Annotated in this window: 48 protein-coding genes (1 of these 48 running past the window's edge); 29 read left to right on the forward strand and 19 right to left on the reverse strand. The window is 38.9% G+C overall.

The features are described 5' to 3' along the window. Positions 1-138: 138 nt before the first annotated feature. Positions 139-489: a 4Fe-4S dicluster domain-containing protein gene (locus tag UXI14_RS05490; RefSeq protein ID WP_277899316.1), complete on the reverse strand. Its 351-nt coding sequence runs from the start codon at positions 487-489 to the stop codon at positions 139-141. 175 nt (positions 490-664) lie between these two features. On the opposite strand from UXI14_RS05490, the gene UXI14_RS05495 reads away from it, so the two are divergent. The 7 genes from UXI14_RS05495 (at position 665) to UXI14_RS05525 (ending at position 6,275) form a co-directional block, all read left to right on the forward strand. Beyond that, complete coding sequence (locus UXI14_RS05495) at positions 665-1,726, forward strand: acyl-CoA reductase (protein ID WP_335965246.1); 1,062 nt, start codon at positions 665-667, stop codon at positions 1,724-1,726. Between the two features lie 131 nt (positions 1,727-1,857). Beyond that, positions 1,858-2,160 (forward strand): nucleotidyltransferase domain-containing protein, encoded by a 303-nt coding sequence (locus tag UXI14_RS05500; RefSeq protein WP_335965247.1) that lies wholly within the window; start codon positions 1,858-1,860, stop codon positions 2,158-2,160. A gap of 320 nt (positions 2,161-2,480) precedes the next feature. Beyond that, positions 2,481-3,545, forward strand: coding sequence for a 3-phosphoserine/phosphohydroxythreonine transaminase (serC, locus tag UXI14_RS05505; RefSeq protein ID WP_335965249.1), 1,065 nt, complete (start codon positions 2,481-2,483; stop codon positions 3,543-3,545). A gap of 38 nt (positions 3,546-3,583) precedes the next feature. After that, the gene (locus UXI14_RS05510; RefSeq protein ID WP_335965250.1) at positions 3,584-4,534 is read left to right on the forward strand and encodes a D-2-hydroxyacid dehydrogenase; all 951 of its coding nucleotides are present in this window, start codon (positions 3,584-3,586) and stop codon (positions 4,532-4,534) included. Between the two features lie 98 nt (positions 4,535-4,632). Further along, entirely contained in the window at positions 4,633-5,265 is a 633-nt protein-coding gene (locus tag UXI14_RS05515) for a DUF937 domain-containing protein (protein WP_335965251.1), read from the forward strand. 99 nt (positions 5,266-5,364) lie between these two features. Further along, the gene (locus UXI14_RS05520; protein WP_277899323.1) at positions 5,365-5,850 is read left to right on the forward strand and encodes a DUF6146 family protein; all 486 of its coding nucleotides are present in this window, start codon (positions 5,365-5,367) and stop codon (positions 5,848-5,850) included. A gap of 23 nt (positions 5,851-5,873) precedes the next feature. Continuing rightward, positions 5,874-6,275, forward strand: a complete 402-nt coding sequence (locus tag UXI14_RS05525) for an antibiotic biosynthesis monooxygenase family protein (RefSeq protein ID WP_335965252.1) — start codon at positions 5,874-5,876, stop codon at positions 6,273-6,275. A 7-nt stretch (positions 6,276-6,282) separates the two neighbouring features. Here UXI14_RS05525 and UXI14_RS05530 read toward each other — a convergent pair whose 3' ends face one another. Next, the gene (locus UXI14_RS05530) at positions 6,283-6,768 is read right to left on the reverse strand and encodes a monoheme cytochrome C (protein ID WP_335965253.1); all 486 of its coding nucleotides are present in this window, start codon (positions 6,766-6,768) and stop codon (positions 6,283-6,285) included. 1 nt (position 6,769) lies between these two features. Then, positions 6,770-7,990, reverse strand: coding sequence for a sulfite oxidase (locus tag UXI14_RS05535; RefSeq protein ID WP_335965255.1), 1,221 nt, complete (start codon positions 7,988-7,990; stop codon positions 6,770-6,772). A 121-nt stretch (positions 7,991-8,111) separates the two neighbouring features. On the opposite strand from UXI14_RS05535, the gene UXI14_RS05540 reads away from it, so the two are divergent. Both UXI14_RS05540 and UXI14_RS05545 read left to right on the forward strand, forming a co-directional pair. Further along, positions 8,112-8,408, forward strand: a complete 297-nt coding sequence (locus UXI14_RS05540) for a DUF6787 family protein (protein ID WP_277899327.1) — start codon at positions 8,112-8,114, stop codon at positions 8,406-8,408. A gap of 449 nt (positions 8,409-8,857) precedes the next feature. Further along, positions 8,858-11,155, forward strand: coding sequence for a TonB-dependent receptor (locus UXI14_RS05545; RefSeq protein ID WP_335965256.1), 2,298 nt, complete (start codon positions 8,858-8,860; stop codon positions 11,153-11,155). Positions 11,156-11,245: 90 nt separating this feature from the next. Here UXI14_RS05545 and UXI14_RS05550 read toward each other — a convergent pair whose 3' ends face one another. Both UXI14_RS05550 and folE read right to left on the reverse strand, forming a co-directional pair. Continuing rightward, the gene (locus UXI14_RS05550; protein WP_335965402.1) at positions 11,246-11,542 is read right to left on the reverse strand and encodes a hypothetical protein; all 297 of its coding nucleotides are present in this window, start codon (positions 11,540-11,542) and stop codon (positions 11,246-11,248) included. Positions 11,543-11,590: 48 nt separating this feature from the next. Then, positions 11,591-12,187, reverse strand: a complete 597-nt coding sequence (gene folE, locus UXI14_RS05555) for a GTP cyclohydrolase I FolE (protein WP_277899329.1) — start codon at positions 12,185-12,187, stop codon at positions 11,591-11,593. 313 nt (positions 12,188-12,500) lie between these two features. Between folE and UXI14_RS05560 the strand changes: the two genes are divergently transcribed. After that, on the forward strand, positions 12,501-13,160 hold the full coding sequence (locus UXI14_RS05560; protein WP_335965258.1) for an ABC transporter ATP-binding protein: 660 nt from the start codon (positions 12,501-12,503) through the stop codon (positions 13,158-13,160). 95 nt (positions 13,161-13,255) lie between these two features. Here UXI14_RS05560 and pheT read toward each other — a convergent pair whose 3' ends face one another. Continuing rightward, positions 13,256-15,682, reverse strand: coding sequence for a phenylalanine--tRNA ligase subunit beta (pheT, locus tag UXI14_RS05565; protein ID WP_335965259.1), 2,427 nt, complete (start codon positions 15,680-15,682; stop codon positions 13,256-13,258). 189 nt (positions 15,683-15,871) lie between these two features. Further along, complete coding sequence (recG, locus tag UXI14_RS05570; RefSeq protein ID WP_335965260.1) at positions 15,872-17,974, reverse strand: ATP-dependent DNA helicase RecG; 2,103 nt, start codon at positions 17,972-17,974, stop codon at positions 15,872-15,874. A gap of 173 nt (positions 17,975-18,147) precedes the next feature. Here recG and UXI14_RS05575 point away from each other — a divergent pair, with 173 nt between their 5' ends. The 7 genes from UXI14_RS05575 to UXI14_RS05605 all read left to right on the forward strand — a co-directional run bounded on the left by UXI14_RS05575 (position 18,148) and on the right by UXI14_RS05605 (position 25,273). Then, entirely contained in the window at positions 18,148-18,912 is a 765-nt protein-coding gene (locus UXI14_RS05575; protein ID WP_335965261.1) for a TIGR02757 family protein, read from the forward strand. Between the two features lie 114 nt (positions 18,913-19,026). Beyond that, positions 19,027-20,517, forward strand: coding sequence for a carboxypeptidase (locus tag UXI14_RS05580; protein WP_335965262.1), 1,491 nt, complete (start codon positions 19,027-19,029; stop codon positions 20,515-20,517). A gap of 95 nt (positions 20,518-20,612) precedes the next feature. Continuing rightward, entirely contained in the window at positions 20,613-22,523 is a 1,911-nt protein-coding gene (locus UXI14_RS05585) for a BatA domain-containing protein (RefSeq protein ID WP_335965263.1), read from the forward strand. After that, positions 22,520-23,782, forward strand: coding sequence for a dihydroorotase (locus tag UXI14_RS05590; RefSeq protein WP_335965265.1), 1,263 nt, complete (start codon positions 22,520-22,522; stop codon positions 23,780-23,782). Before UXI14_RS05585 ends, UXI14_RS05590 begins: the two co-directional genes overlap by 4 nt. A 68-nt stretch (positions 23,783-23,850) precedes the next feature. After that, positions 23,851-24,174: a hypothetical protein gene (locus UXI14_RS05595; RefSeq protein WP_277899339.1), complete on the forward strand. Its 324-nt coding sequence runs from the start codon at positions 23,851-23,853 to the stop codon at positions 24,172-24,174. 19 nt (positions 24,175-24,193) lie between these two features. Beyond that, on the forward strand, positions 24,194-24,856 hold the full coding sequence (locus UXI14_RS05600) for an alpha/beta fold hydrolase (protein ID WP_335965266.1): 663 nt from the start codon (positions 24,194-24,196) through the stop codon (positions 24,854-24,856). 21 nt (positions 24,857-24,877) lie between these two features. Next, positions 24,878-25,273: a VOC family protein gene (locus UXI14_RS05605; protein WP_335965403.1), complete on the forward strand. Its 396-nt coding sequence runs from the start codon at positions 24,878-24,880 to the stop codon at positions 25,271-25,273. On the opposite strand, the gene UXI14_RS05610 is transcribed toward UXI14_RS05605, so the two are convergent. Next, positions 25,270-25,698: an SRPBCC domain-containing protein gene (locus UXI14_RS05610; RefSeq protein ID WP_277899341.1), complete on the reverse strand. Its 429-nt coding sequence runs from the start codon at positions 25,696-25,698 to the stop codon at positions 25,270-25,272. The two genes, UXI14_RS05605 and UXI14_RS05610, sit on opposite strands and share 4 nt — an antisense overlap. Positions 25,699-26,170: 472 nt before the next feature. Here UXI14_RS05610 and UXI14_RS05615 point away from each other — a divergent pair, with 472 nt between their 5' ends. Then, positions 26,171-26,887 (forward strand): hypothetical protein, encoded by a 717-nt coding sequence (locus UXI14_RS05615; RefSeq protein ID WP_277899342.1) that lies wholly within the window; start codon positions 26,171-26,173, stop codon positions 26,885-26,887. A gap of 9 nt (positions 26,888-26,896) precedes the next feature. Continuing rightward, on the forward strand, positions 26,897-27,136 hold the full coding sequence (locus UXI14_RS05620) for a DUF2007 domain-containing protein (protein ID WP_277899343.1): 240 nt from the start codon (positions 26,897-26,899) through the stop codon (positions 27,134-27,136). Positions 27,137-27,227: 91 nt separating this feature from the next. Here the strand turns inward: UXI14_RS05620 and UXI14_RS05625 are convergent, their stop codons facing one another. From UXI14_RS05625 to ilvD, 6 genes are all read right to left on the reverse strand, one after another. Continuing rightward, complete coding sequence (locus UXI14_RS05625; protein WP_335965268.1) at positions 27,228-28,829, reverse strand: NADP-dependent glyceraldehyde-3-phosphate dehydrogenase; 1,602 nt, start codon at positions 28,827-28,829, stop codon at positions 27,228-27,230. 116 nt (positions 28,830-28,945) lie between these two features. Next, positions 28,946-30,208 carry a threonine ammonia-lyase IlvA gene (gene ilvA, locus UXI14_RS05630; RefSeq protein ID WP_277899345.1) on the reverse strand — a complete coding sequence of 421 codons (1,263 nt, stop codon included), beginning with the start codon at positions 30,206-30,208 and terminating at the stop codon, positions 28,946-28,948. Positions 30,209-30,316: 108 nt separating this feature from the next. Then, on the reverse strand, positions 30,317-31,786 hold the full coding sequence (gene ilvC / locus UXI14_RS05635; protein WP_335965269.1) for a ketol-acid reductoisomerase: 1,470 nt from the start codon (positions 31,784-31,786) through the stop codon (positions 30,317-30,319). Positions 31,787-31,825: 39 nt separating this feature from the next. Beyond that, the gene (ilvN, locus tag UXI14_RS05640; RefSeq protein WP_335965271.1) at positions 31,826-32,353 is read right to left on the reverse strand and encodes an acetolactate synthase small subunit; all 528 of its coding nucleotides are present in this window, start codon (positions 32,351-32,353) and stop codon (positions 31,826-31,828) included. A gap of 130 nt (positions 32,354-32,483) precedes the next feature. Further along, positions 32,484-34,217 (reverse strand): biosynthetic-type acetolactate synthase large subunit, encoded by a 1,734-nt coding sequence (ilvB, locus tag UXI14_RS05645; protein ID WP_335965272.1) that lies wholly within the window; start codon positions 34,215-34,217, stop codon positions 32,484-32,486. Positions 34,218-34,283: 66 nt separating this feature from the next. Further along, the gene (gene ilvD, locus UXI14_RS05650) at positions 34,284-35,966 is read right to left on the reverse strand and encodes a dihydroxy-acid dehydratase (protein ID WP_335965274.1); all 1,683 of its coding nucleotides are present in this window, start codon (positions 35,964-35,966) and stop codon (positions 34,284-34,286) included. A gap of 587 nt (positions 35,967-36,553) precedes the next feature. Here ilvD and UXI14_RS05655 point away from each other — a divergent pair. From UXI14_RS05655 to UXI14_RS05670, 4 genes are all read left to right on the forward strand, one after another. Beyond that, positions 36,554-37,930, forward strand: coding sequence for an aldehyde dehydrogenase (locus tag UXI14_RS05655; protein ID WP_335965276.1), 1,377 nt, complete (start codon positions 36,554-36,556; stop codon positions 37,928-37,930). Positions 37,931-38,039: 109 nt separating this feature from the next. Continuing rightward, positions 38,040-39,461 (forward strand): efflux transporter outer membrane subunit, encoded by a 1,422-nt coding sequence (locus UXI14_RS05660; protein ID WP_335965277.1) that lies wholly within the window; start codon positions 38,040-38,042, stop codon positions 39,459-39,461. A 9-nt stretch (positions 39,462-39,470) separates the two neighbouring features. Further along, positions 39,471-40,676 carry an efflux RND transporter periplasmic adaptor subunit gene (locus UXI14_RS05665; protein WP_335965278.1) on the forward strand — a complete coding sequence of 402 codons (1,206 nt, stop codon included), beginning with the start codon at positions 39,471-39,473 and terminating at the stop codon, positions 40,674-40,676. Then, positions 40,676-43,807: an efflux RND transporter permease subunit gene (locus tag UXI14_RS05670; protein ID WP_335965279.1), complete on the forward strand. Its 3,132-nt coding sequence runs from the start codon at positions 40,676-40,678 to the stop codon at positions 43,805-43,807. Before UXI14_RS05665 ends, UXI14_RS05670 begins: the two co-directional genes overlap by 1 nt. Before the next feature lie 235 nt (positions 43,808-44,042). On the opposite strand, the gene UXI14_RS05675 is transcribed toward UXI14_RS05670, so the two are convergent. Then, the gene (locus tag UXI14_RS05675; RefSeq protein ID WP_335965281.1) at positions 44,043-44,888 is read right to left on the reverse strand and encodes a DUF2911 domain-containing protein; all 846 of its coding nucleotides are present in this window, start codon (positions 44,886-44,888) and stop codon (positions 44,043-44,045) included. A 161-nt stretch (positions 44,889-45,049) separates the two neighbouring features. On the opposite strand from UXI14_RS05675, the gene UXI14_RS05680 reads away from it, so the two are divergent. Continuing rightward, the gene (locus UXI14_RS05680; protein ID WP_335965283.1) at positions 45,050-46,357 is read left to right on the forward strand and encodes a deoxyribodipyrimidine photo-lyase; all 1,308 of its coding nucleotides are present in this window, start codon (positions 45,050-45,052) and stop codon (positions 46,355-46,357) included. Between the two features lie 95 nt (positions 46,358-46,452). Here the strand turns inward: UXI14_RS05680 and rpsA are convergent, their stop codons facing one another. Next, positions 46,453-48,276, reverse strand: coding sequence for a 30S ribosomal protein S1 (gene rpsA, locus UXI14_RS05685; RefSeq protein WP_277899356.1), 1,824 nt, complete (start codon positions 48,274-48,276; stop codon positions 46,453-46,455). Between the two features lie 803 nt (positions 48,277-49,079). Here rpsA and UXI14_RS05690 point away from each other — a divergent pair. The 5 genes from UXI14_RS05690 to UXI14_RS05710 all read left to right on the forward strand — a co-directional run bounded on the left by UXI14_RS05690 (position 49,080) and on the right by UXI14_RS05710 (position 53,900). Next, a complete protein-coding gene (locus UXI14_RS05690; RefSeq protein WP_335965285.1) occupies positions 49,080-50,978 on the forward strand; it encodes a family 20 glycosylhydrolase in 1,899 nt (632 codons plus the stop codon). A 216-nt stretch (positions 50,979-51,194) separates the two neighbouring features. Next, positions 51,195-51,584, forward strand: a complete 390-nt coding sequence (locus tag UXI14_RS05695; RefSeq protein ID WP_277899358.1) for a hypothetical protein — start codon at positions 51,195-51,197, stop codon at positions 51,582-51,584. Positions 51,585-51,593: 9 nt separating this feature from the next. Further along, the gene (locus UXI14_RS05700; protein ID WP_277899359.1) at positions 51,594-52,295 is read left to right on the forward strand and encodes a hypothetical protein; all 702 of its coding nucleotides are present in this window, start codon (positions 51,594-51,596) and stop codon (positions 52,293-52,295) included. Positions 52,296-52,471: 176 nt separating this feature from the next. Continuing rightward, positions 52,472-53,269 carry a histidine kinase gene (locus UXI14_RS05705; protein WP_277899360.1) on the forward strand — a complete coding sequence of 266 codons (798 nt, stop codon included), beginning with the start codon at positions 52,472-52,474 and terminating at the stop codon, positions 53,267-53,269. Beyond that, positions 53,256-53,900 (forward strand): response regulator transcription factor, encoded by a 645-nt coding sequence (locus tag UXI14_RS05710; protein ID WP_335965286.1) that lies wholly within the window; start codon positions 53,256-53,258, stop codon positions 53,898-53,900. The genes UXI14_RS05705 and UXI14_RS05710 overlap by 14 nt, the downstream gene beginning before the upstream one ends. Before the next feature lie 41 nt (positions 53,901-53,941). Here UXI14_RS05710 and UXI14_RS05715 read toward each other — a convergent pair whose 3' ends face one another. The 3 genes in view from UXI14_RS05715 to tilS are tightly spaced (at most 48 nt apart) and all read right to left on the reverse strand, a layout consistent with a single transcriptional unit that may run on beyond the window. Beyond that, a complete protein-coding gene (locus UXI14_RS05715) occupies positions 53,942-54,481 on the reverse strand; it encodes a GNAT family N-acetyltransferase (protein ID WP_335965287.1) in 540 nt (179 codons plus the stop codon). 48 nt (positions 54,482-54,529) lie between these two features. Beyond that, the gene (locus tag UXI14_RS05720; protein WP_335965288.1) at positions 54,530-56,500 is read right to left on the reverse strand and encodes a cytochrome c biogenesis protein CcdA; all 1,971 of its coding nucleotides are present in this window, start codon (positions 56,498-56,500) and stop codon (positions 54,530-54,532) included. After that, on the reverse strand, positions 56,493-57,671 hold the 3' portion of the coding sequence (gene tilS, locus UXI14_RS05725; protein ID WP_335965289.1) for a tRNA lysidine(34) synthetase TilS. Its footprint extends 138 nt past the window's final position; 1,179 of the gene's 1,317 nt are visible here — the last part of the coding sequence; its start codon lies off the right edge, out of view; the stop codon is at positions 56,493-56,495. Before tilS ends, UXI14_RS05720 begins: the two co-directional genes overlap by 8 nt.

Raw genomic sequence — 57,671 nt, forward strand, 5'->3', positions numbered from 1 at the left:
ATTCTAATTCTAAAGAAAAGAAAAAAGGAGCAGAAAATTAATTCTAACTCCTTTTATTTTCATAAGGGACTTTTTCAGTGCCCTCCTACAATGGACCGCCTTTTTTATATCAATTCATTTTAAAACGTACGCGTTTATTTATTCTGGATGCATAAATTGTTGCTTCCCGAGCAATTCTTCTTCGGTTTCTACATGGTCCTCATCGGGCACACAGCAGTCAACCGGGCAAACGGCAGCACATTGTGGTTCTTCGTGAAAGCCTTTGCACTCGGTACATTTATCGGGAACAATATAATAAATTTCGTCGCTTACCGGTTCTTGTGCGTCATCCGCATTTACCGATTTCCCTCCGGGAAGCACAACATCCCCGTTCAACGATGTTCCATCGCTATATCTCCAATCGTCTGCGCCTTCATAAATTGCGGTATTTGGGCATTCTGGTTCACAAGCCCCGCAATTTATACATTCATCTGTTATAATAATAGCCATACTTTTTCTTTTTCAATTTATGTTAGCCTTAACTAACGCTTTATTATACGAGTCGTATTTTACGGCCTTACCTTTCATTTTATTAAAATTTAAGGAGAAAAAAATACCGCCTCGTTTCAATTCTGTAAATTTGCAGTGTCAAAAATAAAGACAAACAAAATTTTTACCAAATATAATGAGTGACATTCACAACAGAATTAACGCTTTTGTTAAACTTGGGGCTTTTTTAAATCAATTTTCCAGTCAATCGCCAACAGTTGATGCAACAATAGCGGGCAACGAAATTTTCTTTGATGGGTTTAAGCATCAATTAAAACTGGCAGAAGAAAACAACGCCTGGTTTACTAAAAACAATTTGCAATTTGCGTTAAGCACTTGGGGAGAAGCCTTATCTTCTTCAAATTTAAAAAAATGGCTTTCCAATTATTTAATCGAAGATGTACGCCCCAAAAAAGTTGCTGTTATTATGGCCGGGAACATTCCGTTGGTTGGGTTTCACGATCTTTTATCAGTTTTAATTTCGGGGCACGAAGTTGTTGTAAAGCAATCGTCCAACGACAAGCACCTGCTCCCCTATCTTTCTAAATATTTAGAATATATAGCACCTTTTTTTAAAGGGAAAATAACTTTTACCGATGATAAAATACAAAATTTTGATGCCGTAATCGCTACCGGAAGCGATAATACCGCCCGCTATTTTGAATATTACTTTGGTGCCAAGCCCAACATTATCCGCAAAAACCGTAACTCGGTTGCCGTTCTAACCGGAAAAGAGTCCGTAACAGACCTTGAAGCCTTGGGCGAAGACATTTTTAGGTATTACGGCCTAGGCTGTAGAAGCGTTTCCAAGCTGTTTGTACCAAAAGATTATAATTTTGATGCATTTTTTAAGGCTGTTTATAAATATGGCGATATTATCCACGAAAATAAATATGCAAACAATTACGATTACAACAAGGCCGTGTATTTAATGAGCCTTTTTAATATTTTGGAAAACGGTTTTTTAATGCTGAAGGAAGACGAAGGCTATGCATCGCCCATTGCAACGGTTTTCTATGAAGAATACACTACTGTTGAAGCCATAAAGGAAAAACTTACAAACGACGCCGATAAAATACAGTGTACCGTGGCAAACGGTATTGTGGATGGCGAAGTTGCATTTGGCAAAACACAGCAGCCAAAACTTTGGGATTATGCCGATGGCATAGATACGCTGGATTTCCTCCTGAAATTATAAACCTGTACATTCCATTAATATTAGTTTCCATGGCATATCATGGTTAAGGCATGATATTGTGAAAAATGGAGTTATTATTGTGACTTTCATTTTGCTTTTTTTATTAATTTTGAGAATTAAAGGCATTTAATATGAACCCGATAATAGAAAACAACATCGATAAACTTAAAGCGTTGTGCATAAAGTACAAAGTAGATAAAATGTATGTTTTTGGATCGGTTTTAACGCCCGACTTTAATCAGGAAAGCGATATTGATTTTTTGGTGAGATTTAAACCTTTTGGTCATAAAGGAGCTTTTTTAAATTATTTTGATTTTAAAGATAGTCTAAAAGAGTTGTTTAAAAGAGAGGTAGATTTGGTTAGCGAAGAAGGCCTTGAAAACCCATACATAATTAAAAGTATCAATAAAACCAAGCAATTAATCTATGGATGATAGAATAAACGCATATTTATATGATATTTTAAAATCAATTAACCATACATAAAAACCATTTGGAGGCGGGTAAATTTAAACCCGCTTTTTAATGTTTTAAAACAAAAACCAATAAACAAAACCGGTTCCAACTTGAAACAGAAAACAGGTTTAAAAGTAAGTTTGGTTTTAAATTTTTATAAAATTGGCAATTCAAGCCTGCACAATGTAACAACTCTGTTTGTTCTGTTATCAATCTAACAAAATAATTGTACTTTTGATAACAGTTTTTCTACGAGAAATTAGCAACTTTGTAAACATAAAAAACACAACTGACATTTATGAAAAAACATAATTTTAGTGCAGGACCCTGCATTCTACCCCAAGAGGTATTAAAGAAAGCTTCAGACGCCATTTTAAACTTTAACGGTATCGATCTTTCGCTTATTGAAATATCCCACCGCAGCAAAGACTTTATAGCTGTAATGGACAAAGCGCAGGAGCTTGCTTTAGAACACTTAGGGTTACAAAACAAGGGATATAAGGCCTTGTTTCTTCAAGGGGGCGCCAGCACTCAATTTTTAAATGTAGCCTATAATTTGCTAAACAAAAAAGCCGCCTATTTAAATACGGGTACTTGGTCTACAAAAGCCATTAAAGAGGCAAAATTGTTCGGAGAAATCGTAGAAGTGGCCTCTTCAAAAGACGCCAATTTTAATTATATCCCAAAAGGCTACGCAATCCCTTCAGATATAGATTACTTCCATTGCACATCCAACAATACCATTTTTGGAACGCAAATAAAAGATTTTCCAAAAGTATCGGCTCCTTTGGTTTGCGATATGAGCTCTGATATTTTCTCAAGACAATTGGATTTCTCCAAGTTTGATATTATCTATGCCGGGGCACAAAAAAATATGGGACCCGCCGGTACTACGCTTGTGGTGGTAAAAGAAGATGTTCTTGGCAAAGTAGACAGAGCTATTCCTTCTATGCTCGATTACCGCGTGCATGCCGAAAAGGATAGTATGTTTAATACTCCGCCCGTTTTTGCGGTGTATGTGTCCATGTTGACATTGCAATGGCTTAAAGACCTTGGCGGAGTTGCAGAAATTGAAAAAAGAAACAATGCAAAAGCCGAACTAATTTACAGTGAAATCGACAGAAACCCACTATTTAAAGGCTTTGCGGCAAAAGAAGACCGTTCCCCAATGAACGCCACATTTAATTTGGTAGACGAAGCGCACAAAGACACCTTTGATGCCCTGGCTAAAGAAGCTGGGCTAAACGGAATTAATGGTCACCGTAGCGTTGGCGGATACCGTGCTTCCATGTACAATGCATTGCCTATAGAAAGTGTGCAGGTGCTGGTCGATGCTATGCAGGAACTGGAAAGAAAGGCCTAAAAAATTAAAAGTTTTATACAGAATAAATTAACAGATAAATGAAAGTATTAGCAAACGATGGTATTTCCCAAAGCGGAGTCGATGCCCTAAAAAGCAAAGGTTTTGAGGTTATTACCACAAAAGTAGCGCAAGAACAACTTGAAAACTACATAAACGAAAACAAAATAGATGCACTTTTGGTGCGTAGCGCAACCAAAGTGCGCAAAGATTTAATAGACGCCTGCCCGTCGCTTAAATTAATTGGGCGTGGCGGTGTTGGCATGGACAATATAGATGTTGCCTATGCAAAAGAAAAAGGACTTCATGTAATAAATACCCCTGCGGCTTCTTCTGCTTCGGTAGCCGAACTTGTTTTTGCTCATTTATATGGTGGTGTGCGCTATTTATACGATGCCAACAGAAATATGCCCTTGGAAGGAGAATCTAAATTTGGGCAACTTAAAAAAGCATATGCGGCCGGTATCGAATTAAGGGGGAAAACCCTTGGCATCATCGGTATTGGTAGAATTGGGCAGGAAACTGCTAAAATTGCCCTTGGCGTTGGAATGAAAGTGGTTGCTTTTGATCCTTTTATTGAAAACGTGAACATCGAACTAAATTTCTTCGATGGCCAAAAACTAAACTTCAACATAGAAACCGTTTCTAAAGAAGAAGTGTTGAAGCAAGCAGACTTCTTAACCCTGCACGTACCCGCCCAAAAAGAATATGTTCTTGGCAAAAAAGAATTTGGGTTGATGAAAGACGGCATCGGTATTGTAAACGCTGCCCGTGGTGGTGTTATAGATGAAGTTGCCCTTGTTGATGCCCTAGACAGCAACAAAGTGGCCTTTGCAGGAATTGATGTGTTTGAAAACGAACCCACGCCTGCCATTAAAGTATTGATGCACCCTAAAATCTCCCTTACTCCGCATATTGGTGCCGCAACCGGAGAAGCACAAGACAGGATTGGTGTAGAACTGGCAGACCAAATTGCATCATTGTTGAAATAAGGATGCAATACTTGATAATTTTTAAAAGTCTTTCAGAAATGAGAGGCTTTTTTTTGTATCTTGATGAAAATATTTATCAATTTAAAAAATAAAAAGTCATGTCAGGATTAGCATCTTTATTAGACAGCAGTATTGGCCGCCAGATAATTGGCGGCATCAGTAATGAAACGGGAACTTCCGAAGGGAAAACTTCAGATTTATTAAGTATGGCTTTACCTTTACTAACTGGAGCGATGAAAAAGAATGCCTCAACACCAGAAGGTGCACAAGGGCTTATGGGAGCTATTAACAGCAAGCACGACGGAAGTATTCTGGATAATTTAGGTGGTTTTTTTGGCGGTGGCGTAGACCAGTCGGCCTTAAACGATGGCGCCGGCATCTTGGGCCATGTTCTTGGCAGAAAGCAATCTTCCGTAGAAAATGCATTGAGCAGTAAAACGGGAATAGATGCCGGAACGGTAGGCAACATACTTAAAATGGCCGCTCCACTTATTTTAGGCTATCTGGGCAGGCAAACAAAACAAAACAATATAAGTGGCTCCAACGATATGTCTAGTTTATTGGGAAGTATGCTTGGTGGCCAATCTCAAGAAAATCAAAGCCTTATCACTTCTTTGATCGATACCGATGGCGATGGAAGCGTTTTGGACGACGTTGCCGATATGGTTATTGGCTCCAATAAGAAAAAAGGTGGTTTCGGAGGCCTTCTCGGGAATTTTTTAAATAGTTAAGAAAAAGGGTTCCATCAATACCGCTTTTACAAACATTAAACATTAAGGGTGGGATGCCTGCATCCGACTTTTTTGTATCTTTATGTAAAAGAGTTTTATATGAAGTATGTATTTGCAATTGTTGTTTTATCATTTTTGGCAGGGTCGTGCTCGGGAACGAAAAGCGCTTCAACTTCAACAAATACTGAAGATGAAATGGAGTTGGATATTTCTGAAGCCGAAAAAGAAGCTTTTAATGCCACAAATGCCGAACAGGACACCGTTAGAATAGCAAATGACAGTACAGAATATGAAATTATAGTTATCGACCCGGGTTATTATACCTGGCTCAATAGCATAGCCATGCCCGAAGGTTACTATTCGCAAGAATATATGGAGACCCGAAACAATATTTATGTTATTAATTGGAACCAAAGAGTGCTAAACCCGCAGCGGTACAATCCCAATCTATACGAAATGCAAATAAATTACAGTCCCAACATTGATTACGGTTACGAAGTAAACTACAAACTCTACAACTATTTTTTATATTTCCAAAGAAAATACAATCAGCGGCTGGGGCCTTTTTTCCCGAGGATCCGGTAACTTAACAACCAAAAAATGCCTGCATGATTAAACAGCTACTTATTTTATCAGGGTTTTTAATTAGCTTCCCCCTTTTTTCCCAAGAAAGCGAACCAATGATCCGTATCGCAGAAATAGAAATCAACCCTGCATATATTCAATCGTATCATAAAATCTTAATGGAAGAAGCAAACGCATCTTTAAAGCTGGAGTCCGGTGTTTTATCCATATTCCCGATGTATTATGCAAGCGATTCGACTAAAATTAGGATTTTGGAAATATATGCCGATAAAAATGCGTATTTAAGTCACTTAAAAACACCTCACTTTTTAAAATATAAAAACGAAACCCAAAATATGGTAATGTCACTTAATTTAGTTGATGTAAAAGCAATCGACCCGAAGATGATGCATTTAATTTTTACCAAAACAGCCCATAAACAATAAAACAAAGCTATTTTAGCTCATACCACTCCTCCACTATTAAATTTTCACGCCTCCCTTTATCTTCCGGGGCATAATAAGTTGCTAGATAATCCAAAATTATATCTTCTTGGTCACCCAGGTCCCAAAGGTTTTGTGTTTCCTGCATCCAACGAATGGTAGCTAACCAACCATCTCGGCTCATTCTATTTTGGGTAACCAATTTTGCCGAATGGCAATTGGTGCAATTCCCAATTACTTCATCAAGCCCATCCCCTGCTACAAAACCTGTTTCGGTATGTATGCCATCTTTTATATCATTACTGTTTATATTAACAATGGTGTCTTTTTCAACATCCGCTTCGGTTATTTCAGGTGATGATTTAAACAGCTTAATATCTGGATTTAAGGCCATAACCAATATAAAAATGCCAATAAAAAGGATTATTGAGCTTAACCATACCAAACTGTTCGATAATGTTTTTAACTGCTGTAAAAAGTCTTCTTTTTTACTCATTTTAACTAACTTTTACGGCAATTCTATGACAGGCATTGTTTAAATACCCTTTTGGATTCCATCCGGGAAGCAACATGGGCTGGCTTTTTCCGTTGCTATCGGTGGCCTTTGCCCATACCTCGTAATATCCTTCCTGCGGAAAGGAAATATTGGCGGAAAATTGTTGCCAGGCCAAACGGTTCACAGGTGCTTTTAGTTCGCAAGCGTGCCATGTGCTGCCAAAATCAATGGAGTACTCCATTTTTGCCACTTCCAGCTCCCCGGCCCAGGCATGGCCGTTTATGGTTAATTCTTGCCCCAATGTAAGCAGGGCTCCTGTTTTTGGGTAAGTAATTAAAGATTTTACGGGCATGGATTCTATAATGCACATGTCTTCATCGGCTACTTTTTCTCCCGGGGCAACAGGTTTACAGGGCACACGGTATGCAGTGCCCATCATTTTAGTACCATCGTGAACTATGTTTCTTATACTGATTCTTTGCACCCATTTCCCGGAAACCGATGCCGGCCAACCTCCCGCTACCAAGCGCAACGGGTATCCGTGCGCCAAGGGAATATCTTCCCCGTTTAATTGAAAGGCCAGTAATGTTTCGTCCTGATACGCTTTTTCCATAGGGCATCCCCTTGAAATGGGTTCCTTGTCTGGACTCCTGCTTAAATGGATGTCGGCGGCATGGTAACCAATGTACACGGCATCGTTTTTTACGCCAACATCTTCCAGGACATCGCGTAAACGGATTCCGGTCCATTTGGCACAGTGCACGGCACCCACGCCCCATTGATTTCCTTTTGCGGGCGGATTAAACTCTTTACGGCCATTCCCCCCGCATTCCAATGTTAAATGGTATGTATATTGTGGAAAACGGGTTTTTAATTCGTTAAGGGTGTATGTTTTCTTTTGTTTTGCAGATTCTCCGTCAATGGTCAAGGTCCATTTATCAACATCAATGGCTTCGGGTAATAATCCATTGTTTCGTATAAACATAAATTTATTGGGCGTTACCGCGTCGTTTAGTAAATGGGCCTTGGATTCTATGTTCCACGGGCGGTCGTTTAAAACTGTCATGTCCTTGTCGATACTGAACATTTTAAAAGGATCGGGATCCTGCATTAAAAGCGGAACATAGCCTTTTGGCATTAATTCCCCATAAACAATGCCGGTTCCAGCGGTTAATGTAAAAGAAGCCAATGCGGCCTTGCCAATAAATTCTCTCCTTCGCATGATTTTGATTAATTTCCCTAAAGATAGAAGTTCTGGAAAACTTGAAATATAAAAATGTAGAAAAATTTGACTTTCATTATGCTAATTATTTGAGTTATATTTGCTTTTGAAGAAGGGTTTCATGGAAAAATTAAAAAAACGTTGGGGAATTACCTCTAATTTCCAGATTGTTATAATATTTATTGTTTTTGCTATAACGGGCACTACATCTGCAAAAATTACAGGCCCTGTTACAGAATTTGTTGGTTTGCATCCTGATGCACTCCACCCCGTATTGTATTGGGTTGTTAGAATTTTGTTAATCTTCCCCATATACCAGGTTTTATTGGTTTTCTTTGGATGGATTTTTGGTCAGTTTAAGTTTTTTTGGAACTTTGAAAAGAAAATGTTGAACAAAATGGGAATTAAGATTAAATAACAAGTTGAGGCCGATACAAAACATACTTGTGGCATTTTTTTCTTTTGTGCTTATTACGGCACTGTTACTCCCTTCTGCCTTAAAGTTTTCACACTTTTTTATAGAACATACGCACGTTGAATGTAACGAACATTTAAAAACACATTTTCATCAAACAGATTTTGAGTGCCAGCTTTTTAAATTTCATCATACCAATCAACTAAATTATACCCCTGAAGAAATAACTTTTCACGTTATAAAATTACCGTCAGAACAAAATTTCAACAACTATTTCTTTTTAAGTGAATTTCAACAGCTTCACTTCTCGTTACGGGGCCCCCCGCTTGTTTCATAAACACAACTAACATTTTTATATAATTACCCGATATGCATCATATGGGGTACAATTATATTTTTTCATATTGCTGATAACTTCAGCATACATCAATATTATAAACATTAAATAATTTATGAAACAGATTCTATTGTCTATACTTTTTATAAGTATAACATCTATAATATACGCACAAAACAGCAAGCTTCAAGGAACGGTAACCGATGCCGATAACGGACAGCCAATACCTTTTGCGAACATTTATTTGCCACAATTGGAAAAAGGCACCAATACCGATGAAAACGGTACTTATATTTTGGAAAACGTGCCTAAAGGAAATTATAAAATTGTAGTATCTACCATTGGCTATAAAACCTTTTCGCAGGCCATTTCGGTTGATAATAACAGTACGCACAACTGGACACTGCAACCTTCGGCCATAGAAATGGACGAAGTTATTGTTTCTACCCCCTTCCATAAATTACAAAGTGAAAATGTGATGAAGGTAGAACGCCAAAGCTTGGAACAGCTTAAAACAAAAGGAGCCATGACACTTTCAGACGGGATTACCAACATATCGGGTGTAGAGAGTGTTACCACGGGTGTTGGCATTGGCAAACCGGTGATACGCGGACTTAGCTCTAACCGTGTTTTGGTCTACACGCAGGGTATCCGGTTGGAAAACCAACAGTTTGGCGGCGAGCATGGCCTCGGAATTAACCAGGCGGGTATAGAGAGTGTGGAAGTAATAAAAGGCCCGGCCTCACTTTTGTACGGCTCGGACGCTCTGGGAGGCGTTTTGTATTTAAACCCCGAAAAATATGCACAGCAAAATAAAACCGAAGGCGATGCAAACATTAATTATTTTACCAATACCAATGGGGTAACCGCCAATGCAGGGTTTAAAGCCTCGGGAGATAAAATTAAGTTTTTGGTGCGTGGCGCATATGGCTCTCATGCCGATTATGAAGCCGGAAATGGCATTTATACTACCAATTCTAGATTTAATGAATACGATATAAAATCGGGGTTTGGTTATCAGGATTCTAAATTTAAAACCGATGTACGCTACAATTACAATAGATCCAACCTTGGTATTCCCGAGGAAATTGGCGTACAGAACAGGGACCGTGATTTATTATTACCTTATCAGGAAATAGACAACCATATTATTAGTGCCAAAAACACCTTGTTTTTTAATAACAGCAGCCTGGATGTTACTTTAGGGTATATTGCCAACAATAGAAGGGAATATGAAGACCATCATCATCATGAAGACGAACATGCAGATGAAGATCATGAAGAAGATGAACACGAACATGCCGAAGAAGGAGAAGAACACGAGCATGGCGATGAAGCTGCATTGGATATGAGGCTGCATACATTAAGTTATAATGTGTTGTACCACATACCAAAAATGGGAAATTTTGAAACCATTATCGGCGTTCAGGGAATGCACCAGACCAATGAGAATTTTGGAGAAGAAATGCTAATCCCAGATGCAACAACGGTAGATTTTGGGGTTATGGCAACCACGCATTACCATATGGAAAAAAGCGATATTCAATTAGGCCTTCGTTACGATACCCGAACTATAGACGGTAAAGAAACCGGGGAAATGGGCGGAGAGTCTTATTTCCCTGAATTTGACAAAAACTTTAACAGTTTCAATGCTTCTGCGGGATACAGAGCCACCATTGCAGAAAAAATTATAGCGCGTATTAATTTTGCTACAGGTTTTAGGGCACCAAATTTAGCCGAGTTGGCATCTAATGGAAACCATAGTGGCGCTAACAGATTTGAAATAGGAAATGTGGACCTTACCAACGAACAGAATTTCCAAACGGATGTTTCACTGGAATATGAAAACAAGCATTTTGAATTTTTTATAAATGGGTTTTACAATGCAATAAGCGATTATATTTATTTGGAGCCCACAGGCGATGAAATAGACGGGCAGCCAGTATATCAATATGTACAAAACGACAGCAGGCTGTACGGAGGGGAAGTAGGTCTCCACCTGCACCCCCACCCTTTTGATTGGCTTCATTTTGAAAGCAGCTTTGAAACCGTAACCGGGAAACTGGACGATACCGATGAATACTTGCCCTTAATCCCGGCAAATAAGCTCACCAATACCTTTCGGGTGGAGATGAAAGACGGTGCATTAACAAAAAAATATGCGTTTTTAACATTACAGAATGTGTTCAATCAAAATAATGTTGGTACATTTGAAACTAGAACTGGTGGGTACTCGCTAGTAAATATCGGTTTAGGGGCTACAATAAATCCCTGGAATCAACCGTTATCCATAAAACTTACCGCCAACAACCTACTTGACAAAGAATACATTTCGCATTTATCACGGTTAAAACCTGATGGAATTTATAATATTGGAAGAAATATCAATATAGGCTTAAGTGTGCCTTTTTAATATAAACTTCTTTTATGCATAGGATGGTAAATCCCCCTAACCTATATATAAACCCCGCAAAATATATTTATTTAGCGGGGTTTAATTTTTTTATGAAGTCACTACTTTTGCCTCTTTCCTTTTAATTACATAAGTATATAGCCAAGTAAGGGTAAATGTAGGAATAATGTCCATACCCGGTACCAGCTCCTCTATAAAGGTAATCGCCCCTGCCGATTGCCCTATCCGGCCTTTGTACATCCGTGTCATTAGCCAACCGGAAATGGGTGCCCAGATAATATCTGAAAATTCCCCGACGCCTGGAATTGCAAACGAAAGCATCCCGATGGCATCAAATAAAAGTCCTAAAAATAATTTTTTGTACTTATTGTCTTTCATAGCTATTATAATTTAAAATACATATGTATAAATAGTAACAATAAAAGTGCCAGAATATTATCCTAAGTCAGCGCTTATTAACTTTAAAAACTCGTTCCGGGTCTCTATTTTCTCAAACTGGCCCCTAAATCCCGAAGTGGTGGTAACCGAATTTTGTTTTTGCACTCCGCGCATCATCATGCACATATGCGAGGCCTCAATAACCACCGCAACCCCCTGTGGTTTCAAGGTATTGTTTATGCATTCCAGGATATCATGCGTGAGCCGTTCTTGGACCTGGAGCCTTCGGGCATACACGTCTACAATGCGTGGCAATTTGCTTAAACCTACAATATAACCATTGGGAATGTAAGCTATGTGCGCCTTGCCAAAAAAGGGCAATATATGATGCTCGCACAATGAATACAGTTCTATATCCTTAACAATAACCATTTCGTTGTAATCTTCCTTGAACATGGCTGTTTTTAATATCTCGGCCGCATCCTGATGATAACCCTGCGTTAAAAATTGCATGGCCTTGGCGGCCCGTTCAGGGGTTTTTAGCAATCCGTCCCGCCCTATATCCTCACCAAGATCAGTTATAATATTTTTGTATTGTTCGCGCACGCTGTCGGTTACTTTTATATTGTATTCCTCTAAAGTTTTATATGCCATTGACGGTAAAATATTGATGTTTTTAAAAAAATCATTTAAAAATAAAAGATACCATTTTTTATGAAAATATAGTTAAAAATCATGAAGAAACCTTGTTGGATAATCCATATCTACTTATGTGAAAAATCTGATATTCCAGTATTGTTCATGACATAATGGTTAATTAGGGAGATTCAAAAAAACACAATGTAAACTATTTCATAATTTTTATGTTTTTACGAACACCAACTTTATAAATATTCATCCATAAAAATGCGTTACTTTGTTTTTAAAAGGAAAAGAGGGTAAATTAGCACTCCAATAATTTAAGTGAATGATAAAAGCAACCGGTATCCATAAAACATTTGGCTCTCTTGAGGTTTTAAAAGGCGTAGACCTAACCATAGGTAAAGGGGAAATTATTTCCATTGTAGGCACTTCGGGTGCCGGGAAAACCACATTATTACAAATCCTTGGTACTCTGGACAAAGCCGATAAAAATAAAGCACTGCAACTTTTAATAAACAACACCGAAACCAGCAAGCTCAACGATAAAGAGCTGGCCAAGTTTAGAAATGAGCATATTGGTTTTATTTTTCAATTTCACCAGTTATTACCAGAATTTACCGCCCTGGAAAATGTTTGCATTCCTGCTTTTATAAAAAACACTCCGCCCAAAGAGGCCGAAAAACGCGCTAATGAGCTGTTGGATTTTCTTGGACTTTCGCACCGGGTAAACCACAAGCCAAACGAACTTTCGGGTGGCGAACAACAACGTGTGGCGGTGGCAAGGGCACTTATTAACAACCCGTCTATTGTTTTTGCCGATGAACCCAGCGGAAACCTTGATTCTGAAAGTGCCGATAAACTGCATAATCTCTTTTTTGAACTAAGGGACACTTTTGGACAAACGTTTGTAATTGTAACACACAACGAAGAATTGGCAAATATGGCCGACCGAAAGCTTACCATGGTCGATGGAAATATTATTTAAAACTATTTGCCTAAAAAACAAAATTGTCCGTTCTCGATATTAAGATCAAAAACGGACATATAATTTAATTTATTATTGCAATTAAGGCGTTGGTTTTACCTTAATGTAGCTCCCAATTGGTGTTCGAAACTTCCTTGGAGCTTTTTCATTACTTTATCAATTTGCTTGTCTGTCAAGGTCTTGTTGTCGTCCTGCAAGGTAAAGCTCACCGCATACGATTTTTTTCCTTCCGGAAGTTTCTCGCCTTGGTATACGTCAAACAAATTAATGTCCTTTAAAAGTTTCTTTTCGCTGTTTTGGGCAATGTTGTAGATTTCTTCAAAGCTAACTTTCTGATCGATCAACAACGCCAAATCCCTTTTTACTTCTGGGTATTTAGCTATTTCAGTAAAGGAAATATGTTGCTGTTGTGCCAGTTCAATAACGGCATCCCACTCAAAATCGGCATACAAAACTTCCTGTTTTATATCAAAATGTTTTAAAATGCGGTTGCTTATCATACCAAAGGAAACGAGCTTCCTTTTTCCTATTTTATAGTTCAGTCCTTCAGAAAAAACATCGGAGGTAACGGGTTCCGACTTTGGCAATGGTAATCCCAAACGTTCCAATACCCGGTTAATGATGCCTTTTAAATAGAAAAAATCGCTTTTTTCGCTTTGCAGACGCCAACTTTCCCCATTTTGATTGCCCGTAATAAGAATGCTTAAATGTTTGTTTTCAACACTTTTACCGTCAAATTGATGATATGTTTTACCAAATTCAAACAGTTTTAGGCTGTTGCTCTTTCTGTTGATGTTGTAACTTATGGCTTCCAGGCCACTAAAAAGCATGGACTGCCTCATTACAGAAAGGTCGTTGCTCAACGGGTTAAGCATATTAACGTTATAATCGGCTTTATTGTCGTTGCTTAGCTCCATATATTTTGGAGTGGTGAGCGAGTTTGCAAGGATTTCGTAAAATCCTAAAGAGGCCAATTGATTGCCAATTATGTTTTGAAGCTTGTAATCTTCAAACTTTGATATCCCTGCAATGGAAGCGTTTAATTTTTGGGTGAATTCAATATTGTTATATCCATAAACACGTAAAATCTCCTCAATAACATCTACTTCCCTTTGAACATCTACACGGTACGAAGGAATGGTGAGCCCGATTCCGGTTTCGGTTACATTGTTGATTTTAATTTCCAGGGAACTCAAAATTGACTTGATGGTTTCCGTGGGAATGTTTTGGCCGATAAGGCTGTTTACCTTTTCGAAGGTGAGAAAAACCTGAAAATCTTCAAATTTCTTCGGATAAAAATCTTCAGCATCACTTGAAATGGTACCGCCTGCAATTTCCTTTATCAAAAGTGCGGCCCTTAACAATGCATAATGTGTTGAACCGATATCGATTCCTCTTTCAAACCTAAAAGAAGCATCGGTATTCAAACCGTGTCTTTTAGCTGTTTTTCTAACGGAAACAGGGTTAAAATAGGCGCTTTCCAGAAATATATTGGTGGTGCTTTGGGTTACACCCGAATTTTCGCCACCAAAAACCCCAGCAATGCACAACGGTTTTTCTGCATCGCAAATCATAAGGTCGTCTTCGTGCAATGTTCTTTCAATACCGTCCAACGTAGTAAATTTAGTGCCTTTATCCAGTGTTTGCACAATTATTTTATTGCCGTTTATTTTACTTCCATCAAAAGCGTGCAAAGGCTGCCCAAGTTCGTGAAGTACATAATTGGTAATATCTACAATATTGTTTTTTGGAGTAATGCCAATGGCTTTTAAACGGTTTTTTAGCCAGCTTGGAGATTCTTCTACTTTTATGCCCGAAATGGTAACCCCGCAATAACGCGGGCACAATTCTTTGTTTTTTACATCGATATCCATACGCAGGGTACGGTTGTCTACATGAAAACTACTTACCGATGGGGTAATAAGCTCCATATTGATGTCCTTTTGCAACAACCCCGCCTTTAAGTCGCGTGCAACCCCGTGATGGCTCATGGCATCTGCGCGGTTTGGGGTAAGGCCGATCTCGAACACGGCATCGGTTTCTATATTGAATATTTCTGCGCAGGGCGTTCCAGGAACAAGTGTTTCATCGAGCACCATAATCCCGTCGTGGCTTTTCCCAAGGCCCAATTCGTCTTCGGCACAGATCATTCCATGTGAAGCTTCTCCCCTAATCTTTCCTTTTTTTATTTCCCAAGGTTCCCCTTTTTCATCATACAAAACAGTGCCAATAGTGGCAACGGGTACTTTTTGCCCTTTATCTACATTGGGGGCCCCACAAACTATTTGTACAGGTTCGCCGGTACCGATATCTACTTTGGTAAGCTTTAAACGATCGGCATTTGGATGCTTTTCGCATTCCAGCACATGCCCAACTACAACACCTTTAAGGCCGCCTTTAACCGACTCGAAAGTCTCCACTCCTTCAACTTCCAGCCCAAGATCGGTTAGTAGTTCTGCGGTTTTATCTGTTTCCCAATCAAGTTGAATAAATTGTTTTAACCAATTATAAGATATTTTCACCTGTACTTATTGTTTTTAAATCCTACTTTGTTTTGTAAATCTTCATGTTAAGGTGAATTTTATAAAGCTTTTTTGCTTTTTTGATGCTTCTTATAGAATCCCCCTTTATCCATAAAATACCCCTCTGCATCTTAGTGGGTTATTTTATTTGAAGTGCAAAGATAATAATCCGCTTTATAATAGATAACCTTAACTTATATAATTCCAAATATTCTTGTGTTTTGCCAATTGTTGATAAGTATAGCGCAGGATTTTGTTTTTTTCGAGCATTAAATTTTGATCTTCTTTCAAGGTTTTTACTGCATAATACCGTGCTGTTTTTAAAATATCGTTATCCTTGACAATGTCGGCTATTTTTAGGTTAAGCACACCACTTTGCTGGGTGCCCATCAAATCTCCAGGTCCCCGGAGTTTCAAATCGACTTCTGCTATTTGAAAACCATCGTTTGTGCCCACCATGGTTTCGAGCCTTGTTTTGGAATCGTTGGATAATTTGTGCCCGGTCATTAAAATACAATAGCTCTGTTCGGCCCCCCGCCCAACCCTTCCACGGAGCTGGTGCAATTGCGACAGGCCAAATCTTTCGGCACTTTCTATTATCATAACGGAGGCATTTGGCACATTTACCCCAACTTCTATAACTGTTGTGGCTACCATAATTTGGGTTTCGCCCTTTACAAAACGTTCCATTTCATAATCTTTGTCAGAGGATTTCATTTGCCCGTGCACGATAGATATTTGGTATTCGGGCTTTGGAAACTCGCGTTCAATACTTGCATAACCATCCATTAAATCTTTGTAATCAAGTTTTTCGGATTCCTGGATTAAAGGATAAACAATGTAGATTTGCCGCCCTTTTTTTATTTCGTCCTTTATAAACCTAAATACTTTCAAGCGATTACTATCGTAGCGGTGTACCGTTTTTATGGATTTTCTCCCGGGCGGGAGCTCATCTATTACCGAAATGTCCAAATCGCCATACAAGCTCATGGCCAAAGTTCGCGGAATGGGCGTGGCCGTCATTACCAAAACATGTGGCGGGATGGCATTTTTATGCCAAAGTTTGGCCCGTTGCGCCACCCCAAAACGGTGTTGCTCGTCTATAATGGCCAGTCCAAGGTTTTTAAACTGCACCTTATCTTCAAGCACTGCATGGGTACCAATTAAAATATGTAGTTCCCCATTTTCCAGTTGATCATGAATTTCCTTCCTTTCGGACGTTTTAGATGACCCGGTAAGCAGTTTTATGTTTACGCCAAGTTCTTCAACCAAAGCTTCAATACCGTTGTAATGCTGTTGTGCCAAAATCTCGGTGGGCGCCACCAAACACGCCTGAAACCCATTGTCGATGGCCAATAGCATTGTCATTAGCCCCACAATGGTTTTTCCAGAACCCACATCGCCCTGTAACAGTCTGTTCATCTGTGCATTATTCCCCAAATCGTTGCGTATTTCTTTTATTACCCTTTTCTGGGCATTGGTAAGCTCAAAAGGAAGGTGCTTGGCATAAAAAGTATTGAACAAAGTCCCGACCTGATCGAAATTAAAACCTTTTATTTTACTTTTCCTGCTTAAATTCTTTGAAATAAGTTGTAACTGAATGTAAAATAATTCTTCAAATTTTAGGCGGTATTGTGCTTTCGACAGTAATTCCTGACTTTGTGGAAAATGTATGTTGAACAGTGCCTTGCTCTTCGAAATAAGTTTTTGTTCTTCCAAAAGCTCGGCAGAAAGGGTTTCGTAAAATTTCCCGTTTGTTTCTATAAAAAGCTGTTGCATCAATTTATTTACCACCCTGTTGGTTATTCCTTTATTGGTAAGTTTTTCAGTAGAAGGATAAACAGGTTGCATGGCCGTACGGAGGCTTTTTTCATGATCTGCCAACAATTCCATTTCCGGGTGCGGCATGGAAAAGCCATTGTACCAATTGGTCTTCCCAAAAATAACATACGGCTGGTTTATTTTTAGGCTTTCGCGTATCCATTTATGGCCACGAAACCAAACCAGCTCCATTTGTCCCGTTTCATCCATAAAAGTAGCTACAAGACGTTTTCCCTTTTGTTGTTCAACGGTTTTTATGTGGGTTATTTTGCCAATTATCTGTACTTCTGCATTGTTTCGCTGTAACTCGTTTATTTTGTAATACCGGGTTTTGTCTATATAGCGGTTTGGAAACAAGTTTATTAAATCTTGATAAGTATGGATTCCAAGTTCTTTACGGAGCAAATCGGCCCGGTTGGGGCCAACACCTTTTAAATAATCGATTGGGGTTTGTAATAAACTAGGATTCATAAACACGAAGATAGGAGTTAGTTGTAAAGTTTAAAAGTTTTTTAAATCCGTTGGCCGTTTCCGGATGGTAAAATGAATTTCTTCGGAAGAAAAAAACAACCTTACAATTTAATAATTGAAGCTCTGGTTAATACCTTTGCAGAAAAGTACTGTCGCAAATCAATATCGTACATTTGAAAAAATCCGAATTAAAAGAATTTCTCGACGAGAGAGTAGCATATTACAATCATCCACGTTTTATAGAAACCGATCCCATTCAGGTTCCGCATCAGTTTAAGCAAAAGGAAGATATCGAGATAGCCGGTTTTCTGGCCGCAACCATAGCTTGGGGAAACCGAAAAAGCATTATTAAAAATGCCGATAAAATGATGAAACTCATGGGGAATTCCCCTTACGATTTTGTTATGGGGCACCATGAAAATCAATTAGAAAACCTTTTGCCTTTTGTGCACCGCACTTTTAACGGGCACGATTTTATTCAGTTTATAAAAAGCCTTCAGCATATATATTTAAACCGCGGCGGAATGGAAACTCTTTTTAAAGAACACGCCACCAACACTTCCATGCAACCCGCCATTGCCAAATTTAAAGAAGTCTTTTTTGAAATGGAACACCTCCCGCGTACCCAAAAGCATATTTCAAATCCGCTAAAAGGATCTTCGGCAAAACGCATCAATATGTTTTTACGTTGGATGGTACGTAACGATAATTGCGGCGTTGACCTCGGGATCTGGAAAGACCTTTCCCCTGCCCTGCTTTCTTGTCCGCTTGACGTACATTCTGGCAACGTGGCCAGAAAACTGGGCTTGCTAAAAAGAAAACAAAACGATGCAAAGGCCCTGGCCGAACTGGATAATAATTTACGCAAACTAGACGCCTTAGACCCTGTTAAATACGACTTTGCCCTGTTTGGACTTGGTGTTTTTGAAGGCTTTTGATTGTATTTTTTGCGGATTAATACTGTTTAACATAGTTTTTTGCAAAAAGAATGTAAATTTGTTTTGTACGTTGCTACATCATCTAAAAAACATTACTAATCCAACTAATAAAGCATGCCAAGACTATTTTTTTGTATAAGCTTATTGTGTATTCTATCTATCCATGCACAAGACCGTAAAATACCAGTTGATACCATAATTACAACCACGCATCAGGTTACCATAAAAGGCAAAAAAGTAAACTACAGCACCAATACGGGAACCTTGCCCGTTTGGGATGAAGACGGGAATACAATTGCCACTCTTTTTCATACGTATTATTACAGGACCGATGTTGAAAATAACACCAACCGGCCCTTGATTATATCGTTCAATGGTGGCCCCGGTTCTGCTTCCGTTTGGATGCATATTGCCTACACCGGCCCGAAAGTTTTAAATATTGACGATGAAGGATACCCCATTCAGCCATATGGCGTAAAAGACAATCCAAATTCCATACTTGACATTGCAGACATAGTCTATGTAAACCCGGTTAATACTGGATATTCACGAATGGTTGCCAATAAAGAAGGAAAGTATCCCGACAAGGAAAAATTCTTTGGCATCAATGCCGATATAAAATATTTAGCAGACTGGATTACCACTTTTGTTACAAGAAACAACCGCTGGCGCTCCCCAAAATATATTATAGGCGAAAGTTATGGAGGCACCCGTGTTGCCGGACTTTCATTGGCCTTGCAGGAAAGAGAATGGATGTACCTCAATGGGGTTATTATGGTTTCGCCCGCCGATTATAAGGTCTTGCGTGCCGACAGCCCGGTTTCCTCGGCGCTAAACTTACCCTACTATACAGCGGCAGCATGGCACCAAAAGGCATTAGGAACCGAATTACAACAAAAAGATTTACTGGAAATTTTACCAGAAGTAGAAAAATATACCATAAACATATTAATTCCGGCAATTGCAAAGGGCGGTTTTATTTCGGAAGCTGAAAAAAAGGAGGTCGCCAAACAAATGGCTGTGTATTCGGGACTTTCTGAAGCTTCTATTTTAGAGCACAACCTGGATGTTCCTACATCTTTTTTCTGGAAAGAACTATTGCGCGACAAAGGTTATACCGTTGGGAGGCTGGATTCCCGCTATTTGGGGATCGATAAAATGGCGGCAGGCACACGCCCCGACTATAATGCCGAGCTTACTTCTTGGCTGCACTCGTTTACGCCGGCCATAAATTACTATTTACAGGAAGAACTGAAGTTTAAAACCGATGTTCCTTACCAAATGTTCGGCGATGTACATCCTTGGAATCTGGAAAATGACAACACACGGGAAAACCTGCGCAAGGCAATGGCAGAAAACCCGTATTTACAAGTGTTATACCAAGCCGGATATTACGACGGTGCATGTACTTATTTTAACACCAAATACAGCATGTGGCAATTAGATCCATCTGGAAAAATGAAAGACAGGCTTCATTTTAAAGGTTACAGAAGCGGACATATGATGTATTTGCGGAGCGAGGATTTAAAAGCAGCCAACAATCATGTCAGGGAATTTATACTTTCTACCTCCGGTGAAGGAAAAGCTGCTAAATACACAAAGTAAGTCAGGATAACCATGTATGTTGTAAATGAAGCGTAATTATATATTTCCTCTGAAAAAAAATTATGTACTTTTGAATAGATTAATAATTAAAAGGAATGCAGTTTAAACATCCGGAAATTCTTTGGGCCCTTTTTTTACTTCTTATTCCCATTATTATCCATTTGTTTCAACTTCGGAGGTTTAAAAAAGAAACTTTTACCAATGTTCAATTTTTAAAACAGCTCGCTCAAAAAACCAGAAAAAGCTCGCAACTAAAAAAATGGCTCATCCTTCTTATAAGAATGTTGGCCTTTGCCGCTATTATTACCGCCTTTGCACAGCCTTATTTGGCCAACAGGAATATTGTGGATACCACCAAGGAAACGGTTGTTTACCTCGACAATTCTTTTAGCATGCAACTTAAAGGGGCGCAAGGCCCCCTTTTAACAAGGGCCATTAACGAATTTATTGGCAACATCCCGGCAAACGAGACTTTCTCTTTGTTTACCAATACCGAAAACTACCAAAATATTCAGGTAAACGATATTAAAAACGAACTTTTGGCCACTTCGTATTCCAGTACGCAACTACCGCTTAACGAAATATTCCTTAAAGGGCAACAATATTTTAAAGGCGAAAATTCAATTAAGAACTTTGTCGTTATTTCCGATTTTCAACAACGAAAACCAGATACGCTTCAAGATAGCAATATTGAAAGCCGCTATGTCCAGCTGTCGCCAGTTTCCAAAGAAAATATAGCTATAGATAGTGCGTATATTAAAGAAAAGGAAACAAACGGTTACAATCTTGAAGTACTGCTAAGTACCAATGGCGAATATGGCAATACGCCAATTGCATTGTACAACAATGATAATTTAATTGCCAAAACAGCGGTGAGTTTTTCAAACAACAAAGGCATTGCCAGTTTTACCGTTCCCAACGGAGTTTTAAAAGGAAGAATAAGCATTGACGATAATGGCCTGCAATACGACAATACGCTCTTTATTTCCATCAATAAAGAAGAAAAGCTGAACGTGCTTTCCATTAATGGCGCAGCCGATGTTTTTCTTAAAAAAATATTTACTAAAAACGAATTTAACTATGCTTCGGTTCCTGTTGATGCAATAGATTACAATAGTCTCCCAAATCAAAACTTTATTGTTTTAAATGAAGTTGAAAACATTCCAAATGCACTTATTATGGCTTTAAAAAGTGCTGTATCAAAAGGAATTTATATCTGCATAATAGCTTCAAATAAGGTAAATCAAGAAACATACAATCAGTTACTTGGTCAATTATCCGGGGTTTCTATTGAAGGAATAAAAAAACAAGAACAGCTTATCACTCAAATTGCATTTGAGCACCCGTTGTTTCAACAGGTTTTTGAAAAAAAAGTAGTTAATTTTCAATACCCAAAAAGTAAGCTTTCATATGCAATAACCGGAAATTCAAACAAGGTTATTTCCTTTGCCGACGGATCGCCTTTTTTATCAGAAAACAATCATGTATATCTTTTTAGCTCGCCCTTAAATACAAATACCACCAATTTTCAAAGCTCCCCGCTTATCGTACCGGTTTTTTACAATATGGCCAAACAGAGCCTGGCGTTGCCAAATTTGTATTATTCCATTGGGGAAAACAATCAATTTGACGTAAAGGCTACATTGGGCAACGATCAAATTGTGACCTTGAAAAACAAGGAAACCTCTTTTATCCCGCTTCAACAAACTTTTACCCACCATGTAAACATTACCACGACCGATTTACCGGCCGAAGCTGGGAATTATTCGGTAAACAACGGTAACGAGGCTATTTTAAACCTAAGCTATAACTACAACCGCAACGAAAGTAAGTTAAACTACCTTGACCTCAATAATTTTAATACAACAAATACATATACCGATATTGCCGATGTGTTTAAAAATATAAAAAGTGAAAACAATGTAAATGCGCTTTGGAAATGGTTTGTTATTTTTGCATTGGTATGTTTTTGTATCGAACTGCTCATCTTAAAATATTTTAAATGAATATCCTCGTAAAGTCCGCTAAAATAGTAGCTCCCAACAGTGATTACCACCTGCAAACAAAAGACATTCTCATTGAAGACGGTATTATAAAAAAAATTGAAGACCAATTAAAATCGCCTAAAAACACCAAGGTTATAGATGTTAAAGGCCTTCATGTTTCCGAAGGCTGGTTTGACAGCAGCGTGAGTTTTGGAGAACCCGGGCACGAAGAACGGGAAACCATAGAAAACGGACTAAAAACGGCTGCTTTAAGCGGTTTTACGGCCGTGGCAGTAAACCCGAATACACATCCGGTTGCCGATACAAACGCCGATATTGGATTTTTAAAGGCCAAAGCAAGCGGAAAACCCACAGCACTTTATCCCATTGGCGCTCTAACCGTTAATAGTGAAAGTGTGGATCTGGCCGAACTTTTTGATATGAAAAATGCGGGAGCGGTTGCTTTTGGTGATTATCAAAAGGCAATAACCAACCCCAACCTTTTAAAAATTGCACTTCAATATGCTCAAAATTTTGATGGACTTGTAATTTCTTTTCCGCAGGAAAATAAAATAGCGGGAAAAGGTGTGGTTAATGAAGAAGCCGCGGGAACAAAATTAGGGCTTAAGGGAATTCCGGCGCTTGCCGAAGAGCTACAAATAGCCCGCGATTTATTTATTTTGGAATACACGGGAGGCAAATTACACATACCTACCATTTCTACGGCAAAATCGGTGGCCCTGATAAAAGAAGCCAAAAAGAAAGGACTGGACGTAAGTTGCAGTGTGGCCGTGCACAATTTATTTTTAACCGACGATGCCCTTACCGAATTTGACACCAACTACAAAGTCCTCCCGCCTTTGCGGACTGCAAATGACACCAAGGCATTGTTAAAAGCGCTAAAAGATGGGGTTATAGACTTTGTAACCAGCGATCATAACCCAATAGACGTGGAAAACAAAAAGGTAGAATTCGATCATGCCTTATATGGAAGCATTGGACTGGAAAGTGCCTTTGGCGCATTGCAAAAAGTAGTTCCCCTTGAAACTGCCATAAAAAGCCTTACCCAAGGAAAAATACGCTTTGGAATTAAAGGCGAAGGCTTTAAGCCCGGCGTTAAGGCAGATTTAACCTTGTTTGACCCTAATAAAACTTATGTTTTTAAAAACCAAAACATACATTCCACCTCCAAAAACAGTGCTTTTATTGGCCAGAGCCTAAAAGGTCTTGCATTGGGCATTATAGCAAACGGACAATTAATATTAAAAGATAACGTATAGTTGCTAATACATACAAAAGGTTTGCACCTTTTGTAAAAAGATTTTTTTAAGCAACAAAACATTTAGCCATGGAAATAAAACCCGAAGGAAAAACAACAGCCATAATAAGCTACATAACCATTTTTGGTACGGTTATAGCCATTGTTATGAACATGGAAAAGCAAGACCCGTTTGCCCGTTTTCATATCCGCCAGGCGTTTGGGCTAAACATGCTTTTCTTTATTTTGGGGTACTTTATCGGTTATTTTAATTCATGGATGATTTCATCTGCGTTGTATTTGTTTGTTGTTATTTTATGGCTATACGGCTTTGTAACCATGTTGCAGGAAAAGTACATTGAAGTCCCGTTGGTAGGCACTTATTTTCAGAAGTGGTTTACATTTATTAAATAACTAAAACACGTAAACTTTTATGTTTCAAACAAAAACATTATCGTTATATCATATTGTAAAAGAACCTTCAGTAAAAAAAGAAAATCCCCCTGTTTTATTTATGTTTCATGGATATGGGAGTAATGAAGACGATCTGTTTTCCTTCGCTTCCGAGCTTCCCGGCGAGCTTTTTGTTATTTCCGTAAGGGCTCCCTTCAACTTAATGCCATACGGACATGCTTGGTACGCCATTCATTTTGATGCCGAAGACGGCAAATGGAGCGATGACAAACAAGCTGTTGAATCCCGCGAATCCATTTCAAATTTCATAGATGAAGCCGTTAAGGCATACAGTCTTGACAAAAATAATGTTACCCTGCTCGGTTTTAGCCAAGGCTCCATTTTAAGCTACGCGGTGGCCCTGTCGTATCCTGAAAAAATAAAGAACGTTATTGCCCTGAGCGGATATGTAAACGAAAAAATAATAAAAGAAGGTTACCAAAACAACAATTTGTCTTCTTTGCAGTTTTACTGCTCGCATGGGGCTGTAGACCAAGTGATTCCCGTTGAATGGGCCAGAAAAACCTCTCCTTTTTTAAAGGGGCTGGATGTAAAATTTACATATGAAGAATATCCGGTTGGACACGGGGTGGCTCCTCAAAATTTTTATGCCTTCAATAATTGGCTAAAGGAACGATTGTAAACTTCAAAAAAATAAAAGAAAATCTTAAAAAAAATCCACCATATCGCTATTATCTGCTCCAATTATGAAGCATCCAAGCATTTTTACACACAAATTTTGGGGCTGGAAATTGTCAGGGAAATATTTCGCGAAGAAAGGCACTCGTTTAAACTGGATCTGGCATTAAACGGAGAATACATTATAGAACTTTTCTCTTTTCCCAATCCCCCAAAACGTGTTTCGCAGCCCGAAGCAAGCGGATTAAGGCATTTGGCTTTTGAAGTAAGAAATATTGACGAAGCCATAAAAAGACTGCACTATTTTGGCGTTACGGCAGAACCAATCCGGACGGACGAACACACCGGAAAACGTTTTACCTTTTTTAACGATCCCGACAAATTGCCCATAGAATTATATGAAGAATTCGTTGAAAATTAAAATTCCCTTTCCTGAAATGGAAGCCCTTTCTTTTTTTCGCAATATGTTTTTAAACTAAACAGGAACATTGCCCAATTGTAGTTGCACCACCTATAAAAATCTGTAAGCTCACGCCAGTCGGCATGTCTAAGGATAATTTTTGTGACTCCCTTTTCTTCAGATAGGTCAAAAATAATACGGGTCCCCACCCATTCATCATCAGAAGCGATGCATTCCCAAACTATTCTTTGGTTTTCTTTCAGCTCAAGTATTTTCATTTGGGTGAGGTAGTCTTCATCAAAGTCAAACTCATTAACAAATCCTACTTCTGGCTTTACCTTCAACTTTTTGGTCCACGTATTGCTCAGGCCTTCTTCAGAAACAAGTGCATTGTAAACAATGGAGACAGGGGTTTTTATGTAATTGATCAATTCAATGTTTTCCATTCTGTTATGGTTGGTTACTATTAAGTATTTTGAATATCCCTAATCAGTCACAATGTAATGACCAATAGTAGACAATCAGAAATATTTCAAAATTAATTAAATTATCTATACAACAATTAAAAAAATAAAAGGGCGCATTTAATGTATGCGCCCCATTTTTTCTTTTCAAAGCAATTAATCCCCATCATCGGATTTTCACAACTACTTAAGGTCTGTGTTATTTAATAAGATATACGCAACTTCTGTCCAGATGGTTTTAAAAACGGTGCTGGTTTACTATTTTTTTTAACGTATGCAAAGGCTAAATTCTTTAAACATAATCTTGTAGCGTGCCCATTATTTAGTAATTTTGAAAATACCCGCTAATAGCCTTTACTGAATTTTCTATGTCGATAGGATTAAAAAAACAGGGGTTTTACTGTTTTTTATGAAATACCATCTCTATACCAATTAGTGAAATAAACAAATCCTTATGCTGAAAAGAACAAATATTGAAGAAAGACTAAAGGTTTACAGGAACAAAACCACAAATGAAGACGATGTTTTAAAACAGGTGCGCGCAATTTTAAAGGAAGATTCTGCAAAAAATAAGGCCATTTCCAAAACATTGGCCGACCCACAAGAAAAAGAGCACAATGATTTTAATTTTGACCTTTTGGAAAGTGGGAAAATTTATCATATAAATCAGATTCAAAAAATATGCATCGATTACCGGTTACGTTTTTTAAGTTCAAAATATTTTAAGGGGAAGTTTCCGCAGGAAGCCATATATTCCATAAAAAAATTGGAGAAAGAACATAAAACCACCCTAAACGGGTTTAAAATTATAGCGCCATCAAAATTGTTCAAACTGGAAAATGCAGACGACCCTTTGCTTTTTGCCCCATTGGGCAACGATTATTTTTATCTTGTGCATAAGTGGGGTAACGACCTACACCCATTGAGAAAGTTATTGGTGCTCCCTTTCAGGAACTTTATCACGCTTACAATTTTGGTACTGCTTGTTAGCTGGCTGTTAACGCTTCTTATGCCAATAGAAATGTTTACCCACGAAAAAAACAGCTCCTATTTCTGGATATTGTTCTTTTTTATGTTTAAAATGGTTGCCAGCATTACCATTTTTTATGGGGTTGCGCTCGGTAAAAATTTTAACTATGCCATATGGAAAAGTAAATATTTTAATGCTTAACTTTAAAATATGGAAAATCAAGATTACATAAGGATCTATACCGGAAGTAGTATCCAAGCAGGTTTACTGGAAGAAAGGCTGAAAGCAGCAACTATTAACCCCGTAATAAAAAATGAAACCGAATCTGGTCGTCTGGCAGGTTTTGGGCCATCGGTAGTTGACCAAGTGCAGGTTTTTGTGCATAAAGACGAGCATGCAAAAGCAATGCAAATATTTCAAGAAGTTGAAAAAGACCTAAAGGAAGGTTGATCTGTATTTTAATCAATCCTCATCAATAATTGACAAAATAAAAAACGAGGCCAAAAAAGTAGTTAATTGCTTTTCGAGCCTCGTTTCTTTTTTAAAGAATGTAATCGGTACTTACAAAATTAGAAGCTTTGCTTCCCAATAGATCATTTAAAATACGGTTGTTATATTCGTTGTCTTTTGAAGCCACAAAAGTTCTAATGGAAAACGAACGTAATGCATCGTGCACGCTCAATGTACCAACGGCAGAATCTTTTCTTCCGGTAAACGGGTACATATCCGGCCCTCTTTGGCATGAGCTGTTTAAATTAACACGGCAAACCAAGTTTACCAACGTATCGATTAGTGGCGCCAGTTTTCTAATATCAGCACCAAAGAGACTAACTTGTTGCCCGTAATTGGAGTCGGCTATATCGTTTATGGGTTCGTCAATCTTTTTAAAAGGCACAACGGGTATTACGGGGCCAAATTGTTCCTCTTGATAAACACGCATAGCTTCGGTTACCGGGTACAACACCGCCGGAAATATATAATTCTCGCTAGTTTCGCCTCCTTTTTTGTTGATTATTTTTGCGCCTTTTCCAACAGCATCATCAATTAATCCCTGAATATAAGCAGGCTTATCGGGTTCGGGCAGTGGCGTTAATTTAGCGCCTTCGTCCCAAGGGTTTCCAAATTTTAATTCGTCTACCCTTTTTGCAAAACGCTTATTAAATTCATCTACAATATCTTCGTGCACATATACCAATTTTAGGGCCGTACAGCGTTGCCCATTAAACGACAGGGTTCCGGCAATACACTCGTTTATGGCCAGATCCAGATCTGCATCCGGTAAAACAATAGCCGGGTTTTTAGCTTCCAAGCCCAGCACGAGCCGTAAGCGGTTTTTATAAGGATGTTGATCTTGAAGCGCCACCGCAGATTTACTGTTCCCGATAAGCGCCAGCACGTCTACCCTTCCCGATTTCATAATCGGGGCGGCAACTTCGCGTCCGCGTCCAAATACAATATTCACCACACCTTTAGGGAAACTGCTCCTAAAGGCTTCTAAAAGTGGTGTAATTAATAAAACTCCGTGCTTTGCAGGTTTAAAAATGGCAGTATTCCCCATCATTAAGGCAGGGATTAGCAACGCAAATGTTTCGTTTAGCGGATAATTATAGGGGCCCAAACACAAAACAATTCCTAATGGGCCACGACGGATATGTGCATAAATACCATCGCGTTTTTTAAAATTAGCCGAATCACGGTCTAATTGCTTATAGTCTTCAATGGTATCATAAATATATTCAACGGTACGGTCGAATTCTTTTTCAGAATCCGGTAAATTTTTACCGATTTCCCACATCAATAATTTTACTACTTCATCGCGCTTGGTTACCATTTGCTTTGCAAACTTTTCCATGCACGCCACGCGGTCGGCTACTTTCATGGTTGGCCAAAGTCCTTTTCCTTTGTCAAAGGCATTGGCGGCGGCCTGCAAAGCCTCATTGGCTTCGGGTTCGCCCATGTATGGAATGCTTCCCAGCAAAGTGGGCTTGTATTCTTCGGTAGAAGAAATGGTTGAATAAACCTCGGTGGTTTTTCCTTTCCATGGTTTTAACTGCCCCCCAACTAAATAGGTGTTTTGATGTATTGGAGATTTTATCTGGTATGTTTCGGGGATTTTATTAAATGTCTTGGTTTTGGCTTCCATAGTGTTTTTTGGTTTTTATTTATGCTGAATTAATCGTTAATCATAATAACGATAAAGTTCGTGATTATGAAATTAAGATTCAACAGTTATCAGAAAAATCTATTGTACTTTGCTAATCAAACCAAATACTGAAACAGGTCGGGCTTGTTGTTTAAATATTCCCCGAAAAAGTTTCTGGTCTTCATCCTGTTAATTAGCGGCTCCAGATCGGCATCCGACTTTAATTCAATTCCTACAACCGCTGGAGCATTCTCTTTTGCGTTCTTTTTTGTGTACTGAAAATGCGTAATATCGTCGTTCGGACCTAAAATTTCGGCTACAAATTCTTTTAAGGCACCTGCCCTTTGCGGAAAGCGTACAATAAAATAGTGTTTTAGGTTTGCATACAACAGGGCACGCTCCTTAATTTCGGCGGTACGGGTAATGTCGTTATTGCTGCCGCTTACCACACAAACCACGTTTTTGCCTTTAAGTTTATCCTTGTATTGGTACAATGCTGATAAGGTAAGCGCTCCGGCCGGTTCCACCACAATGGCGTCTTTGTTGTATAGATCTAATATTTCCTGACATACTTTCCCTTCGGGAACGGTAATCATTTCATCCAGAAATTGCCGGCAAATAGCAAAGGTTTTGTCGCCTACGCGTTGTACGGCGGCTCCGTCTACAAATTTATCGATATTGCCCAGTTCGGTATTTTCCTTATTTTCCATTGATGTTTTCATCGAAGGCGCACCTTCGGGCTCTACCCCGATTATTTTGGTTTGTGGCGACAAGACATCAAAAACGCTGGAAAGTCCTGATGCCAATCCGCCACCGCCCACGGGAACAAAAACATAGTCGATTGTTTTTTTTGTTTGTTCCAAAATTTCAAGTCCTACCGTGGCTTGGCCTTCAATTACCTTTTCGTCATCAAAAGGGTGCACAAAAGTCTTGCCCAATCGCGTACATTCGGCAATGGCCGCTTTGTTGGCATCGTCAAAAGTATCGCCTTGCAAAACAATATCAATATAATCTTCGCCAAACATACGAACCTGTTCGATTTTTTGCTTGGGTGTTGGCGAAGGCATAAAAATAGTGCCCTTTATTTTTAATTCCTTACAGGAAAAAGCCACTCCTTGCGAATGGTTCCCTGCGGATGCACATACAATTCCCTTTTCACGCTGCTCTTTGGTAAGCGAACTTATTTTATTGTAAGCACCCCTAATTTTATACGAACGGACCACTTGAAGGTCTTCTCTCTTCATCATGATATTCGCTTCAAATTCTTTTGAATACCGAATACTGTGTATTAAAGGCGTAACTGCTGCAACACCATTGAGCGTTGCAGCAGCTTTTCTTACATTTTCTAATTTTGGTATGTAAACTGTTGTTGTTTCCATATATACTGGCCCACTTATAACCCCGCCCAAAGGGACGGGGACTTATAAAAGTGGTATTTAATTTTTTACCCAAACCATTTCCTCCCCTTGGGGAAGCCGGAGGGGGCGTTATACAATCTTTTTCATAGCGGTCATAGATGTACGCAGCCATGCTCCCACTTCTTCTACGGGATGATTGCGTATTTGGTCGTTGACTTCTATCAACTCTTTGTTATCAACGCCGTTGCCGGTTGCAAATGGTTTACCTATAATGTTGGTGTCCACTTTTTTCATAAAGTCTTTTAATAAAGGCTTACATGCATGATCGAACAAATAACAACCGTATTCGGCCGTATCGGAAATTACCCGGTTCATTTCAAATAATTTCTTTCTCGCAATGGTATTGGCAATAAGCGGGGTTTCGTGTAACGACTCGTAATATGCCGATTCTTCTATAATTCCAGCTTCGGTCATGGTTTCAAAAGCCAGTTCTACGCCCGATTTTACAAAAGCAACCATTAATACCGCATTGTCAAAATATTCCTGCTCAGAAATGGCCACGTCTCCGGCTGGTGTTTTCTCAAAAGCGGTTTCCCCCGTCTCGGCACGCCAAGTAAGCAGGTTTTTATCGTCGTTTGCCCAGTCTTCCATCATGGTTTTAGAGAAATGACCGCTCATAATATCATCCATGTGTTTTTGGAAAAGCGGACGCATAATTTCTTTTAATTCTTCTGAAATCTTGAACGCCTCTATTTTGGCAGGATTGGAAAGACGGTCCATCATATTGGTGATACCTCCATATTTTAAGGCTTCGGTAATGGTCTCCCATCCGTATTGAATTAATTTTGATGCATACCCCGCATCGATACCCTTTTCAATCATTTTATCAAAAGAAAGGATCGAACCTGTTTGAAGCAACCCGCAAAGAATGGTTTGTTCGCCCATTAAATCCGATTTTACTTCGGCAACAAAAGAAGAACGCAACACCCCTGCCCTGTGTCCTCCGGTGGCAACGGCATAGGCTTTGGCTTGGTCTAAACCTTTTCCTTCCGGATCGTTTTCCGGGTGAACGGCAATGAGCGTAGGCACACCAAAACCTCTTTTATACTCTTCTCTTACCTCGGAACCGGGGCATTTTGGAGCCACCATGATAACGGTAATATCTTCGCGAATTTGCATTCCTTCTTCCACAATATTAAAACCGTGCGAATAGGAAAGCGTTGACCCTTTTTTCATTAAAGGCATAATAGTACTTACCACATTGGAGTGCTGCTTGTCCGGCGTTAGGTTACAAACAAGGTCGGCCGTCGGGATCAATTCTTCATATGTGCCGACTTTAAATCCGTTTTCCGAGGCATTTACAAAAGATTGTCTTTTTTCCTTAATGGCGCCTTCACGCAAAGCATACGAAATATCCAAGCCAGAATCCCGCATGTTCAATCCTTGGTTAAGCCCTTGCGCACCGCAACCTACAATAACTACCTTTTTACCTTTTAACTTTTCTACACCATCACTAAACTCCGAAATATCCATAAATTCACATACGCCCAACTGCTCTAATTGTTGTCTAAGTGAAAGTGTATTAAAATAATTTGCCATTTTTTTCTATTAAATTTTAGTTGTTGTTTTTATTAAGTTTTATAGTTTAAATTCTTTTAAAATATTTGAAATCTGCATTTCTGATTTTGATACAGAAACCCTTCCGGAACGTACAAACTGCATAATTCCATAAGGTTTTAACTGTTCGTACATTTCTTCAATTTCTTCACGCCTGCCCGATTTTGAGATAACAAAAAAGTCGGGAGAAACGGTAACGATATCCGAATGATTGTCTTTTATGATATTCTGAATTTGACGCTCGTCGAACAATAAGTTTGAAGCAATTTTAAACAAACCTGTTTCCAAGAAAATAGTTTCTTCATCGGTGTGGTAATACGCCTTTATTACTTCTATTTGCTTTTCTATTTGCCCAACAATTTTACGTGTCCAATCTTCTGTAGTGTTCACAACGATGGTAAATTTAGAAACATTTTCAATCTCTGATTTAGAGACATTTAAACTCTCTATATTAATGTGTCTCTTTAAGAATATTCCAGAAATTCTGTTTAATAATCCTACGTTATTTTCAGAATAAACCGATATGGTGAATGTTTTATTTTCTTCCATTTTTTTGTTTTAACTGTTTTCAAGGTTGTTATGTGGTTACAAAGTTACATAGTGGTTCCTTCTTTCATTTTTCATACACCCACCTTATAACTTTCAACTTTACAACTTTACAACTTTATAACTTCCATATTTAACTTAAACGAATATCAGAAACCGAAGCCCCGGTAGGTATCATCGGGAATACGTTGTCTTCTTTTTCCACGCGTACCTCTAAAAAGTATGCATGCGGGGAAGCCATCATTTCTTCAACGGCCGCAGCCAAGTCTTCACGTTTGGTTACCTTTTTGGCCTGAATATGATATCCTTCGGCAATAGTAACAAAATCAGGGTTTGTCATTTCGGTTGAAGCATAGCGCTTGTCGAAAAACAACTGTTGCCACTGGCGTACCATTCCTAAAAAGTCGTTGTTCAATACCACTATTTTAACAGGAACCTTCGTTTGAAAAATGGTGCCCAGTTCTTGAATGGTCATTTGGTAACCGCCATCGCCAATTACGGCAACCACTTCACGTTTGGGCGCACCCATTTTGGCACCAATGGCAGCGGGAAGTGCAAACCCCATGGTTCCGAGGCCTCCGGAAGTAATATTGCTTTTTGTGGTGTTAAATTTGGCGTAACGGCACGCAATCATTTGATGTTGGCCCACATCTGAAACAATTACTGCTTCATGGTTGGAGGCTTGGTTGATTTGCTCGATCACCTCGCCCATGGTCAACCCCTCTTTTTTGGGGTGCAAATCGTTTTTAATGACTTTATCAAACTCAATTTTATATTTTTCCTTAAACTCATTATGCCATGCCTCGTGCTTATTTTCGTTTACCAAAGGAAGTACCTTTGCCAAGGTTTCTTTTACATTCCCCAATACCGGAATATCAGCATGTACATTTTTGTTGATTTCGGCTGGGTCGATTTCAAAATGCAAAACTTTGGCCTGTTTGGCATATGTGCTCAAATCTCCGGTAACGCGATCGTCAAAACGCATGCCAAGAGCAATTAACAAATCGCATTCATTGGTAAGGATATTCGGACCATAATTTCCGTGCATTCCAACCATACCAACATTTAGCGGATGACTGGACGACAACGCCGAAGCTCCGAGAATAGTCCAAGCAGCAGGAATTCCAGCCTTTTCAACAAGGGTTTTTAATTCTTCTTCTGCTTTTCCAAGAATAATGCCCTGCCCCCAAACAATCATGGGCTTTTTTGCCTTGTTGATCGCTTCGGCAGCCTCGGTAATTTTACTTTCGTCTACAACCGGTGCGGGTTTATAGCTTCGGATAGCGGTACATTTTTGATAATCGAAATCAAACTCGTCAAACTGAGCATTTTTGGTAATGTCAATCAAAACAGGTCCCGGGCGACCGGAACGGGCAATGTAAAATGCTTTTGCAATAATTTCAGGAATTTCGGCAGCATTTGTAATTTGATAATTCCATTTGGTAACCGGCGTGGAAATGCCTACAATATCGGTTTCCTGAAAGGCATCGGACCCCAATAAATGGCGAGCCACCTGCCCCGTTATGCAAACCATGGGCGTAGAATCTATTTGCGCATCTGCAATTCCGGTAATTAAATTGGTAGCTCCCGGACCAGACGTGGCCATGGCGACACCCACTTTTCCCGAAACTCTTGCATAACCTTGGGCAGCATGTGTTGCCCCTTGCTCATGACGCGTTAATACATGGTGCAATTTATCACGAAACTTGTAAAGCTCGTCATAAATTGGCATAATGGCACCTCCGGGATATCCATAAACGGTTTCTATGCCTTCAGCCAGTAAACAGTGTATAACTGCTTCTGCTCCGGAAATCCTTATTTTTTTTCCGGTTTTGCTTTCTTCTTTCTTTAATGTCTTTACTTCCATAAGTAACAATTTTATAGTTACGGGTATTTTTCCGCAATCAGCAAATTGATTTTATTGAATTCATCTCTAAAACTCGTCGGTAACACAGCCTTTTGAAGCCGATGAAACCGTTTTTGCATATTTATATAATGAACCTCTTTTTATTTTTAATTCGGGGGCTTTCCATTTTGCCCTTCTTTCGGACAGTTCTTCATCAGAAATTTCAATGTTGATGGTATTGTTCACGGCATCTATCGAGATAACGTCTCCGTTTTCTACCAATGCTATGTTCCCGCCAACTTGTGCTTCTGGAGCTACATGGCCGACGACAAACCCGTGCGAACCACCCGAAAACCTTCCATCGGTAATCAAGGCAACATCTTTACCCAGACCAGCCCCCATAATGGACGAAGTGGGTTTTAACATTTCGGGCATTCCCGGTGCGCCTTTAGGGCCTTCATAACGGATAATAACCACATCGCCTTTTTTCACTTTTCCGGTTTTTATTCCTTCGTTTACGGCTATTTCACTATCAAAAACATTGGCCGTTCCCTTAAACGACAGGCCTTCTTTGCCCGTAATTTTAGCCACGGCGCCTTCAGTCGCCAGGTTACCAAACAAAATGCGTATATGCCCGGAATCTTTAATTGGAGTATCCAACCCTTTAATAATCTCTTGACCATCAACAAGGTTTGGCACATCCTTTAAATTTTCGGCCAAGGTTTTTCCGGTTACCGTTAAACAATCGCCGTGTAGCATATCGTTATCCAACATATATTTTAAAACCCCCGGTATGCCACCAACGCCATGTAAATCTTCCATGGAGTACTTACCGCTTGGTTTTAGGTCTGCCAATAATGGCGTATTGTCGCTTATTCTTTTAAAATCTTCCAAGGTAAATTCTACTTGTGCCGCTTTGGCAATTGCCAAAAAGTGAAGCACCGCGTTGGTAGACCCACCAAGAACGGTTACTAGCCTGAAAGCATTTTCCAACGACTTTCTGGTAACTATGTCTGAAGGCTTTATATCCTTTTCAAGCAACAATCGTAAAGCTTCGCCAGCTTTTACACACTCTTGCTCCTTAATGTTCCCATCGCTCACCGCAGGGTTGGATGAATTGAACGGCAACGACATCCCCAAAGCTTCAATGGCCGAAGCCATGGTATTTGCAGTGTACATACCACCGCAGGCACCCGCACCGGGACATGCTTTATGGACTACTTCTTTAAATTCTGTCTCGTCTATTGTTCCTGCCACTTTTTGTCCGTAAGCCTCAAATGCAGAAATTATATCTAGTTTTTTTCCGTTATGGCAACCCGAAGCAATTGTTCCGCCATACACCAATACCGAAGGCCTGTTTAAACGGAGCATTGCCATTAATGCGCCGGGCATGTTTTTATCGCAGCCAACCACCGTTACCAGTCCGTCATAGCCCATGGCCTGCACTACCGTTTCCATGGAATCGGCAATAATATCCCTTGAAGGCAACGAATAACGCATGCCCGGGGTACCATTGGAAATTCCATCGCTGACCCCAATGGTATTGAATATCAAACCGACCAAATCGGCATTGGCAGTGCCTTTTTTTACATGGGTTGCCAAATCGTTTAAGTGCATGTTACAGGGATTCCCCTCGTAACCTGTACTTGCTATACCGATAAAGGGTTTTTGTAAATCTTCATCTGTTAAGCCCAAAGCATGTAACATAGCTTGTGCAGCTGGAAGCGTTGGGTCTTGAGTTACTTGGTGACTAAACTTTTTTAAATTCACTTTATATGTTAAATTTTCGAGTATTATTTAATTATATTCAAAATTATAGTAATGTATTTCTAATTTTTGCCCGGTTTTCTTTTTAACTTTAAATCCAACAGCACCATAAAATAGTTAACTAGTTTATTTTCAGTGTATTAAATACATGTTTTTAGGACATTCAACCGTATGGATTTATTATTTTATTAACTTCTTATATGTTCTATACCGACTTTTTTAAAGTGTTTCCCGCTTTTTTGCAATAAAAAAAGGCCTGTATTAAAATTGATACAGACCTTCTATTATTTTGACATGCGAAACTGTATCAACTCAATATGAGCTCACAATAATTCGAATGACTATGACTAAAAAATGCTTCATTTTTGCTGAAATAAAAAAGCCTTCCCGATTATAGGAAGGCTTGAACATTATCTATCTTTAATAATACACATTCCCTCCTACCTCAGTAAAACAATCACCAAGCTAATGACATAGCCAATAATAATGGCTACATTAAGAAGAGAAACGATATTAATTATTTTCTTATTCATCTACACAATATTAATTATAATTTCTAAATTGAAAAAACTTTTTTAGTATAAAATACGATGGAAGCGCATATAAATTCAATATTAAAACTTCAGCAAACCTTTTTTAACGAGGGGAATACAAGAAATATCAGTAAGCGGAAAACTGTTTTAAAAGACTTAAAAAAAGAAATTGAAAACCGGGAACAAGATATTGCTAAAGCCATTTATAACGATTTTAAAAAACCAGAGTTTGAAGTACTGTTGACCGAAACCAAAATTGTTTTAAGCGATTTGAAAGATGCTATTCGAAACATCCACAAATGGACAAAGCCGAAACGAGTAAACCCATCGTTGCTGAACTTTCCATCGGCTGCAAAAATTATAAAAGAACCTTACGGAAGGGTTTTAATCATGTCGCCATGGAATTACCCTTTCCAATTGGCCCTTTCGCCACTTATCGGGGCTGTGGCAGCAGGAAACACCGTTGTTTTAAAACCTTCGGAGTTAACCCCGAACACTTCAAAAATCATTTCAGAAATCATTTTAAAAGTATTTCCAAAAGAATATGTTACGGTTGTAGAAGGCGATAAAATAATTGCACAAACACTTTTGGAAAAAAAATGGGATTATATTTTCTTTACTGGAAGTCCGCATGTAGGAAAAATAGTATACCAGTCCGCAGCAAAGTATTTAACTCCTGTTACTTTGGAGCTTGGCGGAAAAAACCCATGCATCGTTGATGAAAAAATTAATATTAAACTTGCTGCCAAAAGAATAGTTTGGGGCAAGTTTATAAATGGCGGGCAAACATGTATTGCACCAGATTATATTCTGGTCGATTCAAAAATTAAAACACAACTAATTGAAGTGTTAAAGCAGGAAATTATTAACGCTTACACCAAAAATCCCGAAGAGAGCAAAGATTATGTTCATATTGTTAACGAAAACCACACCAATCGCCTTAAAAACCTATTAAGCGGGCAAGAAATATTGTTTGGTGGGGTTTCCTACGGAAAAAACAGCCTCGCCCCTACACTCGTTAACGAGCCGTCATTGGAAAGCCCACTAATGCAAGAAGAGATTTTTGGCCCCATTCTTCCGATAATCAGTTATAAAAATGAAGAAGAAATAAAGTCGGTCATTACAAAATACGAAAAACCACTTTCGCTGTATGTTTTTTCAAAGAGAAGTGCTTTTGCCCAAAAAATAATCAATGAATTTTCTTTTGGCGGCGGTGCCATAAACGATACAGTTGTTCATTTTGTCAATAAAAAACTCCCTTTTGGCGGTGTTGGCAATAGTGGTTTGGGAGCATACCACGGAAAATTAACTTTTAATACTTTTTCGCACAGCAAACCTATAGTTAATCGTGGCACATGGCTGGATATTCCATTGCGGTATGCTCCGTATGCAAAAAAAACAAAATGGGCGGGAATGCTGGAAAGGTTTATGTAATTAACAACAAAAACTTCTCCTCATAGATATAACAATTAGTTCTTTTTATTTTGAAAAACTTCTTTTAAATAGTAAATTGTAGTTTATTGATAATCAGTACTATTAAAAATTGGCACATCATATCTGGTTTGAAGCGCTTACCTACAGGTATCCACAAAATATTTGGGTACCCTTACTTTTTTGTGCCCTTTTGTTTTTTACAAATTGCGCCCCAAAATTAGATACCGTTGAAGCACCCATAGACAACCCTGATGAATTTTCATACAACGGAACCCAGGTTATCCCCGATAAATGGTGGACGGTTTTTAATGACAAACAATTAAATATTCTTATTGATTCTGCACTTAACCAGAACCTGAACCTTGCCGCCACATGGGAACAGGTCATGGAAGCACATGCCATTAGGCGAAGCGAAGCTTCTTTTCTTTGGCCACAAATTGATGCAGGTTTGCAAACGGGTATTAGCAGGCCCCAACCCGATTTTGCAGGTGGCGAAAATACGCAGCTGGGGCTTACTGCTTCATACGAGCTGGATTTATGGGGAAGGCTACGGTCCAGCAAACAAGCGGCTAATTTTCGTTTGGAGGCTTCTTATTTTGATTACCAAGCTACTGCCATGATGCTTTCTGCCGAAATTGCGGCTACTTGGTTTCAATATGTAACTGCATTGCAACAATTACAACTTGCCAACAAACAAATCGAGACTAACCAAGATATCATGAAGCTCATTCGTGTTCGCTTTAGTGGCGGGACTATCCGTGGAGCAGATATTTTACGGCAACAACAACTTCTGGAAGCTACTCAAAATCAAAAAATTGTTTATCAAACAAATGTCGAGCTGCTCAAAAATCAACTTTCCGTATTATTGGGCAAGCCACCGCAAAACGAACTTAGCCTAAACCCCGATTCTTTGCCTCAACTTCCACCAATACCAGATACGGGGCTACCGTTGGACCTTGTTAGGAGAAGGCCCGATGTAAAGCGAGCATATAATTTGGTTCTGGCAGCCGACAGGGACATGGCCGCCGCCATTGCAAACCGATATCCAAGACTAACATTGACTGCCGCAACCCAATTGCGTTCCAACGACTTTAATAATCTTTTCGAAGAATGGGCCTATACGCTAGGCGCTAATATTGTAGCCCCGTTAATTTATGGAGGCAGGCTGAATGCCGAAGTAGACAGAGCCGAAGCCGTTAAAAACCAAACACTCTACCAATACGGACAAACAGTTTTAACGGCCTTTCGAGAAGTTGAAGATGCACTTATCCAGGAACAGATGCAAAAAGAACAGATTACTATTCTTGAAAACCGATTGATCTTGGCACAAAAAACAAACAGGCAATTGCGTATTGAATTTGTAAATGGTCTAAGTGAATATTTAGATGTATTGCTGGCTTTGGACCAAGAACAACAATTGCGGAGAGACATGCTTTCTGCAAAGCAGGAATTAATAAATATAAGAATTTCGCTCTACCGGGCATTGGCAGGTGCCTTTAAAACAGAGCGGGAAAACCAATTAGAAGAATAACCGAAAACCATGAGCAGAAAAAAAGTCGTTTTTATATGTTTGGGCATTTTACTTGTTGCCATTGTATTTACTGCAATTATTTTTGCTACCGAACCTACGGCAAAAAGTGAGGCCGCCGTTAAAGAAACGGCTATGTTGGTGCATGTTGTTGAAGTTGAAAAGGGCAGCTTTAAGCCCAAAATTGTAGTTACGGGTACCGTTCGCCCAGTAGAAGATGTTATCATTAGCCCATTGGTTAGCGGCCAAGTAATAAAAAGAGACCCAAAATTTGCCCCTGGCGGTTTTATAAAAAAAGGAGCTGTTTTGTTGCAAATAGACCCTGCCGATTATAAAAACACCCTCGAAGTAAGAAAAAGCGAGCTTTTACAGGCCAAAACCAACTTGGAAATAGAAATGGGCCGACAGGTTATTGCCCAACAGGATCTGCAATTAATTGAAGGCGATACGCTCTCTCAAGACCAACAAGACCTTGTTTTAAGAAAACCGCAATTAAATGCCGTAAAAGCAACCGTAATATCGGCTCAGGCTGCGGTGGACCAAGCACAATTAAATTTAGAACGGAGCACACTCCGCGCTCCTTTTGATGCACATATCATCAACCAGAATGCAACGGTAGGCTCTCAAGTGGCACCAGGCGATAATTTAGGGCGTCTGGTGGGAACAGCGCATTATTGGGTAGAAGTTACGGTGCCACTTGGAAAATTAAAATGGCTTTCTTTCCCCAGTTCAGAAGAAGAAAATGGCGCAACGGTCAAAATTAGAAATATCACAGCTTGGGATGAGGACGAACACAGAATTGGCTATTTAGACAAACAAGTGGGAGCACTGGACAACCAAACCCGCCTGGCACGCGTACTCGTTCGTGTTCCCGATCCGTTAGCGTATGAAATGCCGGAAGATAATAACCAAAAATTAATTATCGGTTCTTTTGTCGAGGCTCAAATTGAAGGGAAAACAGTCCAGAATGTTGCCCGTGTAGACCGCGATTATATCCGGAACAACAATACTGTGTGGGTTATGGAAGACGGAAAACTAGTTATTAAGGATGTCTCTATTGTGCTAACGGATGTCGAACATGCATATATAGGCAGTGGTATTGAAGACAATGCAAAAGTGGTTACCACCAATTTAAGCACGGTAGCAACGGGAATCCCATTACGTACAGAAACCGATTCTACACAAACCACCGAAAACAAACAAGAGGCAAAAGAGTAATGGCCGAAAATAAGGAACATAGCGAAACTCGAAAAGAAGGCGCCATTGCATATATGGCACGTAATTCCATTGCTACCAATCTTTTAATGATTGTGCTTATTGGTGCCGGCATTTGGACCATGTTCAATATTCAAAAAGAGGTTTTTCCACAATTTCAATTAGACTTTGTAGAAGTGAACGTGGTATATCCCGGAGCCGCTCCCGAAGAGGTTGAACAAGGAATATTACTTCCAGTGGAAGAGGCTGTTCGCGGGATTCAAGGTATTAAAGAAATTACTTCAACCGCTGAAGAAGGTTCGGGAAGTATTTTAATAGAATTGATTGCAGGAAGCGACCGGATGAAAGTGTTTCAGGATATCGATCAGGCCGTAAACCGCATCCGTACTTTCCCCGATGATATTGAACAGCCAGAAGTTGCCTTGCAGGACCAACAGCGTGACGTTATGCAAATAGCCTTGTATGGCGATATTGATTTCTGGAACTTACGGAAATTGGCCGAACGCCTTCGAAACCGCTTTCTGAGCAATCCAAATATTACTCAGGTAGAATTGGGGTATGTGCCCGAATATGAAACCCGTGTGGAAATATCGAGACATAACCTTCAACAATACCAACTTACATTAGGGCAAGTAGCCAATATCATTGCCAATAGTAGCGAAGATGTGCCCGCCGGGGCCGTAGAAACACAATCGGGTGAAATCCTGTTGCGGATGCAGGAACGCAAACAATGGGCAAAAGAATTTGGAGATATTACAATTATCTCTTCCGGGTCGGGGGCACAGGTAAAATTATCAGATATTGCCACGATTACCGATGGTTTTGAAGAAACCGGATTTCATGGTCAGTTCAACCAAACAGCTTCTATCGACTTGGAAATATTCCGCGTAGGCGACCAATCTCCTTTGGATATTGAAAAAACGGTATTGCAGATCATGAAAGAGTTTCAATTACCGCCAGGGGTAAAATACCGCATCGACTCCAATCGTGCCGAAGATTACAGGGAACGGCTTTCCCTGCTCACCGAAAACGGCATTATGGCCATTTTTATCGTGTTAATCATCTTGGGGCTCTTTTTGGAATACCGGCTTGCCTTTTGGGTAATGATAGGAATGACGGTTTCCTTTATTGGCGGAATGCTATTTTTACCTCTCATCGGTGTGAGTATCAACATGATATCCATGTTTGGATTCCTTGTTGTTCTGGGGATTGTTGTAGACGATGCAATCGTGGTCGGGGAAAATGTATATGAGTACAGGCAACGTGGGTTAAGCCCCATTCAAGCGGCCATTGAAGGCACCAAAGATGTATCAAAACCCGTTATTTTTAGTATCATTACTACTATTATAGCTTTTGTTCCCTTGCTCTTCATGCCCGGCGAAACAGGAAAATTTTGGTGGCCATTACCGGCGGTGGTAATTGTAATCCTGGCAGTTTCTTTGGTAGAAGCGTTATTTATACTTCCCTCCCACTTGGCACATCTTAAAAAGAAAAAGAAAAAAGGATGGCTGTTGAAACTGGAAAACTGGCAGGAAAAATTTGCCAATGGATTCAATACGATAATAGATAAGTATTACCGGCCATTTCTAGATAAATGTTTAAAATTTAGGTATATTACATTGTGTATTGCCGTTGCAATCCTCATCATGGTTGGCGGTTATGGATATAGCGACCATATGGGAATGATCATGATGCCCGAAGTAGCTGCCGATGAAATTGAAGCCGGGGTACGATTGCCCGTAGGGACCACGCCAGACCAAGCCGAAGCCGTGGCCGAAGAAATTACCGCGGCCACCCAACGCATGTTTGATGAACATAATTTATACGAAGTTGCCGAAGGGATAAAAACCAATGTTCGCGGCCAGAATTTTATCGATGTGGAAATTGTTATGCTCCCCCCCGACCAAAGAGACATGACAGCCGGACAAGTTATTGAGTTGTGGCGTGACAATATTGGCGACATTACCGGGGTAGACCAAATTACTTTTGAGGCAGAACGTGGCCCAGGTGGAGCACAACAAGCCATTAGCGTTGATCTGAGCCATGTTGAAATAGATGTTCTGGAACGTGCCAGTCAGGCTTTTGTGGAACAAATGAAGGCATTTGAAAATACCCGGGACGTAAGCGATAATTACAATAAGGGAAAACTACAATACGATTTTAAACTGCTACCCACTGGAAGAAATTTAGGGTTAACATCTTCGGAAGTAGGACGCCAGGTTCGAAACGCCTTTTTTGGTGCCTTATCAATGCGGCAATTGCGTACCATAAACGAAGTAGAAATACGGGTAAAGCTCCCTATTGAAGAACGTAAGGACATTCAGCATCTGGAAAACCTGCTCATCCGTACACAAGATAGCATCGAAGTTCCTTTGCTTGATATTGTTGAAGTAACTCAAAAAGAAGCGTTTACAAGTATTAACCGAAGGGACGGAAAACGGGTTGTAACCGTAGGGATGGATACCGAGCCCGCCAATAGCGTTGGAAGGGTAATGGCCCGCATAAACAGCGAAGTATTGCCACAATTACGTGCTGATTACCCCGGACTTACATGGTCTTTTGAAGGAAGCCAGGCAGACATGCGGGAATCTACAAATACATTGCGCAGCGGCTTTATTATTGCCATGATGCTTATCTATGCGCTTTTGGCCGTAGCTTTTAGCAGCTATATACAGCCTTTGGTGGTCATGATGGCTATTCCATTTGGTATCGTTGGCGCTGTAATCGGGCACATTTTATTGGGCTACGACCTTTCTTTGGTGAGCTTAATGGGCGTTATTGCACTTTCGGGCGTGGTGGTAAACGATTCGTTGATTATGATTGATTATGCAAACATACAACGAAAAAAAGGCAATTCTATTTATGAATCCATACACGAAGCCGGACTTCGTAGGTTTCGGCCCATCATGTTGACCACCTTAACAACATTTGGCGGCCTAACGCCCATCATCCTGGAAACTTCCAGTCAGGCTTTTTACCTTATCCCTATGGCTATATCGTTGGGTTTTGGAATTATTTTTGCGACTTCCATTATTTTGGTTATTGTTCCTTGCTTGTACCTAATCCTTGAAGACCTTCGGTTGATGTACCTAAAAGGAAGGACCGTCCGGCATGATAAATCGGTTTTAGAATGAATGAAGAATGGACTTCCGCAGAAATTTATTCAGTATATCTTAAAGGAAATTGACAAAAAAAGTAGCTGTCTAAAAAGCTGTAAGTCCTGATGTCATGCTGAGCCTGTCGAAGCATAATTCGCTGAATGTCAACAAGTCTTCGACAAGCTCAGACTGACAAAACAAGTTTAAATAGGGCTTTTTGGACAGCCTCTTTCAGATTATTATGTTATAGGTATTTATTGCCGAGTTTGAATTACATGGCCCCCCACTCTTCCAAGGATTTTTGGTTGAGTTTTACATAATCTTGGTTCCCTGCCTTTTCGGCAGCGGCCATCGATTGTTTTGCAGTTTCAATAGCTCCTTTTGTATCTCCGCTTTTAGCTTGGATAAGCGATTTTTGCCTTAACATCCAAAAAGGCGGTTCTTTTTGCATGGACACCGCTTTATCTATCCATTCTTCGGCTTTGTCCAAGTCTTTGTCTTCTTGTAAATAATATACCGCTGCTGCATAATAATCGCCTGCGTTTGGTCCGTTCATCACCTTTTCTATGTTTGCCTGTGTTTTTTCAACCGTAGGCACTTCAAAAGGAACGGACACATATGTTTTCTCCCAGAAAATTCCAAAGCTGGCTCCGTTATTGGTAAGGTTATCTACATCAATAGTAAAAGTTTCAACATCAAAAGGCAATTCATAAGCTTCAGCCGAAACTTTGGCCACTACTTTGCTCTCATCCCACTTTTCGGGATTTCCCCAATTATTGGTATCGTTATAAAAATACACTTCCCAATTGTCTTGCCCGGGTTTGGTATACAATGCATAACTCCCTTTTTTCAATTGAGTTCCGCCAACCTTAACATCATCGCTAAATGTAATTATGGTATTTTGGTTTGCGCCAGTTCTCCACACTTGTCCGTAAGGAACCAGATCGCCAAAAACAACCCTTTCTCGCATTGAAGGGCGTGAATATTCTACGGTTACGTCTGTCAAACCTACTTTTTGCTCTAATTTGGATTTCGGACTTGGTTGCGGGGTTTGTATCTGGGCTTCAGCTAAATAAGATACAAATGCAACACATACAGCTAAAATTAATCTTTTCATTTGGTTGATTATTTAATTAGTTAGATGCTAACGAATTTACGCATAAGATAATTTTCAATTGTTAACAAAACCTTAAAAAGGATTTTTCTAAATAATTATTTTGTTTAATATATGTGTAGTTTTTTTAAACAAAATAGTATTTTTATATATAAAAAAGTAAAGTGAAAGCACATTACAACATATTCTGGTTCCGCAGGGATTTAAGGCTGAATGATAACAAGGCGCTGTTTGAAGCACTAAAAAGCGGATACCCCGTTATTCCCATATTTATTTTTGACCCCCATATTCTAACTGAATTACCCAAAAACGACGCGCGGGTAAGCTTTATCTTTAAAAAAGTGCAAGAAATAAGGTCTATGCTCCAAAAAGATTGTAATAGTTCGCTGGCTTTATTTTATGGCGACCCAAAGGAAGTTTTTAAAAGTTTAATTGATACTTACTCTATAAATACCGTATATACCAATCAAGATTATGAGCCTTATGCCCAAAAAAGGGATCAAGAACTACATAATCTCTTGAAGTCTTATAAGATTGATTTTAAAACATTTAAAGATCAGGTGATTTTTGAAAAAGACGAAGTCGTGAAAGATGATGGCACTCCCTATGTAGTTTACACCCCGTACATGAAAAAATGGAAAACCTTGTTCGGAGCAACAAAAATAAAAACATATGATGCTACTGCTCATGCCGATAATTTTATAAAAAACTTGAGGCTGCCTCAATTGAGTATAAGCGATATAGGTTTTACAACTTCTATAATTGAAGTGAAAAATTACGATTTGTCTCCTGAAACGCTGGATGCATATAAAAAAACAAGAGATTTTCCAGCCCAAAAGGGAACGACCAATCTTAGTCCCCATTTACGGTTTGGAACCATTGGCATACGAACAGTTGTTCTGCATGCTGTTAAAGCCAAGAATGAGGTCTTTTTGAACGAATTGATTTGGCGTGAGTTTTTTATGCAGGTGCTATGGCATTTTCCCGAAACGGTACATAACAGCTTTAAAAAGAAATACGATCGCATTAAATGGAGAAACAACGAAACCGAATTTAAAAAATGGTGCGAAGGGAATACAGGTTACCCTCTGGTTGATGCCGGCATGCGTCAATTAAACAAAACCGGGTACATGCATAACCGCGTGCGTATGGCGGCGGCCAGCTTTTTATGCAAGCATTTGTTAATAGACTGGCGTTGGGGAGAGGCTTATTTTGCTGAAAAGCTATTGGACTACGATATGTCCAGCAATGTTGGTAACTGGCAATGGGCAGCCGGAAGCGGTGTTGATGCGGCTCCATACTTTAGGATTTTTAACCCCACTACACAAATAAAAAAGTTTGATAAAGATTTAAAATATATAAAAAAATGGGTGGAAGATTATGATGAGCTCACCTACCCAAACCCTATTGTAGATCATAAAGAAGCCCGGGAACGTTGTTTAAGGGTTTATAAAAAGGCTGTTGCTTTATAATTCAATAGATATTTTAACTTTTCCGCCAAGGCCTTTATCAAAAAAACAAAAAACCACGCCATTGGCGTGGTTTTAATTTTTAAATAATCTGGAAATTATTTTTTTCCTTCCATTTTATCTTTCAATGCTTGAAGCTCTGCATTTGCATCACCAAGCGTAGTTTTCTCTGCTTGGTTGCTACGTTTGGCAGCAGCTTTAACATTTTTCTCTTCTTCTTCCTTGAAGATAGCTGTGTGAGAAGCAACAACTCTTTTGAACTCTTTATTGAACTCAATGATTTTGAAATCGGCTGATTCTCCTTTTTTCAATTTCTTACCATCTTCTTTTTCTAAGTGACGTGAAGGTACAAATGCAACGATATCTTCGTTGAAATCAATTGTAGCGCCTTTGTCGACAATCTCAGAAATCTCAGCGGTGTGAACCGTACCTTCGGCAAATTCTGCTTCGTATTTATCCCAAGGGTTTTCTGTAGTTTGCTTGTGTCCAAGGCTCAATTTACGCCCTTCTACATCCAATTCAAGAACTTCAACTTCTAGTTTGTCTCCAACGTTTACAAACTCGGATGGGTGCTTGATTTTCTTGGTCCAAGAAAGATCGGAAATGTAAATTAATCCATCAATTCCTTCTTCCAATTCAACAAATACTCCAAAGTTAGTAAAGTTACGTACAATACCTGTGTGCTTAGAACCTACAGGATATTTAGAAGTGATATCTGTCCATGGGTCTGGTGTTAATTGCTTGATACCAAGCGACATTTTACGCTCTTCTCTATCTAATGTAAGAACAACAGCTTCTACTTCGTCTCCAACGTTTACGAAATCTTGAGCAGAACGTAAGTGTGTAGACCAAGACATTTCAGAAACGTGGATTAGTCCTTCAACACCGTCGGCTACTTCAATAAACGCTCCGTAATCTGCAATAACAACTACTTTGCCTTTAACTTTATCTCCAACTTTTACTTCTTCGCCAAGAGCTTCCCATGGGTGTTTCTGTAATTGCTTAAGACCTAATTGAATTCTAGACTTGTTATCGTCAAAGTCGAGGATTACAACGTTTAATTTCTGATCTAGTTCAACAACCTCGTTCGGGTGGTTGATACGCGACCAAGAAAGGTCTGTAATATGGATAAGCCCATCTACGCCGCCAAGGTCGATGAATACCCCGTAAGAAGTAATGTTCTTAACGGTACCTTCAAGTACTTGACCTTTTTCAAGCTGCCCGATGATTTCTTTTTTCTGTTCTTCGATATCGGCCTCGATAAGTGCTTTGTGAGAAACAACAACGTTTTTGAATTCGTGGTTGATTTTTACCACTTTAAATTCCATTGTTTTACCAACGTACGCATCGTAATCGCGGATAGGTTTCACATCAATTTGAGAACCTGGCAAGAACGCCTCGATACCAAATACGTCAACGATCATACCTCCTTTAGTTCTGCACTTAACAAAACCATTAACGATTTCACCTTTATCGTGAGCTGCATTAACTCTATCCCAAGCCTTGATAGTTCTGGCTTTACGGTGAGATAATACCAATTGACCTGTTTTATCTTCGCGTACGTCGATTAAAACTTCAACTTTGTCCCCTACTTTTAGGTTAGGGTTGTAACGAAACTCGTTTAAAGAGATAACACCTTCAGATTTAGCATTGATGTCGATAATCGCTTCTCTATCTGTTAAATGAATCACAGTTCCTTCTACAACTTCCTCATCTGCTGTGTCAACAAAGTTCTCTTCAACTAAGTTTTCGAATTCTTTTAATTTTTCGTCTTCAACTTGGTCAATTCCTTCTTCGTAATTGTGCCAGTTAAAGTTTTTAAGAAACTCATCTTTAGAAATTGTTTCTTTTACTTCAGTTTTAGCTTCAGCAGATTTTGTTTCTGCTACTTGCTCTTTTTGTGTTTCTTTAGTTTCAGCCATGTGCTGATATAAAATTTGTATTCTGTGTTAAATCAAGAGGTTAGCAATAATTAACATCAGAAGGTGTTGATATAAATATTTAGTTTTCTTCCCTTTTTCCTCTTGGTTTTGCTAAAAAGGAGTGCAAATTTACAACTATAATATTTGATTTACAAACAATTAGAAGGAATTTGTGGTTTCTGTTCATGGTTCCATGCACAAAGTTGATTGTTAACTGTTAATGAACTGGTTGTTATGTTGTTACGTTGATGATTGTTTGTGTGCTAATAATAATCCACAGTTCTTATTCAAAGACAAGTCACTTCGACAAAGGAGAATCGCCTGAGCATTGAACCCTGCACCCTGCACTCTACACTAAACCTAAAAACCTTCCCTCATTAACTTATTAACTCATTATATTATGTGACTTCCCCCTACGCTCGAAGTGACTGTAATGGTTAACTGTTAATTGTTAATAGTCAAGTCCACTGGTAACAGCATAGCTCCGTAACAACATAACAGCATGAAAATGAACCTGAAACCTTGCTCTTTGGTCTTTGTTAGGTGAATTTGAACTCTGCACCCTGCACTCTACACTAAACCTAAAAATCTTCCTCATTAACTTATTGACTCATTATATTATGTGACTTCCCCCTACGCTCGAAGTGACTGCGATAATTAATGGTAGATTGTTAATAGGCCAACAAATGCGAACAACGAGTAACTATCAACAACATGACAGTGTAGCTTCGTAACATTGTAACAGCATAGCCCCGTAACAACATAAAATTAGTATATTGCCCTTTCTAACAATTTTAATATTTATGAAATCGGTATTCTTTACACTTTTTTTCAGCCTTATATACTTGGGCGCATCGGGACAGGATTTAAAACAATATTTAATCAATCCTCCGCAAAAAATTGAAATTGTTGATACCTGCAACTCCTTTTCTTTCCAAAATGCGGCATATATCAACAATATTGTTACTTTTTTAAATACCCAAGATTTTAATGGGGAATTAAAACTGTTTCCTACACCAAACACGCCAAAGGCCGACATTGTTTTAAAAATCGACTCCACTTCCCTAAAACCACAGGGATATTCCATAAAAATAGCACCCAGTACCATTGAGTTAATTGGTCATGACCCCGCGGGGCTGTTTTATGCCAAGCAAACCCTGCTTCAAATATTATTGTATGCCATTACCGAAAACAAAGCCGTACCGTGCTTGAAAATAACAGATTGGCCCAATTTTGAAAGACGTGGCGTTATGCTGGATGTAAGCCGTGACAAGGTACCTACTATGGAAACCATGTACCAATTAATAGACAAGTTTTCGTCTTGGAAGCTCAACGAACTCCAACTGTACATAGAACATACCTTTGCATACAAAAACCATGAAGAAGTATGGAAAAATGCAAGTCCGTTCACGCCAGAGCAAATTAAGGAGCTAGATGCCTATTGCAAAAAAAAATATATAGACTTAGTGCCCAATCAGAATTCTTTTGGGCATATGGAAAATTGGTTGAAATATGATACTTACTTAGATTTAGCCGAATGCCCTACCGACTGCAAGACCATTTGGGGAAACCGAAAGCGAACAAGTTTGAACCCTGTAGATCCAAGGTCGTTTGAATTGATGAAAAGCCTGTATGAAGAATTATTGCCCAATTTTTCGAGCAACTATTTCAATATAGGCGGGGACGAAACCGTTGAATTATGTTTGGGAAAGTCTAAAGAAGCATGCGAAAAAATTGGCAAGGGCGAAGTTTATCTGGAATACCTGAAAAAACTAAACAACGAGGTGAACAGGCAAGGTTATGAAGCCCAATTTTGGGGCGATATTATTTTAAACCATCCCGAATTAATTGATGAATTGCCTAAAAACATGACTGCTTTGGTTTGGGGATATAGTGCCTCCTACCCTTTTGACGAAAATTTGCCAAAATTTAAAAATGCAGGCATCGATTTTTATGTATGCCCCGGAACTTCCACATGGCGCTCGGAAATTGGAAGGAACGACAATGCTTTTGAAAACCTAAAAAATGCGGCCGTCCAAGGCCAAAAAAACAATGCCAAGGGATATTTAAATACCAATTGGGGCGATTATGGACATTTTCAGCCACTTTCGGTTACTTATGCGCCCTTACTGGTTGGCGCTGCCTATTCTTGGAATTATACCGATGATACACTGGGCAACCTGGAATTTCAACTAAACCATTATATATTTAAGGATGCCACCGGAAATACAGGGAAAGCTATTTTAAAACTTGGAGATGCCTATTTAAAGGCCAATATTCCCAACGGAAATGCAAATGCCTTTCATTTAATGTTAAGAAGGTACATGTGGACCATGAAAGGGCATTACCAGACAAAACACCTTACTATTCAGGGCTTGGAAGCTGCCGAAAAGGAAATTAACGATGCCTTGGATATATTGCACCAAGGAAAACCAACCGCCCCAGATGCCGATATTATCCTAAAGGAAACCGAACAGGCTGCCAACCTGGCCAAGCACGGTATCCATTTGGGTATTGCAAGGCTAAAGGCCAATGGTTATGCTACTGAAAACATTCCACAAAATGAAAAAGATTCCCTTATTAACGAACTTCAGCCTTTAATTGATAAACATCAGGAATATTGGCTGTTGAGGAACCGTATTGGTGGACTGGAAGATTCCACATCCAAACTACACGATTTATTGGAGTATTATAAAAAATAAGGCATCGGAAGTATTTGTGTTTTAGTAATTAGACGCTGCTATTTTTTATAGATATATCAGAAATTAACAGCATTTCATCAAAAATATTCTCGTTTTATAGGGAGTGATACAGAAAGTATTTATTTTAGGGCATTGAAACGTGAGTGGTTTGTAAGGTTTTTACTGACTTTGCAGACCATTTGCCTTAAAATGTAATTAATTATAAACCAACAAAAAATGGCAAAAAAACCTAAAAAATGTATCACGCCAAAAAAGGCACAAAAATTAGAGGAGAAGTTTGCTAAAACTATCCGGAAAGCTTTGAAAAAAGAGTTTGGCAAAGATTTTTCATGCGAATTCTGGTGGTCTGTAGACGAATTGGAAGAATACATCAAGTATTTTAAAGAAGAAGCAAAGCAAAAAGGATATACCGACCTTGGCCTGCGTTTTTCCCTTGGCATGTATGAAGACGACGAAAAAGACGGCGATATTTCCGGTTTTATAAAACCAACGGGGACTAAAGCAGAAACCGCTTCGCTAAAAAGTGCAGCCGCCGAACCCATAATGATCCAAGATGTCGATTCTTATAACGATGGTTATAACGACTGGCCACCGCCAAAAGGCTAAAAAAAATGTATGCAGTTTACTAGAACTTTTATCCCGGCAATAATTATTTTAACAACAATTATTGCACTTATTACTTACAAGAAATACCGACATACCCCCAATCGGTATTTTTTGTATTTACTTTTAGCCACTATAATTACCGAATTAATAGGCTCTTTTATTGTATACTGCTATTATTATCCGCAATCGGGGACAACAATTTTTGCAAAAAGCATATTTCCGGACAGGTTATTTGAAAGAAACAGTTGGATTTATAACATATTCAGGATACTAACTTTTTATTTTTATTTGTTCTTTTTCAAGGAATTGGTCAAAAGAAAAAAGCACCAAACCATTATCTACCTTTTATTTATAGTGTACAGTTTTTTAGTAGTTTTGGATTTATGGTTGAACAAAACCGACTTTTTCACCAGAAACTTGATGATAATACGCATATCGGGGACCATCGCTATATTAATCGCCACTATTTTATATTTTACAGAGGTCTTTAATTCCAATAAAATTTTAAAAATCTATAAAGAACTTTCCTTTTGGTTGGTGGCCGGCTCCCTTTTTTATTATTTGCTTACCATCCCTATCATGATGTTTACAAAGATATTTTACAACTATCAAGGAATCTATTTAAGCATCTTATTGTTCTCAAATTTTATACTTTACGGTAGTTTTATAACGGGTTTTATAATAAATGCCAGAGAAATCAAGCATGGTTAATCTAGCCGTTAAGCACCATAAACAACAAAAGCATTCCATTTAAATTTAAAAAAGGGGAAAATAGCCCTTTTAATAATGGCGAGTTCAATTAAATTTGTAAAGACCCTATTAATTTTAGATTAACCTTATGTAGCGCTTTTGTACCTTTTTAGAAATTACAGCGCTCTTTTATTTATATGGAAAACGAAAAAGAAATTATAAGTCTTATTGTATATGTAAGTGTTCTTATAGTAATTCTTATTGTATTTGTTGTAAGCTTTTTCTTGGCATACCAACGCCGAAAAACACAACTTTTAATAGAAAAAGCCGAAGAACGCCAAAAATTCGAGCAAGAGCTAGCAAAGGCGCAAACGGAAATACAGGAACAGACTTTTAAAAATATTAGTTGGGAACTGCACGACAATATCGGGCAACTGCTCTCTGTAGCCAAAATGCAGCTTAATATGTTAAAAACAGACGTTCCCGACGAACAAAAAAAATCTTTTGAAGAAGCCTCTAATGTGTTGGGGCAAGGACTTAAGGAGCTCAGGCAGCTCTCTCATGCATTGAATACCGACTTTGTTTCGAATATCGGTCTTCAGGAATCGCTGGAAAATGAAATAAACAGGTTTAAACGACTCAATTTTTTACGTATTGAGTACGATGTTGAAGGAATTCCTTATGATATTAACAAGAAAGACGAAATCATTATCTTTAGGATTTTTCAGGAATGCTTTTCGAACGTTGTAAAATATTCTAAAGCTTCACTTCTTACCATAATTGTAAAATATTTATCGCATGAACTGTATGTAAATGCAACCGATAACGGAATCGGTTTTGATATTGAAGCTGAAAAAAAGGGCACGGGCCTGCTAAACATGCGGAAACGGGCCGAATTGATAGGCGCAAATTTTTCAATTAAAACTGGAAAAAATGAAGGAGTTTCAGTAACTTTGAAGTATCCAACGAAGCCCACCAAAAATGAAAAAGTATAGTATTGCAGTTGTAGACGATCATTCTTTATTTGCCAAATCGCTAACTTCCCTGATTGATTCATTTAATGAATATCATGTAACCCTTCATGCTACGAACGGTCAAAAATTCATTGAAGCATTGAATGAAAACGATATGCCCGATATTGTATTATTAGACATCAATATGCCAATAATGAACGGCATAGAAACCATGGAATGGCTAAAAGAAAACCATCCCACACAAAAAGCCATTGCCCTTTCCATGGACGATAGCGAAGAAACCATTATTAAAATGTTGCGCCTTGGTGCCAAAGGCTATCTGCTAAAAGATATTCATCCCGAAATTTTTGAAAATGCCCTGAACGATGTTATTGAAAAAGGTTTTTATTATTCCGACAGGATTACAAACAAGCTACTCGATACCATTGATAAAAAGCAAAACGACGATCATGGCATTCAACTAAAAGACAGGGAAATAGAGTTTTTAAAGTTGGCCTGTACAGAAATGACCTATAAAGAAATTGCTGCCGAAATGTTCCTGTCGCCCAAGACCATTGATGGATATAGGGAAAGCCTATTCGAAAAACTTGACGTAAGAAGCCGCATAGGCCTTGTACTGTATGGCATTAAAAACAAATACATCGAGATGTAACCTCTTTCTCCCTAAGAGGTTTTTACCGTTTTATACGAGATTTACTTGGCAGTACAAAAAGCGTTTATTTCTATTTTATAAAGTAACCATTCGGCTGTTTCATTGGGAAGCCCGGTGGTTCCCTGTAACTTTAAACCAAGTTTTTCGATAAGTTTTTGCGACGAAATATTGTCTTTTTTGGTTATGGCCTTTTTTTCTTTCAGTTTAAAATCTTCAAAAGCAGCCTGCAACAATCTTTTGGATGCTTCAAATGCATATCCCTTTTTTCTGTATTCGGGCAAAAAGGCAAAACCTATGTCAATCCCTTCTACCCCTTCCCGATCGTATAGGCCTACGCTCCCCATTTTTCTTTGGTCCGATTTTCTAATAACGGTATAATTGGAATAGCCTAATTCTTTAAGCTGGGGAAGCATGCTGTTTTCAATATAAGCAACAGCTGCTTTAATAGATTCTACCTTTCTATCGCCTATATATCGAATCCAATGTGTGGTATTAAACAATTTGTACACCAAATCGGCATCGTTTGTGGTAGTTGGTTTTATTAAAAGCCTATCGGTCTCGAGTGTTTTGTAATCGTTCATTTTTTTCTGTGGAATTGCTCTATTTATGGAAATTATAGATAAGGCAGCCTATTTTATTTCCTTGTAATTCTCCAGCCCGGATTTAAGCCATTCGTAATAAGTTACGGCATCTGTATATTGTTGTGGGGGATTAAGCAATTCAAAGCTTGGCGACATTAAAATATAATAAGGTTGCGAAGCCGTTCTAAAGTTAATGGTTTGAAAGGTGGCCCATTTATCCCCGATGGTTTTTATTTCCTTTACGCGGCCATTTTCTGTTTTAAAATTGAACTGTTCATCTTCCGATAGGTTTTTTCGGTCGTCCACATATAAAGAAATAAGCACATAATTTTCGTTCAATAACGAAAAAATCTCGGGTTCACTCCATACATTTTCTTCCATTTTACGGCAATTTACGCATGCCCAACCCGTAAAATCCAACAAAATGGGCTTGTTGTGCTCTTGGGCATAGGCCAGGCCTTCTTCAAAATCCTTAAAACAAGTAAGCCCCAATGGGCAATTGCTTTCCTGTGGATAAATGCTATAAAAAACGGGAGGCGGAAAACCACTGAGCATTTTTAAATTGGATTCTTTGGACTTTTGCAGCCCGGGAACCAAATAAATAATAAAGCAAACAATGGCAATTCCAAAAATAGCCCTGTAAAAACTTAGTTTTTTCTTGGGGCCATCATGCGGAAAACGGATAAGTCCGAACACATACAAGGCCATGGCCACAAAAATAACAATCCATATCCCGATAAATACTTCCCTTTTGAGTATTCCCCAATGCTCTACCATATCGGCATTTGATAAAAACTTAAATGCCAGCGCTAACTCCAAAAAGCCAAGTATTACCTTGGTAGTATTCATCCAACCGCCGGATTTGGGCAACGACTTCAACATATTTGGGAATAGTGCAAACAGTGCGAACGGTAATGCCAAGGCAACACCAAAGCCAGTCATACCAACTGTTAACTGGGTAGCACCGCCATCGTTGGAAAGCGAGCCTGCCAACAACGAGCCCAGAATGGGACCCGTACACGAAAAAGATACAATGGCCAATGTTAATGCCATGAAAAATATGCCAACAATCCCTCCGGAACCCGATGCTGAATCCATTTTATTTCCCCAAGACGAAGGCAAGGTAAGTTCGTAAAATCCAAAGAACGAAAAGGCAAAAAAGATAAAAATGATAAAGAAAATTACATTGAGCCATACATTTGTTGAAATGTTATTTAAAATTTCAGGGGCGATGGAATCTAAAAAGTGAAAGGGAATGCTCAAAGCCATGTAAATCCCAATGATAAATACGCCATAAAGCACCGCATTGGATATTCCTTTTCTTTTATTTCCCGACTGCTTGGTAAAAAACGAAACCGTAAGCGGTATCATTGGGAACACACAAGGTGTAAGCAATGCTATAAGTCCGCCTAAAAACCCAAGTATGAACAAACTGGTAAGATCTTTTTCCTGCCCAGAGCTATCACCCTGCTCGTAATTTAAAAGGTCTTTGTTTTTTATGGGCAGTTCCAAATTTTCGATTAAATTAATGCTCTGGCCGTCTACTTCCTTATTAAAAGAAACTTTGTTCCCGTCAAGGGAAAAACCTAAATCGGCATCCCTAAAAATACAACGTTCGTCATCGCAGGCCTGATATTGTACCAGCCCAATAACCGAAGGCGTTTCGGGGTTTATAAGCCTTATACGCTGTTTAAATGTGGCATTATTGGCAAAATAGGCCAATTCCATTTCAAAAATTTTATCAAACTCAGTTACGGGCTCGCCCTCCTCTATGCCGCCCACCAATTCAATGTCCTTGCCTACATTTTGAAAAGTAAACTCGGTTGGAATAATTGCTGCTTCCTCGCCAAGCGGCTGATTTTGTGCATATAAATGCCAATGCTCGATAATTTCTGCATTGATTATTAAGTTGTATTCTGTTTCAGATATTTTTTCTACGGAAGTACTCCATTTTACCGGTTCCTGTGCCTGTAAAAAAGTAGTCAATAAAAGTATAAAACCAATTAGTAAATTACGCATCAACGCTTTCAATTTTAATTATTTGCTTCGTTTTTTCGGTTACTTTATATCGGTTATCGGCCCTATGGCCAATAACCCAAATAATTTCATTGTTATTATTGCAAAGCAACCATTGTTGTTCTTTATCTGGAAGCGAGAATTTTTCGTCTTTAAAGTATTTACTTATTTTCTTCTTCCCTTGCATTCCAAAGGGGTAAAAATAGTCACCATTTTTCCATTTCCTGAGTTTTAGGGGAAACTTTAACTTTTCTTTATCAACATAGACTGTACAAGGGTTCGACGTGTTTACATGGTCTACTAAATCTATAGACAAATTGATAGGTGTTGTTAACCGGCTATTTTCTTCATAGATACAACATATTTCCTCTTTATTTTGAAAATCAACAGGAGTTATAATGATGGAATCCCGGTCTTTTACCAGTCTATGGGTTTCAGAAAGAAGCTGTTTTCCGCTTTGCGATTGCAAAATATCTTCAATTTCGTTAGGTTCGGTAAAACCATAATCGGCAAAGAGGTAAAATAGATATGTTAGCCTTGGGGAAAGGCTTTTTAATTTATCGATTTCAATAATGATTTTATCATTATCTTCAATAAAAATATCCGATCGTAATTTTACGATGTTGTTTTCTATCAATATGGCATCCCCTTTTAGGTTTTCAACGGTGCGTTTAAAGTTATTTAGCAATGCAGGATTTATCTCTTTTAACTTCGGAATAATATCGTGCCTCAATTTGTTGCGTAAATATTTTGTTTCGGCATTACTGCTATCTTCCCGCCAAAGTATGTTGCTATGAATTGCAAACTCTTGGATTTCTTCGCGCGAAAATAACAACAAGGGTCGCACAATATAGTTGTTAACTTCTGGAATGCCCGTTAAGCCCTGCAAACCCGTTCCCCGTGACAAGTTTATTAAAAACGTTTCAAGGCTATCGTCGGCATGATGTGCCGTGCATAGATAATCAAAATTTAAAATGCCCTTTTGTTCCTCGAACCATTTGTACCGCAAATCCCTTGCGGCAATCTGTGTTGATGTTTTGTATTTTTCAACATACGCATTGGTATCAAAACGTACACTGTAAAAAGGAATCCCGTATTTTTTTGCTTGTTTCTGAATAAATTGCTCATCGGCATCACTTACGGCACCGCGTAACTGAAAATTACAATGCAGCAC

It is taken from the genome of Galbibacter sp. PAP.153, from assembly GCF_037029175.1.
Taxonomy (GTDB): Bacteria; Bacteroidota; Bacteroidia; order Flavobacteriales; family Flavobacteriaceae; genus Galbibacter; species Galbibacter pacificus.

Bases quoted from the DNA above. Each gene is read 5' to 3' on its own strand.
- UXI14_RS05490 (WP_277899316.1), bottom strand. From the start codon at position 489: ATGGCTATTATTATAACAGATGAATGTATAAATTGCGGGGCTTGTGAA.
- UXI14_RS05495 (WP_335965246.1), top strand. From the start codon at position 665: ATGAGTGACATTCACAACAGAATTAACGCTTTTGTTAAACTTGGGGCT.
- UXI14_RS05500 (WP_335965247.1), top strand. From the start codon at position 1,858: ATGAACCCGATAATAGAAAACAACATCGATAAACTTAAAGCGTTGTGC.
- serC (WP_335965249.1), top strand. From the start codon at position 2,481: ATGAAAAAACATAATTTTAGTGCAGGACCCTGCATTCTACCCCAAGAG.
- UXI14_RS05510 (WP_335965250.1), top strand. From the start codon at position 3,584: ATGAAAGTATTAGCAAACGATGGTATTTCCCAAAGCGGAGTCGATGCC.
- UXI14_RS05515 (WP_335965251.1), top strand. From the start codon at position 4,633: ATGTCAGGATTAGCATCTTTATTAGACAGCAGTATTGGCCGCCAGATA.
- UXI14_RS05520 (WP_277899323.1), top strand. From the start codon at position 5,365: ATGAAGTATGTATTTGCAATTGTTGTTTTATCATTTTTGGCAGGGTCG.
- UXI14_RS05525 (WP_335965252.1), top strand. From the start codon at position 5,874: ATGATTAAACAGCTACTTATTTTATCAGGGTTTTTAATTAGCTTCCCC.
- UXI14_RS05530 (WP_335965253.1), bottom strand. From the start codon at position 6,768: ATGAGTAAAAAAGAAGACTTTTTACAGCAGTTAAAAACATTATCGAAC.
- UXI14_RS05535 (WP_335965255.1), bottom strand. From the start codon at position 7,990: ATGCGAAGGAGAGAATTTATTGGCAAGGCCGCATTGGCTTCTTTTACA.
- UXI14_RS05540 (WP_277899327.1), top strand. From the start codon at position 8,112: ATGGAAAAATTAAAAAAACGTTGGGGAATTACCTCTAATTTCCAGATT.
- UXI14_RS05545 (WP_335965256.1), top strand. From the start codon at position 8,858: ATGAAACAGATTCTATTGTCTATACTTTTTATAAGTATAACATCTATA.
- folE (WP_277899329.1), bottom strand. From the start codon at position 12,187: ATGGCATATAAAACTTTAGAGGAATACAATATAAAAGTAACCGACAGC.
- UXI14_RS05560 (WP_335965258.1), top strand. From the start codon at position 12,501: ATGATAAAAGCAACCGGTATCCATAAAACATTTGGCTCTCTTGAGGTT.
- recG (WP_335965260.1), bottom strand. From the start codon at position 17,974: ATGAATCCTAGTTTATTACAAACCCCAATCGATTATTTAAAAGGTGTT.
- UXI14_RS05580 (WP_335965262.1), top strand. From the start codon at position 19,027: ATGCCAAGACTATTTTTTTGTATAAGCTTATTGTGTATTCTATCTATC.
- UXI14_RS05585 (WP_335965263.1), top strand. From the start codon at position 20,613: ATGCAGTTTAAACATCCGGAAATTCTTTGGGCCCTTTTTTTACTTCTT.
- UXI14_RS05590 (WP_335965265.1), top strand. From the start codon at position 22,520: ATGAATATCCTCGTAAAGTCCGCTAAAATAGTAGCTCCCAACAGTGAT.
- UXI14_RS05595 (WP_277899339.1), top strand. From the start codon at position 23,851: ATGGAAATAAAACCCGAAGGAAAAACAACAGCCATAATAAGCTACATA.
- UXI14_RS05600 (WP_335965266.1), top strand. From the start codon at position 24,194: ATGTTTCAAACAAAAACATTATCGTTATATCATATTGTAAAAGAACCT.
- UXI14_RS05610 (WP_277899341.1), bottom strand. From the start codon at position 25,698: ATGGAAAACATTGAATTGATCAATTACATAAAAACCCCTGTCTCCATT.
- UXI14_RS05615 (WP_277899342.1), top strand. From the start codon at position 26,171: ATGCTGAAAAGAACAAATATTGAAGAAAGACTAAAGGTTTACAGGAAC.
- UXI14_RS05620 (WP_277899343.1), top strand. From the start codon at position 26,897: ATGGAAAATCAAGATTACATAAGGATCTATACCGGAAGTAGTATCCAA.
- UXI14_RS05625 (WP_335965268.1), bottom strand. From the start codon at position 28,829: ATGGAAGCCAAAACCAAGACATTTAATAAAATCCCCGAAACATACCAG.
- ilvA (WP_277899345.1), bottom strand. From the start codon at position 30,208: ATGGAAACAACAACAGTTTACATACCAAAATTAGAAAATGTAAGAAAA.
- ilvC (WP_335965269.1), bottom strand. From the start codon at position 31,786: ATGGCAAATTATTTTAATACACTTTCACTTAGACAACAATTAGAGCAG.
- ilvN (WP_335965271.1), bottom strand. From the start codon at position 32,353: ATGGAAGAAAATAAAACATTCACCATATCGGTTTATTCTGAAAATAAC.
- ilvB (WP_335965272.1), bottom strand. From the start codon at position 34,217: ATGGAAGTAAAGACATTAAAGAAAGAAGAAAGCAAAACCGGAAAAAAA.
- UXI14_RS05655 (WP_335965276.1), top strand. From the start codon at position 36,554: ATGGAAGCGCATATAAATTCAATATTAAAACTTCAGCAAACCTTTTTT.
- UXI14_RS05665 (WP_335965278.1), top strand. From the start codon at position 39,471: ATGAGCAGAAAAAAAGTCGTTTTTATATGTTTGGGCATTTTACTTGTT.
- UXI14_RS05670 (WP_335965279.1), top strand. From the start codon at position 40,676: ATGGCCGAAAATAAGGAACATAGCGAAACTCGAAAAGAAGGCGCCATT.
- UXI14_RS05675 (WP_335965281.1), bottom strand. From the start codon at position 44,888: ATGAAAAGATTAATTTTAGCTGTATGTGTTGCATTTGTATCTTATTTA.
- rpsA (WP_277899356.1), bottom strand. From the start codon at position 48,276: ATGGCTGAAACTAAAGAAACACAAAAAGAGCAAGTAGCAGAAACAAAA.
- UXI14_RS05690 (WP_335965285.1), top strand. From the start codon at position 49,080: ATGAAATCGGTATTCTTTACACTTTTTTTCAGCCTTATATACTTGGGC.
- UXI14_RS05695 (WP_277899358.1), top strand. From the start codon at position 51,195: ATGGCAAAAAAACCTAAAAAATGTATCACGCCAAAAAAGGCACAAAAA.
- UXI14_RS05700 (WP_277899359.1), top strand. From the start codon at position 51,594: ATGCAGTTTACTAGAACTTTTATCCCGGCAATAATTATTTTAACAACA.
- UXI14_RS05705 (WP_277899360.1), top strand. From the start codon at position 52,472: ATGGAAAACGAAAAAGAAATTATAAGTCTTATTGTATATGTAAGTGTT.
- UXI14_RS05710 (WP_335965286.1), top strand. From the start codon at position 53,256: ATGAAAAAGTATAGTATTGCAGTTGTAGACGATCATTCTTTATTTGCC.
- UXI14_RS05715 (WP_335965287.1), bottom strand. From the start codon at position 54,481: ATGAACGATTACAAAACACTCGAGACCGATAGGCTTTTAATAAAACCA.
- UXI14_RS05720 (WP_335965288.1), bottom strand. From the start codon at position 56,500: ATGCGTAATTTACTAATTGGTTTTATACTTTTATTGACTACTTTTTTA.